Below are 57,671 nucleotides of genomic sequence, written 5' to 3' on the forward strand. Positions count from 1 at the left end.
TAACTGGTGGCTAAATGACTTTCTGAAGGCCCATACTGATTGTGCAAAGTAATATCAGTTAATTGGCTCAACCAAAGAGAAATCGCAGGGGTAATTTGTAACTGTTCTCCAGACGTAATAATTTCTCGCAAACCAGTATTAACTATGTCATTCCCCAAGGCGACTTCTGCTAGTTGCTGTAAGCCGACCACAGGGAGAAACATTCTCTGAATTTGTTTCTCTTGCAGAAAACCTAATAATGCTAAAGCATCACGGCGTAATTCCTCTGTGATGAGGCACAATGTACCGCCAGAACACCAAGTAGTGAAGATTTCTTGGAAAGAGACATCAAAGCTAATCGAAGCAAATTGCAGGGTTTTTGCTCCACGAGCAATTTTGAGATTGTCCCGATGCCACAAGATATGATTGCAAAGGGCAAGCTGACTCATGGCTATACCCTTGGGTTGACCTGTGGAACCAGAAGTGTAAATTATATAAACTAAGTTATTGGGTTGTACGCCAGAAATTACATTGTTTGTGCTGCACTTAGAAATATCTTCAGCGTCAGTATCTAAGCAAACAAGTTTTGCTTGATTGGGTGGTAGCCTGTCAATAAATCGCTGTTGAGTCAGTAAAACTTTAACTTGAGTATCGTCTAAAATAAAGCTCAAGCGATCGCTAGGATACTCACTGTCAAGTGGTACATAAGCCCCACCTGCTTTGAGAATTGCCAGTAATCCTATAACCATCTCTAAAGAACGCTCGACACACAGACCAACTAAGACATCTGGTTTTACACCTAATGAGCGTAAGTAGTGCGCCAACTGGTTAGCGCGGTAGTTTAATTGCTTGTAAGTAAGTTGTTGATTTCCAAACTCTACCGCCACTACATCTGGTGTAAGCTCGACTTGTTCTTCAAACAATTGATGGATGCACTTATGAAGTGGATAATCAACTTCTGTATCGTTCCACTCGATAAGTAACTGCTGTTGCTCAACTGCTGTTAGCAATGGCAATTGAGAAATTCGTTGTTCTGGGTTAGCAACAATACCTTCAAGTAATGTGACAAAATGACTTGTGATTCGTTCAATTGTGCTGGCATCAAACAAGTCAGTGTTATATTCCCACCACCCTGCTAATCCTGTGGCAGTGTTTTCCATCGATAAAGTTAAATCAAACCTAGAAGTTGTGCCTTTGATTGGCAATCGATTTACAGTCAGCCCGGTTAGTCCTAATTCAGATGTGGGTGCATTCTGAAGGACAAACATTACCTGAAACAGTGGTGTATGACTGAGGTTTCTTTCTGGCTGCAATGCTTCCACCAACATTTCAAAAGGCAAATTTTGATGAGAGTATGCCTCCATTGCCATAGAGCGAACACGGGTGAGTAATTCGCTAAAACTGGGGTTGCCTGTCAAGCTGGTACGCATGACTAAAGTATTGACAAAAAAGCCAATTAACCCTTCTATTTCAGAGCGATCGCGGTTAGCAATTGGCGAACCCACCAAAATATCTTCTGTACCTGTATAGCGATAAAGCAGGGTATCATAAGCTGCCAACAGCGTCATAAAGAGCGTGCAACCTTGTTCTTGGCTGAGTTTGGAGAGCTTATTAGTTAGTTCAACAGACAGGACAAACTCTTGATGTGTGCCGTTGTAGGTTTGCACAGCTGGTCTAGGTCTGTCTGTGGGGAGCGACAATAAGGCTGGTGCATCTTGTAGTTGTTGTTGCCAGTAATTTAATTGGCTTTGTAGTACTTCCCCTTGCAACCAGTTTCGCTGCCAAATTGCGAAATCTGCGTATTGAATCGGCAGTGGCGCTAACGGTGACGGCTGACCTTGAGCATAAGCATCGTACAGTGCTGCTAGTTCTTGGACAAACACACCCATTGACCAACCGTCACTAACAACATGGTGCATACACACTAACAAGACGTGTTCCGTCTCATTAAGCACTACTAATGTCGCCCTGATTAATGCTTCCTTTGCCAAATCGAAAGGTTGAGTAACTTGTTGTTGCGCTAATTGTTGGCTAGTAATTTCTCGTTCTGTTGTAGATAAATGCTTCAAGTCAACAACTGAAACTGTCCAAGTAGTTTCTGTTTGAATAATTTGAGAAGGTTTGCCATCAACTGTAATGAAGTTAGTGCGTAACGCTTCGTGGCGATGAATAATTTCTTGTAAGCTTTGTTCTAAAGCTACTCGATCCAAATTTCCCACTAGCCGCAAAGCCATAGGAATGTTGTAAAAGGGGCTGTTCGGCTCAAACTGATCTAAAAACCACAAACGCTGTTGTGCATAAGACAGTGGTAATTCTGCATCCCTTGTCCGCCTTAAAAGTGGCGGGGAAGTTATTTCTGAGTCTTGTTGCAGTAACTGCCCAATTGATTGTGCTAATTCGGCTACTGTCGATGCAGCAAACAACTCACGCAATGGTAATTCTACGTTGAAAATGTTGCGAATGCGTGAAAGCAGTTGCGTTGCTAGTAGCGAGTGTCCGCCTAATTCAAAGAAGTTATCATGAATGCCTACTTGCTCCAGTTTCAGCACTTGCGCCCAAATTTGCGCCAGCATTTCTTCAGTAGGTGTGCGCGGTGCAACATACAATTCTCGCAGTGTGCTGTCTAACTCATGTGTTGGCAGGGCGCGGCGGTCTACTTTACCGTTAGAGGTGAGGGGTAAGGATTCCAGCAGCACTATTGCACTTGGCATCATGTACTCTGGTAGCTTTGCCTTAAGAAACTGACGCAGTTCTGGGACTGTGGGGGATTGTTCTTTTTGCGGTACTACGTAAGCTACTAAACGTTTGTCGCCTGGTTCGTCCTCCCGAACTGCCACTATACTTTCCCAAATGGCTGGGTAAGAAGCTAGTAATGCTTCAATTTCGCCCAACTCAATGCGGAAACCGCGAATCTTAACTTGGTTATCGATGCGCCCTAAATACTCTAACTCGCCATCGGGTAAATACCGCGCTAAATCACCTGTTTTGTATAATTTTTTTGAATTATCAAATGGGTTAGAAATAAAACGTTCTGCTGTCAGTTCGGGACGATTCAGATAGCCACGTGTCACCCCTGCGCCACCAACGTACATCTCACCAGGAACGCCAATCGGCACTGGCTGAAAATATTCATCTAGTATATATACTTGTAAGTCGGGTATTGGGCGACCAATGACACTAGCTGTGCGATCTAAATCGGCTTTGCTCAATGGGCGGTAAGTGACGTGTACAGTGGTTTCTGTAATCCCGTACATATTCACTAATTGGGGTGAGATGTCGCCGTGTCGCTCAAACCAAGGTTGTAAACTCTTCAGTTCTAAAGCTTCGCCACCAAATATGACTAGGCGTAAGTTCAAGGAGGAGGCAGGGGGCAGGGGGCAGGGGGCAGGGGGCAGGGGGCAGGGGGCAGGGGGAAATGATCCCGAAGCCCTACTTTGGTGGAGCAGAGCGAAACATGGCTCACAGTCTCCCGCTTCTGCTAAGTGGTTCTCGTTCTCTTGGGGTAGAATCCCCATCCCCCTTGCTCCCTGCTCCCTGCTCCCTTGCCTCTTCGATTGTTCGGCTTGAATTAACTGACGGAAAGCTGAAGGTGTTTGATTGAGAATTGTGACTTTTTCTTGACACAATAATTGATAGAAAGATTCAGGCGATCGCGTCACTAAATAAGGCACTACTATTAGTTTTCCACCATACAGCAATGCACCCCAAATTTCCCATACAGAAAAATCGAATGCATAAGAGTGGAACATTGTCCACACATCATCTTGATTGAAGTGATACCAAGAGTCTGTGGCTGCAAATAAACGAGTTACATTTGAGTGATTGACTAAAACGCCTTTGGGTTTACCTGTAGAACCAGAAGTGTAGATGACATAAGCTAAATTATCAGGTGTTGCGGTATTTTCCGGGTTTAATTCGCACTCTTGAGCAATTTTTTCCCAGTCGGTGTCTAAGCAAACAATATGCGCCTGATGTTGAGGAATAGTGTCTACTAATTGCTGTTGTGTTACCAGTACTTTAACTTGAGCATCTTCTAACATGAAGCTTAAACGCTCAGTTGGATACTCAGGATCGAGCGGCACATAAGCACCACCCGCTTTGAGAATGCCTAATATTCCCACGATTGTTAAGAGCGATCGCTCTACACACAACCCCACCAAAGTATCTGATTTTACACCAAAGGAGCGCAAGTAATGCGCCAACTGGTTGGCTTGATTGTTCAACTGCTGATAAGTCAGTTGTTGATTTTCATACACAACTGCGACAGCATCAGGGGTACGCTCTACTTGCACCTCAAACAACTGATGGATACACTTATCCTGAGAATAATCTGCTTGAGTGTTATTCCACTCTACTAGTAACTGCTGTTGCTCAGGTTGTGTCAGCAAGGGCAATCGGGAAATTGGCTCTTGAGGATTTGCCACAATCCCTTCAAGTAACGTTATAAAATTCTCCGCTATGCGCTTGATAGTGCGCTCATCAAAAAGGTCAGTGTTGTATTTGAAAATTCCAGCTAAAGAAGAATTATTTTCTGCGATCGTCAAATCTAGATCGAACTGACCCTCCATTTGGGGCATTTCAAAAGGTTTGAGGATAAATCCGTCTTGATTTACTTCACCTTCTAACAAAAGTTTTTGCGTCTGCTCAAACTGTCCCAAGTTCTGCAAAATAAAGTTGAATACAGTTTGAAAAATCGGGGAACGGCTGGAATCGCGTTGTGGCTGCAATCGTTCTACCAATAAAGCAAAGGGAAAATCTTGATGCGCCAATGCTTGTGATACGCAGGAGCGAATTTGAGCGAGAAATTCCCCAAAACTGGGATTTCCTGAAAGATTTGCCCGGATGACAACTGGATCGACGAAGTAGCCGACAATTGGGGCAAATTCTATCTGAGTTCTACCTGAAGTCGGAACGCCGACTAGAATATCCTCTTGCCCTGTATAACGATACAAGAGAACCTGAAATGCAGCCAGAAGCAGGATATATTGGGTAACGCCTTCTGTTTGAGCTAATTTTTTGAGTTTTTCGGTAAGTTCTGGGGAGAGAGTAAAGTTATGGGAAGCACCGTTATAAGTTTGGATGGGTGGCCGTGGTTTGTCTATCGGCAGATTGAGTACAGGTAATTCTCCTGCTAGTTGTTGCTGCCAGTAGTTCCAGAGTTTTTCTCCTTGGGCGGTGGTTAATAATTCTCTTTGCCAACGAATGTAATCGATGTAAGAGTGCTGTAGAGGAGTTAGAGATGGCTCAATCCCCGACTCTAGTGCAGGATAGCTGGCGATTAACTCTTCCATCAGTAATGGCATAGACCAACCATCACCTGCAATATGATGTACTGACATCAACAGGATGTGTGACTGTGGCGAAGAAGTAAATAAACGTACCCGGATTACTGAGCCGTTTTCGAGGTCGAAGGGTTGCTTGTATTCCTGAAAAACTCTTTGTTCAAGCTCCTGCTCGCTCCAATTAGAGGCATTTATTTGTTGAAAATCTGGTAATTGAGTTTGACAGATTTGTTGAACAACTTGATTGCCTTGCTTGGAAAAGGTGCTACGTAACTGAGGATGACGGTTAATCAGGAGCTGGAAGGTTTTTTGTAAAGTCGTGACATTCACCTGCGAACAAATACGACAGGCAAACACCATATTGTAAGCTGCACTTTCAGGTGCTAGTTGCCACAAAAACCACAGCGCTTGTTGACCGTAGGAAAGAGGATAAATATTTAAAATATCTGGGCGATCGCGCAGTAATTGTAAAATTTCACTTTTATGCTGCTGTAGTTGAGCAACTACATCAGGAGTTAACAGCGACTTAGAACCCCCAATACGCAATTTTTCGCCGTCATTTCCCAATTTAATCCCTTTCAAAGAAAGGTCTTGTAAAAATTCAACCAAGCTCATAGTTCCAACTCCACCCAATCATTATTTTCGAGATTCTCTAGCGGAAATTGCTCGCTACCTGTGCTTTGGCTTTCTTGAGCAAAATCTAGGGGAAAAATTTCTAATGCCAAATAATTAGCCAGCTTTGTAACTGTAGGATAATCAAAAGCTAAATTTGGGGGTACAGAGCATCTTAGAGAGTTTTGCAAGCGGTTTCGCAACTCAACAGCCGTTAGAGAATCCATTCCTAGCTCAAAAAACCTCTGCTCTCGATCTAGGGTTGAGAGATTACGCCCTAGCACTTTAGCGACTTGCGAGCAAATATGCTCAACTAAAAGTGGTTGGCGATCGCTAGCATTAGCCATCTCTAATCGAGTCCGAAAATCAGATTGTTCGAGTTTCTTGGCTGTGTGGCTGAAGTTAGCAAAGAAAGGCGAGTTGAAACTTAATTTATTGAGAAATTCTGACCAGTCGATCGGTATGACCGCTACTTGAGCAGAAGATTGATTCAACAATTGCTCTAGTACATTCAATCCCTGTTGAGGAGCAATTGTACCAATCCCGTTTGTCTGTATGCGATTTTGATTTTGGCTATCTAAGTTAGCCGCCATACCCACTTGCGACCAAGGCCCCCAGTTAATGCTTATTCCAGGTAGACCCAAAGCTCGGCGATGATGGGCTAAGGTATCCATAAAGGCATTCGCTGCTGCATAGTTGCCTTGTCCCGCAGAGCCAATCAGCGAACTTATCGACGAGAAACAAACAAAAAAGTCAAGCGTTCGCTCCAAGGTCAAAGTATGGAGATTCCACGCGCCTTGCACTTTCGGAGCCATTACCCGCCAAAAACGCTCTAAAGACTGTTGCCGCAAAACACCATCATCCAGCACGCCAGCCGCATGGATAATTCCCCGCAGTGGCGGTAACTGAGAGTCAATTTTTTCTAATACTTCAACCACGCGATCGGCTTCGGAAACATCCGCTTGCACCACCAGCACTTTTGCACCCGATCGCTCAAAGCTAGATATTCTCTGTTTTGTGCCAATAGATACTTCACTTCGCCCAATTAATACCAAGTGTCGCGCACCTTTTTCTATCAACCACTCAGCCACTTCCATACCCAGTGCGCCGAATCCACCAGTAATCAAATAACTCGCGTCTGGTTGTACAGATAACTGCCCTTCATTAACTGTTGTAGTCATTTGCGGCATCGATACTACTACTTTACCGATGTGCTTGGCTGCTGCCATGTAACGAAAAGCATCCACTACTTGCTCTAAAGGAAATACTGTTTGAGGTAAAGGCTTGAGAGTACCTGTTTGGAATTGTTCCATTAGTTGCTGCAACATCGGGGAAATTAAAGAAGGATACTTTTGGTGAACTTCCCCTAAATCAAAAGCAAAATATGAAACATCATCTCTTGCGGCTTTTACTTGGCTTTCATCCCAGATGCCAATTTTGCCGATTTCAATAAATCGTCCTTTGTGAGCTAGCACCTGTAAGCTTTTGTTGATGAATTCACCATTTAAGCTATTGAGAACAACATCTAACCCTTGTCCCTGTGTCAGACTCATCACCTCATCAGCAAATTCCAGGCTGCGGGAGTTCATTACATACTTAACTCCGATTGATTTGAGAAATTCCCACTTGTTAACAGAAGCAGTAGCAAATACCTCTGCACCAGCAGCTAACGCTATTTGCACCGCAGCTAAACCGACACCCCCGGCTGCGGCATGAATCAAAACTCGTTCGCCTGGTTGAATTTTTGCTAGATGATGCAACCCGTAATGGGATGTTAAAAATGCTAAAGGTATAGTCGTTGCTTCCTGAAAACTTAAGTTTGTGGGCTTTTTGACTACAGTCGTTGCTGGTAAGGTGACAAAACTGCTGAAGGCATCGTGAGTTGTCACCCATGCCAGAACTTCATCCCCAACTTGGAGATGGTCAACATTCTCTCCCACGCCGACGATATTTCCAGCACACTCAAAGCCAAAAGTCAACTCACTCGCTTGGGTAATGCCCATGTTTTCGGCATAATATTCTTTCAACATTCCCAAAGCATTCAGGACATCCCGGAAATTCACGCTTGCAGCTTGCACTTGAATTTCCACCTCGTTGTTTTGCGGTGGGCGACGAGTCATCGCTTGCAACGATAAATGATCTAAGACACCATACTCAGATAGCTTTAATTGCACAGGCTGGTGGGAAGCGATCGCCACTTGTTTATCCTTATCAGAAATGGCTTTGCGCCGCACCAGTCGCGCTACGTAGCGTTTGCCGTGACGAATAGCTATTTGGTCTTCTGTATCTGGAGAACAGATTTCTGACCACAGCGATTGCAGATTGTCCTCATCACCAGCTAAATCAAAGCGCACACATTGTAGCTCTGGATGTTCTAGAGCGATGACTCGACCTAATCCCCACAATGCCGCCCCACTTAGTTGGACTGGTTGTGGCAATGCGTTATCTACCGCTTGAGTGCCACGAGTTACCAGCCATAGCCGAGGAGGTGTTTGGAAGTTGGCTTGCACCAAAGCTTGTACTAGGTGTAAGACGCTACCACAGTTTAGAATTTGTTCTCGTTCTATAGCGGTAAGGGAGTTTTCCAGTTGCGATCGCTCTTGGTAACTCCACAGATGAATGATATTGCTTATTGTGGGTAGTTTTTCTCCCCTGCTCCCTGCTCCCTGCTCCCTGCTCCCTGCCCCCTGCTCCCTGCTCCCTGCTCCCTGCTCCCCTGCTTTTTCATGCTGACTGATAGCACTAATCAATTTTTGCCAGTGGTCTGGCAGACTCGGATCGATTTGATAATGTTGCCGATCAATTTTCTGATAGTTAGCACCAGCAGACACTAAGATACAAGCAACTCCTTGCTGTTGCAACTGTTTGGCTAGCTGTTGGCCTAGTCCTTCTGAATCAGTCAAAATTAGCCAACTGCCACCAGGGACAGCAGCCGATTGACTTTTTTCCACCGCTTGCCATTCAATTTCATACAACCAGTCTGCGAAATCTTGCTCAAGAGATTGCAGCAACGCTTGGCGAGTCGCTTTTTTGGCTTGTAAACCTTTAATGTCTGCAATCAAGTGTCCGTGAGTATCAAACAGTCTAATATCTGTTAGTAGCCGATCGGGCTGGGAATTTTCTAGCTGTCGTTGCACTGCATGACACCATAACTGCTGACTTTGAGGACGTTGGTAAAACTCGAAACTCTCAATTGCAAAGGGTACAAAAGTTTCATCATCAGAGAAGAAAATGCTGGTCAGTTGCAAGCAGGAATCTAGAAGACCTGGATATAATTGATAATCTTCTAAACTATCTACTACCGAAAGCCATTTGAGCTTGGCTAGCGCTTCTCCTTCTTTCCACCAAACCGAATCAAGCCACTGGAAAGTTGCACCCAGTTGAATTTGTCGCTTTTGCCAACTTTGATAAATTTCTTTTGCAGCAATTTGTTGAGTACAGCGTGTCTGTATCTGTGGGAGAGAGACCGTTTCTGGTGTAGTGTTAACGCTCCTAGAGATTTTCCCTGTGGCATGAACTAACCACTCACTTACCTGAGTACTACCATTTGGAATTGTATCAAAGCTGATAAGTTGGAAAGATGCGCCACTTCCCTCAAAAGACAGCACCAACTGTACTGTGCACGCTTTACTTTCGGGGATAGGCAATGCTTGCGGGAAAACTATATTTTCTAACAGACATGACTCACTGGCGAAAGTCAGCTCTGCTGCACCCAATAGTAAGGAGAGATGACAGGCTCCAGGTACTATAACTTGGTTATAAACTTGATGTTCTGTTAAGAACGGTAGAGTTTGAGTACTAAATTCCGATTCAAACAAAATTTCCTTGCTTAAAGGCAACTGAAGCTTTTTGTCTAGTAATGGGTGCAGTTTTGCTGGTTGTTGCTGTTGATGCCGAGGTGCAGTATTTTCAAGCCAATAGCGTTGTCTTTGAAATGGATAGGTCGGTAGTGCAACTTTGCGGTGAGGATAATCTTGCTCAAGTCCTAACCAATTAACTTTGCCTCCGGCTACGTATAACTCACCTAAACTAGAGAGTAACTGTTGCCATTCTGGTATGCCCTCACGTAAAGAAGGTAGCCATAAACCTTCACCATCTGGTAAGCATTGGCGACCCATGCCTAACAAAATCGGCCTTGGCCCGATTTCTAAAAAGACTTCACATCCAAGAGTACGCAATGTCTGCATACTATCAGCGAACCGCACTGGTTGACGGATATGATTGACCCAGTATTGCGGTGTTGTGATGCGATCGCCTGCCAATTCTCCAGTAATATTAGATACTAATGAAATTTGCGGCTGATTGTAGGTAACTTGATTAGCTATTGCCTCAAAGTCAGCCAACATCGGTGTCATCAACGGCGAATGGAAGGCATGGGATACTTGCAAACGCTTTGTCTTCACTCCTTGGGCTTCTAGTTGCTGACAAACAGCTGTGATATCTTCCCTAGCTCCAGAAATTACGACACTTTCGGGGCCATTGATGGCTGCTATTGCCACCCGTTGATTATAGGCTGCAATAACTTCTCTCACTCTCACCTCTGAAGCCATCAAGGAAACCATTTCACCCCCAGATGGCAACTGCTGCATTAACTTTCCTCGATGGGCAATGAGTTTTAGTCCATCTTCTAGGCTAAAAACACCAGCTACAGTTGCAGCCACATACTCGCCAACACTATGTCCCATGACGACATCCGGCTCAATCCCCCAGGATTTCCAAAGCTGATACAGGGCATACTCAATCGCAAATAACGCAGGTTGAGTATATGCAGTTCGATCCAGCAGATCCTCAAGACCTTGACTAGGATACAGTACCTCTAACAAAGAATGCTCCAGTAATGGGCGAAGAATTTCATCGCACTGCTCTAAAGTTTGGCAGAATATAGGTTGTGTGTCGTATAATTTGCGACCCATGTTGATATACTGAGAGCCTTGACCAGTAAACAATAAGGCTATTTTTGTTAGCTTGTTATTAGACTGAAAGCTCTTAGAAAATGTCAAATCAGCCAGTTTCTCTACCAACTCCTCCCTAGAGTCAGCCACAATCGCCAGACGATGGTTAAAATGCTCCCGCCCTGTATTCGCTGTATAGCAAACATCTGCAATAGATACTCCAGAATTCGATATCAAAAATTCTCGATACCGATGTCGCAATTCATCTAAAGCATTCAGAGTTTTTGCTGAGAGTGCAAGCAAGTGGTAAGGACGCTCCCCTGCCCCCTGCTCCCTGCCTCCTGCCTTCTGCCTCCTGCCTCCTGCCTCCTGCTCAACCACAGGTGCTTCTTCCAAAATTACGTGGCAATTAGTACCACCGATTCCCAGAGAATTCACCCCAGCACGACGGGGATAATCATGGGTATGCCAATCCTTCAACGTAGTATTAACGTAAAAAGGTGTATTGGGTAAATCCAGTTGAGGATTAGGTTGTTCAAAGTGCAAACTTGGTGGAATTTTTTGATGGTACAGTGACAAGACTGTTTTGATAAAACCAACCACACCAGAAGCAATCTGGAGATGACCGACATTGGTTTTTACTGAACCAATACCACAAAAGTTTTTTGACTGCGTACTAGCGCGAAATGCTTGGGTGAGTCCGCCAATTTCAATCGGATCTCCTAAAGGTGTGCCAGTTCCATGTGCTTCTACGTAGCTGATGGTTTCTGCATCAATTCCCGCCATCGCCATTGCTTCTGTGACTACAGCTGCTTGACCATCTCCATTAGGAGCCATGTAGCCAACTTTTGTACCACCATCGTTATTAACGGCTGAACCTTTAACTACAGCATAGATGTTATCGCCATCAGCGATCGCATCCTCCAACCGCTTCAAAACCACAATTCCCACACCACTACCAAAAATCGTCCCTTGAGCGCGAGCATCAAAAGCCCGACAATGACCATCTGGAGTGACAATCATTCCTTCTTGATACAAATGACCAATCTTTTGGGGTGCATTCACAGAAATCCCACCAGCTAAAACCATGTCACTTTCGCCACTCAGCAAGCTGGCACAAGCCATGTGAATTGCCACCAAAGATGTAGAGCAAGCGGTTTGCACATTCACGCTTGGCCCAGTCAAGTTGAGTTTGTAAGAAATCCGTGTGGTTAAATAATCTTTATCATTAGCAACCATCATCTGCAAACCACCCATTGAATCTATGGTTGCTACTTGCAGATTATCGTTAATATCAAGCTGATGGCGGTTGGGATAAACATTATTCAGTAAATAAGTGTTCATCACCGCGCCAGCATAGATGCCGATCGCACCATTATAGGTTAGAGGATTATAACCAGCAGTTTCTAAGCTTTCCCAAGCACATTCGAGTAAAAGCCGCTGCTGAGGATCTAGTAATTCTGCTTCTTTTGTGCTATAGCCGAAGAAATCAGCATCAAAAGATTCCACATCAGATAATATTGGCTTGGCTTTGACGTAGTGAGGATTTTTTACCAGCGCCGGGTCTACACCTGCTTTGATAATTTCTTCATCGCTAAAAAATGAAATAGATTCTACGCCATTGCATAAATTTTGCCAGAATTCATCGATATTATTAGCGCCGGGAAAACGACATGACATCCCGATGACGGCGATATCCGATTGATTAACAGCTTGGCGAGAACTACGAACCTTGGCGCGTTTTTGACCTTGGACTACAGAAGGTGATTCTGTTTGCCCTTGACTTAAGAAATTCGCTAAGTTGCTGATGCTGGGATATTTAAACATATCCACAATCGACACCGGAATCTGGAAGAACTCTTGCAATTTACTCTGAGCCTGCACTAGAAGTAGTGAATGTCCTCCTAGCTCGAAGAAGTTCTCATGGATGCCTATTTCTTCAAGACCCAACACTTCTTGCCAAATCTGTGCAACTTGGCGTTCAATGTCTGAAACTGGTTGTGCTTGGTCGTTGGCTTTTTGGTGCAACTCGCCTCTGGTAAGCTTTTCTAAATCGATGATGCCTGTTTTAGTTAACGGCATCTGTTGTAGCTGCACAAAATTGCAAGTACTGGGTGTACCATAGCGATCGCACACCACTAATTTAGATAATTGCTCCCCAACTGAGGAATTACTAGCGGTAAAATAAGCAGTTAATTTTTCTATAGAGTAAGTATCTTCTACATAACTGCGGATATATCGGTTACTACCATCTAATCCCACTAGCAATTGCACCTGATTATGGTGTAAACCAACGAGCAAAGAATACAGCCCTTGTCGTGCAGACATGGCATAGTAACCCGCTTTTTGAGCCAACTTGCTTCTTTGAGAGTCAGAGCTAATGCCGAGGCCATCCCACAGACTCCAGCTAAAGCAATAGCTCTTTCGCCCCTGAGTACGCTGGTAGTGTGCAAAACTCTCTAGAAACTGATTAGCTGCAACAAATGTGCCGACAGTAGCGCCTCCTAAGAAACTACTTACCGAAGAAAAGCTGATGAAAACTGCTTGGGGATTGTCTAGTAGTAATTGATTGAGTACCCAAGCTCCTCCAACTTTCGAGCGTAAGGCTGCTGACCAACTGTTATGATTTTCTGCGATGAGCGATCGCTCCTGATATGATCCTGCTAGATGTAATACCCCGTCTAATTGGCATCCCCAGCTAGACTTTGCCTGTTCAATCACACCTTGCAAAGCTGGCAAATCGCAGACATCCACTGCCTCATAGATGATTTCTCCTCCTAGCTTTTCTAGTTCTTGATAAGCCGCGATTTTTTGAGATATAGCATTAGACTGTTCTGTGTAGTTGTGCCATGCACTTCTTTCGGGTAATTCAGTTCTACCAACCAACAGCAACCGTGCCTTGTAATATTTGAGCAAATACTTAGCAATTTCAACACCAACACCCCCAAGACTACCGCTAATTAAATACATTCCACCTAGTTGAAAAGCAAAATCTTGCTTTTGCGTGGAGGAAAAATCTACTTTTTCCAATCGAGGAATCCAACGCTGTCCGTGGCGATAAGCTACCTCAGATTCCCCTGATAATATATGCAATTCTTGCAAAATACGCTCTGCATTCACCGCAGTTTCATCTACAGTTAAATCGAGATGACGACTAGTCAAGCCTGGTATTTCTTGAGATATGACCTTCAATAACCCTAGCAATGGTGATTTCTCATAAGCAATTTCGTCAGCAGGTGATGTAAACTGCGTATAATTAGAAGCTACTAATAACTCGATAGGATGTTGAAATTTCTGGATATTAGCTAATGCTTTAACTAACGATAGTAGACTATAAACACCATATTTTTGAGTTTGTTCCAAGGACTCTAAACTAGAAATCTCATTAATACAACTGTCATAAGTCCATAAATGTATAATTTTATCGATTTGAAAGTTGTTAGCTTTCAGGGCAGATAGCAAACGTTGATAATCTTCGGGATTATTTGGTGCAATTTGATAGCGGTTATTGCTCAGTTGCTTAAAGTCTACCCCTGCTTCAATACCAACCCACGGTTGACGGAGCTTTTGGAGTTCTGCACCCAAAGATTCTCCTAATCCTAATTGGTCAAGAAATACCAGAAAATTACCATTGATTGCAGACCTTTGGCTTACAGGTAGTTTCTGCCGCCATATCCGACGATAAAACCAGTCTGGTAATAAGTTAGGATTATCTAAATTGATGCCAAGTTGTTGAATTATACTGTCGAATTCACCAGCTTCAAACCTCTTGCTTAATTGCGATCGCTGAATTTTACCAATTGCAGTCTTTGGAATTACCTCCTTTTTTACAGGAATAATATAATTTGGATTTACCCCAATTTTTTTGACAACTGCTCCCCGAATCTTCTTTAACAATTCTTTCACCAAGGTTGGTTCAGAGACAGCAGAACTAAAAAAGATTGCTAATTGATCGGCGTTATTGCCAGAGAGTCGCACGGCACAGCCAGCCGTATAAGATATCTCAACACCTTCAACTTCTTCAACTACTGCTTCAATTTCATGGCTGTAATAGTTGATGCCATTGATAATAATGTCATCTTTATCTCTGCCAGTCAGCACGATTCGTCCTGACTTGATATAGCCGATATCTCCAGTATTGAACCATCCATCTTCGGTAAAAGCTTCGCGGTTGCGCTCTGGATTTTGATAGTAACCAGAAGTCATTGAAAGTCCTTGAACTTGAAATCTCCCGATCGCCCCTTCGGGAACGATTTGATTATTATCGTCAGTGATGCGAATCGATGCTCCCGGAATCGGTGGCCCAAGTTCTACAAATGACATATCATCTGATGAAGATTCTAAAGAAAAACCATCAGACCAAGTGATTCCTGAGCAAGTCTCAGACATCCCAAAGGCTGGATGAATGGCGTTAGGTGGTAAACCATGTCGTTGGAGGAGCTTAAGAAAACTACGTGCTGTTTTCGGTACGATTTGCTCTCCAGCGTTCACTAGAAAGCGCATAGAAGATAAATCCCATGACTGCTGATTTATTTCATTAGCGCGTTCATTAAGTAAGGAAAAAGCGAAGTTTGGGGCCCAAGAAATCGACGCTTGGTGGCGTTGAATCAATTCCAACCAACGAATGGGATTTTGCAGAATGTATTCTGTAGATGCATGGATTTGCTTGCAACCTAAATCAACTGCCATCAGTCCCAGAAATACAATTGCACCCACATGCTCTAATGGCATCCAGTTCAAAACAATCTCATCACTGGAAAAATTGTTCATTTGGGCTGTGCCAGCCGTCATACTTAAAAGATTGTGATGAGTTAACATCACACCTTTAGGAAAACCAGTACTGCCTGAAGTAAGTAATAGTAGTGCTAAATCATCTTGGTCACTTTGATAAATATTTCTATCTGGTTGGTTTTGGCGTAAGTTATCTACTGTCTCAACTTGAAAATTTTCTATATTTAAAAGTGCTGGTAACTCTCGAAGACTTTGAACTAATTTTGAGCTTGTCAGAACAATAGGCTGCTCTAGCATCTGCCAAGCATTGTGTAATTTGTTAACAGCGCTGTTAATCTGCTCGTAAGCAGGGGCAATAGAAACTGGTACGGGAATAAAACCGCCTAATATACAACCCCAAAATGCAGGTATGAAATCTTGACTGAGATCGATTTGAAATATTACTTTGTCTAATGGTTTTAAACCCAGCTTTCTTAAACCAGCTAATATCTTTTGAGCATCTAATAGTAAATCTTTATAAGATTGAATAATTTCATAACCATCGGTTTGAATATAAACTAATTCTTTTTCTGGGAATTGAATAGCTGTTTTTTGCAGTGCTTCCCCAAGAAGTTTTGGAGCATTTTCTTCTTGTTTTAGTTCTTTGCCATGACTAACAGCTAGCCTGTTATTAGCGAAATCCTGATTGATAGTTGAGCGAGAAAACTGAGGTGTAACTAAAGTCTTGTTTTCTTCACCTGTGAGAGTTTTCCAATCACTTAGCAAGTCTGATAAGCGTAACGATCGCTGCTGCTTGAGATGTTCTTGAACTACTACTGCTACTTGCTTAACTTCAGGTACTAACTGAATTTGCTCTGACCATTGCTGTATAAGGTTTGTATCCCTTACTTCCAAATGATTTAAGACAGTTTCATCTATCTGTCCCGATGAAGTTAATGGTAAAGTGGAGACTGGCACAATCACCTTCGGTATTAATTCGCTAGACAGAATTGTTTGCAAATAAGATAGCAATTGTTCTGGTACAAATAATCCTGATGGAACTACATAAGCAATTAAATCTTGTTTTGAATTTTCTGTCTGTCTCTCTATTACTATACAATCGTCGACAGCCAAACTTGACTCGATCGCAACTTCTACTTCTCTATATGTAAGAAATTTATTATTTGAATTGACTAAAAGCTGACTATGATTATCTAACTGCATTAGCTTGTATATCCTTATTAAAGTCCGCTCTTCAATAATTAACATTACCTAACTAACCTTTTGCTAAAAGTGTGTTGGCATTAGGTAACAACTAGCCATCAAAATCATTTATCAACAAGTTAAATTGTGTTTGTAATCTCTACTTCTTCAGCATTAATATTTAACTCCAAGCTCAGTCTATTGTAATCGATAAATATTTAATTTATTTAAGGAGAAATTGAACAAATTCAGTTTTGTTACGTTTTTTATAAATAGCTTGACCAATAACTTTAAGTCCATATCCGGCTACAGCATCCCCTACAACCGTTATTAGACCAAGTAGCCCGATACCTCCTACGATACTAAATGGATTTTCCAATGGTGTAAGAATTACTGCAACCGCAGCAGAATCACCCTTGATGTAACTGATGATTTGACTCTTTTTTTGATAAAAACTAATCTATAGGACTCATCTTTGGTTGCGTGAAAAACTCAGTATACCTCTAACTTTTTTCTCTTTTGTTAAGAGTTCCCTCCCGATCGCGCTTGTGCTGCGCTTTTCTGAGAGAGGCTTCTCTTCCAGAGATGCTAACGCCAACACCAACACGCACCACGCAAATAATTTTAGAAATAAAAACAGATTCCTAATATCGTTGAAACAAACTTACTTTCTTTAAATTAACATACCGAAAATTTCAGTTAAAGAATCATCTCATTTTTCTCAATAAAATGCAACAGCGTTTCAAGCAATTCGGTTAAGACAGTTAAGACAGTTAAGACAGTTAAGACAGTTAAGACAGCAATCGTCAACAAGTTATGTTGTTCGCCAAGATTTAAAGCAGAATAATTCTATAAATTTAAGTAAATATTTAAATAAATATCTTGACTAAAAAATCCAAATAAACTATGTTTTTGATACAATAAACATAAATTTTGAATATTTGAGCAATAATTGAAAAGATTGCAATGAATTATAATTTTGAATAAGTTATAAGTTGAGAAAGGTTTAGTAATTTTCTTTAATATTTGCCAAGATTTTAACTGAAAAAATCTTAATGGTGAGTGAGATATGAAAACTAATAGGGAGCGCAGCCATACTGGTATAATCAGTCGTAAAGAGTGCGACGATGGACGATGATAGCAATCTGAGTACACCCCATTAATTCAAGCGATCGCCATAAATTTTAATCGTCGCTAAGGACTTTCTTCAGTTCTACTCTTATTTGGAGATTAAAATATCGTGACAACACAGGTATATAGCCAATCAGTTATAACATTTGATGGTCAGGATGATTATATAAATTTTGGCAGGAATGATATTGGTGGTGTTTTTGCTGAGGGTAGTTCAGCTTTTACGATTTCTGGATGGATTAATCCTCAAGAACTAAAAAATCAAGCCACTACATACGGAACGCACAATGTTTTTTTTGCCCGTTCCTCAGACCGATATAGTGATAACTTTGAGTTTGGCATCAATGAATCAGGAAACTTAGATATATATATTGATGAGAAGGTAGAGAAGGTTATCAAAACCTTTGGTAATGGAGAATTAACTGTCGGACAATGGCACTTCTTTGCTATTGTTTTTAATCGGGGTCAACTGACTATACACCTTGATGAGCATGAATATTTTGGCTATTTGACAGGTGACTCTTTAAACAAAGCAACTAGTCCTGTAACTCTGGGCGCGACTTTACACAACAATATATATTTCACAGGTCAATTAGCTAACATTAGCGTCTGGAATTACCCTTGTCCGCCAGTAGAAATCCAAACACACCGCTCTGGGCCTCTAGTCGGGAATGAACAAGGATTAGTCGCTTATTGGATCTTAAACGAAGGAGAAGGAACGACCGTCAAAGACCAGACTGAAAATACTCATAATGGAACTTTGCATGGTAATCCCAGTTGGGGTTTAGCAGAAATTCCATTTGGAATTACCCAATCATCGAACCAGAGCCAGACAACAAGCAATTCCCCAGAAGAGAACCAGTCAGTTGCAGAGGTTTCCTCCACTGAACTAACTGCTGTTGGCCAAGCTGACTTGCAGCAATCCATTGAGGTTTCCCCAAATGTAGAAAGCGCCGTTCTTGTAACTCCCTCTCCCGCAGCCTCGACTACAGGAAAGGGAAAAAAAGGAGCAAAGAAGCAGAGTGAAAATACCAAGATTCAAACTTCCCAGCCAAAGCAGGAGGAGAAAGTCGAAATAGCTCAAGCAACTGAAAGTCAAGTTCTGGCCGATATCCAACAGCCCAAAAAACCACAAAAATTAACTCAGGAGCGATCGCAAAAAACTATGATTACTACAGCCAATCCTAGATATAAAATTCTTTCCATTGATGGAGGCGGTATTCGAGGCATTATCCCAGCGATAATATTAGCAGAAATTGAAAAGCGCACAAAAAAACCGATTTTTAGTTTATTCGACTTAATTGCAGGCACTTCAACCGGAGGAATTCTGGCACTAGGATTGACTAAACCCCAATTAAGTTTAGATCCATCTATACCTCAAAGTGAGCCACAAGCTCAGTACAGTGCCGAACAGATGGTCAAATTATATGTCGAATATGGGGCTGAGATATTTTACGAGCCATTTTTTGAACATCTGCTCGGCCCTCTTGAAGATATGTTTAGTCAGCCCAAATATGCGTCTGATGGCAGAGAGGAAATTATCAACAAATATTTTGGTAATAGCCCTCTAGAAAATAATCTTAAAGAAGTTTTTGTCACTAGCTACGATATTGAACAGCGAATTCCGATATTCTTTACCAACAAAATTGAAAAACAACAGATAGAATCTAAAAAGTTTCGGAAGGTGAGTGTCGGTTTTACGCTCAAAGATGCGGCAATGGCAACTAGTGCGACACCTACTTATTTTCCTCCCTATCGAGTTGCGACTTCCCATAATCCTAGTGGCTTCTATAATTTAGTAGATGGAGGATTGGTTGCTAATAATCCAGCAAGCTTGGCGATTACAGAAGCGAAAATCAGTAGACAAGCTCAAAGAACAGCGCTACATACCAACGATATCTTATTAGTTTCCTTGGGTACAGGTTCCTTGACGAGTGTCTACAAGTATAACGATGTCAAAAATTGGGGACAATTGCAATGGGTAAAACCTCTTTTAAACATTGTTCTGGACGGTGGTAGTGAAGTTGTAGCCGGAGAATTAGAACACTTATTTGAGTCTACTGAAAAAGAAATCAGAGGCTCTTATTATAGATTTCAAACATTCCTCACAGGTGAGTTAGAAGACATAGATAATGTCAAATCAGAAAATATTCGTCAGCTACAAACTATAGCCCATCGATTGATTACAGAAAGAAGTCAACAAATCGATGAGTTATGTAGTATTTTGTCAGCCTAAAAAAGAGGCAGGGGAGCAGGGAGCAGGGAGCAGGGGGACAAGGGAGACAAGGAGATAAAAAAACTCATAACTCATAACTCATAACTTTTGTACAGACAAGGGTTAATCGCGTCTCTACTCCTAACTCTTAACTCAGCACTCAGCACTAATTTTTTTAAAATGAAAAATTAGTCACCATCTCGATTAAGTACTAAGCTAGCAAGTAAGGGTGAATAAATTCTATTACCCTTAATCAAGATTTAACCAAGAATGTAAGGATTTGAGGTAACTCCAATGGATGAAGTCGTTAAAAAAATCGCTGCTTTGGGTCTTCCTGGCATACTTCTGGTAATTGCAGTTTCTGCAACAGGTTTGGCGGGTGGTTACGGCGTTGTAGCTGCCTTGGCGGGTTTGGGAGGCCCGCTTGGCATCATCGGCGGTCTAGGTGTGCTTGGTTTGACAACACTTGTAGGAGAGGCTATAGCGGGATTTGGAATTGAAGCAGTTCTCAAGAACATTTATACAGAACGTCGTAAAACCGAATCTGTGAGATATCTCCTCAAAGAAATTAAAGATTTACCCATTACAGAGGATCTAAAGCTCAAACTAAAAAATGAACTTAACCCAACAATTACTGAGAATTTTGAAGATGTGCAGCAGCCAAAAACAATTGAAATCGTCGAGGAATAATTTTACTGTTACATTTGTTGAGACTGCGAACAAAATGTTACTAAATTAAGTGCGATCGCGCTTAATTGCTCTCAAATAATAAAATGGCCTCTGAGTCCGACTTCTACCGGATTAAACCCTCAAAGGCCATTATTCAAATTCATGCAATACCGCCTGAAAGTATATTAAAACAGGAACAGATTAAAACCTCAAAACTTGTTCTGCACTAATTCATTCAATTTATAGTTTTTAACCACCACTTATATACAGTATGGGTTGATATTCAAATGAATTTTTCAGAAAGGAAAAGTTTAAATTTCGAGAAAATCCAACAACTTAAAAATGATTTTGAATTAGTTTTATTGAATAAAAATTCAATAAACGAATGTACAGTAATTATTAAAAAATTCTCTCCACTAGAAGTCATACTATATATTGTTTCAAACTCAAATATTTCACTAGAACAAATTCGCTTTTATCTTCAAGATATATGCGATAAAGCATTACTACCAAGAGCTTTTGTCTCAGTGTCTAATCTACCTTTAACTGCGACAGGAGATGTAGACGAATTAGCTTTGAGCAACATTCCTGTTATTGATGAAATTTTAATTGAGCAAGTAGAAAAGCAACTTAATTCTCATCACAAAATCGAACAGGCAGTGATAGTAGTGCAGGAGTTGAGAAAGCAGATCCCTTCACTCCATTTGTCAGATTTGCTCCCAGATTGGCAAAACAAAAATGCGATCGCCAAAGGCGGGGCTTTGCCCATCGCAAACTTTTCCCCAATCCTCAAAGACTCTCAGCCCAATACACAACAACATTTCTTTGAACTAAAACCACTTGCCATCAGCTACGGTGGTATTCTCCCTGACGATCGCAATGCACCTATTACCTTACCCGAAGTTTTGCAAAGAACTGCTCAACAGGCTACAGGTGGGAAAATTATTTACCTGTTGCCCGATGGCACAGAACTACGCCAATCTTACGCTGAGTTACTTGAAATTGGCGAGCGAATTCTTACCGGTTTGAGAAAATTGGGACTCAAGCCAAAAAACAAAGTCATATTGCAGATGGAACTTAATTGTGACATTATTCCTACTTTTTGGGGCTGCATATTGGGAGGCTTTGTACCCGTAATCATGGAAGTGTCACCAACTTATAGAGAATCAAACAAGGTGGTGGATAAGCTTTGTCATATTTGGCAGTTCTTAGATAGTCCAGTCATCTTAACTACAGAAGCTCTCAAACAAGAAGTAGAATTACTATCGCAATGGCTACCAGAAGAACGCCTAAAAATAGACACGATTGAAGCATTAAAAGATAATACTGCCAGCAAACAATATCACCAAAGTCAACCAAATGAAGTAGCTCTTTTTAACTTAACTTCTGGCAGTACAGGAATCCCAAAATGCGTTCAATTGACTCATCAAAATCTCATTGCTCGTGCCAGAGGGGCTAACCAACTTAATCAACACGCGCTAGAAGATGTAATTTTGAATTGGCTGCCGTTCGATCATATTGGCAGCATTTCCGACTGGCATATTCGTGGTGTAGAAATCGGTTGTACCTTAGTTTATGCACAAAAAGAATATATCTTAGGTCGCATCCTCAACTGGTTAGATTTAATCCATAAATACCGCATTACTCATAGCTGGGCGCCCAATTTTGCTTATGCCATAGTTAATGACTCTCTCAAACAAGAACCAGAACAAAACTGGAATTTATCTTGCGTAAAATTCTTACTAACAGCTGGTGAAGCAGTATCCAGTAAAGCTGTGGAGGATTTTCAAGAAAATTTAGTTACTTACGGACTCAAAGCAACGGCAATTAGACCAGCTTTTGGGATGGCAGAGATGGGTTCAGGGATTACATATTATCAGCCGCACCAAGAAGCATCTTTGTTGTTCCATAGGATAGACAAATCTAGATTGCAAAGTACTATTAAACGAGTAGAAATAGACCATCCAAATCATCATATTTTTACTGATTTAGGTTCAGTTATTCCTGGAATTACCATTCGCATAGTAGATAATAACAACTCTGTATTAAGAGAAGACACCATAGGTCGTTTGCAAGTCCAAGGTGATGCAGTTTCTCCAGGATATTACAATAACCACGATGCCAACAGTCAATCATTTTTAAAAGATGGCTGGTTTGATACTGGAGATTTAGGATTTATTGCCAACGGACAATTAGTGGTTACTGGTCGCGCCAAAGAAACCATTATTATCAATGGAGCTAACTACTACAGTCATGAAATTGAAGCAGTAGTTGAAGAAATTGGCGAAATTGAAGTGTCCTACACCGCCGCTTGTGCAGTCTGCGATGCTGATAGTGCAACAGAGAAACTAGCTATTTTCTTCAATTCGCCAATTACAGAAGATCAAAAACTATTAGAACTACTAACTAAAATCCGGCAGACAGTCGTCAGTAAAATCGGGTTGAATCCTGATTATTTAATTTTATTACCTAAAGAAGATATACCCAAAACTGTTATTGGTAAAATCCAGCGATCGCAACTTAGCGATCGCTTCGGTGTGGGTGAGTTTAACCAAATTATCAAACAAGTTGATATCTTACTAAATAATACTAATACTATTCCTGACTGGTTTTATCAAAAAGTCTGGCGACGTAAGAACGCCAAGCTTCTAAAAGCTTTACCTCAAGGTTATCTAACTATAGTCTTCCTCGACGAGTTAGGATTGGGGACATTTGTTTGTCAGCAACTAGAACAGCGAAACCTGCCATATTTGTGTGTTTCACCCGGCTCTGATTTTGCTAAAAAAGGTTATAATCACTTCTTTTTAACTCCTGGAAATGCAGAGCATTATCAACTCTTGCTTGACACCATAAAGGCAGAGAATCAAACCATTGGTCAGATTCTCCATTTATGGAATTATCAAGAGTATGGCAAAGAAATCACAAGCCTAGCAGCTCTGGAAAAAGCGCAAGAACAGGGAATTTACAGTTTATTATTTCTTATCCAAGCCCTAGCAAAAACTCAAAGTTTCCCAGATTTACAGTTATTGTTTGTTTCTAGCTACACCCAGTCTACTCAAGTAACAGACAAGATTGCTTATGAAAAATCTCCAGTTCTCGGTGTAATTAAAACTATTCCTCAAGAAATACCCTGGTTAAATTGCCGTCACATAGATTTGGCACCAAATTCAATACAGGCAGATGGTAACTATGTTTTACAAGAACTCCAGGTTTTATCAAAAGAGCAAGAAGTTGCTTATCGGGATGGACAGCGTTTGATTGCAGGTTTAGAAAAAGTTAATCTACAAAATAAACCAAAGCAAGAACTTCCCTTAAAAGTAGGGGGAATGTATCTGATAAGTGGTGGACTTGGAGGCGTTGCGGTTGAAATTGCTAAATATCTAATTAAATTTTTTAATGCCAAATTATTATTAGTAGGTCGGACTCGTTTACCAAATGTCTCATTAGAAAAAGTCAAGGTTTATCAGGAATTAAAGCAGCTTGGCTCGGTAGTTTATGAAGCAGTGGATATCTGCGACTTTCAAGCCGTGCAACAAGTGGTGGAAAAAGCCAAGGCTAACTGGGGATGTCAACTGGATGGCGTGATTCATCTGGCGGGAACTTATCACGAACAAATGCTAGTGAATGAAACGCCACAGAGTTTAGCTGCAATTTTGCAACCCAAAGTGTTAGGCACTTGGGTGCTACATCAGGTACTTAAGAAGCAAGGACAGGGGATTTTCATTAGCTTTTCGTCTTTAGCAAGTTTCTTTGGTGGAGCGACAATTTCTGCTTATGCTGCTGCTAACAATTTTTTGGAAAGCTTTAATCAATATCAACGTTCTATTGGTGGGTTGCACAGCTATTGCTTTGCTTGGACAAATTGGCGTGATACAGGAATCAATCAGGGTTATCAGAGGCAAGAAATCACCCGCGCTCAAGGCTATTATGAGATGAGTTTGCAACAAGGATTATATTCCTTTTTGGCTGATTTATATCACAACCAAGCCCAGCTAATAGTCGGTTTAGATGGCAGCAATCCCAAAATTCAGCGTTTTACCTCTGAGTTTCCAGGTTTAGAGAAATTAACTGCTTATTTCACTACGAGTAACGGTTCTACCGTACCAGAGTTATCAGATTTGACAGTGCGCGATCGCTTCGGAACAACTGTTAACTGTGACTTCGTGCAACTATCCCAAATGCCCCTCACCGCTAATGGTGAAATCAATCGAGACTTATTAGCTAGAGGTATAACTCAAAGAGCGATCGCTCCCCGAAACGAAACAGAACGGCAAATAGCTCAAATCTGGCAAGAAATTTTAAAAATACCCCAGATTAGTATTTACGACAACTTCTTTCAACTGGGAGGAAATTCTTTGCTAGCCTTCCAAGTCATCTCTCGGTTGCGCGAGGCTTTTGCTGTTGAATTGTCGCCAAATCGTTTTTTTGCATCCCCGACTGTAGCTGGTTTGGGAGAAAGTCTTGAGGCGCTGCTAACTGTCGTCAGTAAGTGGAATGTAGCTATTGATGACGCAGAAGAAGAATATGAGGGAGGCGTATTATAAATGACAACAATAGAATTTGTATCTTATTTAAATAGTTTAGGCATAAAAATTTGGTTGGAAGGCGACCAGTTAAACTATCGCGCTCCCAAGCAAGTGATGAACCCAGACCTGAAAAACCAACTGCTAGAGCGAAAATCAGAAATCCTGGCTTTTCTAGAAGAAGCTAAGACTGCAACAGACTCCTCCTTTGAGCCAATACCATCTATACAGCGTTCTGAGGAGTTGCCCTTATCCTTTGCCCAACAGAGGATGTGGTTTCTCTATCAATTAGAGAGCCAAAGCCCATTTTATAATGAGAGTTGCCAGCTACGCTTTCAAGGTGTACTCAACACAGAAGCTCTTGAGCAGAGTATCAACGAAATCATCCGTCGTCACGAAATTCTGCGAACAACATTTCCAGCAGTAGATGGAAAACCCTTGCAGGTAATTTCTCCCAGCTTGACAATCACTATGCCAGTTCTAGACTTGCAAGGTTTAGAAGCATCAGAGGTACAACAGATTGTCACAAAAGAAGCTCGCCAACCTTTTGATTTGAGTAACAGCCCTTTGTTGCGAATCACTTTACTACGACTGGGGCCAGAGTCCCATGTCCTGGTATTGACTATGCACCACATCATCACAGATGGTTGGTCAATGGGGATATTCATCCAAGAGTTGTCTAACCTCTACCGAGCTTTTACTCTTGGTTCTCCTTTGCTCCTTTCTGAGCTGCCGATCCAGTATGCTGATTTTGCAGTTTGGCAGCGACAGTGGTTAACTGAGTCAGTTCAAAAACAACAACTGAATTACTGGAAGCAACAGTTAGCTGGTGCTACACCCTTATTAGAACTACCCACAGACAAACCGCGTCCCCCCGTTCAGACTTTCTGTGGTGCTACCAAAGAATTTCAAATTGACCAGAATTTGAGCAAGCAAATCAAAACCTTCAGCCAACAGTCAGGAGCTACCTTATTTCATACCCTACTGGCGGCTTTTGTAGTTTTAATGTTTCGTTACAGTGGTCAGGATGATATCTGCATCGGTAGCGCGATCGCCAACCGCAACCGCAAAGATATAGAATCATTGATTGGCTTTTTTGTCAATACATTGGTACTGCGTCACCGGATTGAGGGAAATCCTAGTTTTTATGAGTTTCTCTCTCAAGTGCGCCAAGTTGCAACCTCTGCTTACACTCATCAAGATGTTCCTTTTGAACAAGTAGTAGAAGCGTTGCAGCCAGAACGTTCTCTCAGCTACAATCCCCTATTTCAGGTGATGTTTGTCTTAGAGAATTTCTCGTTAGATACATTAGAGTTGCCTAATCTTACCTTGACTCCCCAACTGGTAAAAAGGGAGACATCTCAGTTTGATTTGAGCTTGGCAGTTTGGCAGACAAAAGCGGGATTGATGGGTTCGTGGGAATATAACAGCGACCTCTTTGAGCCAGATACGATTGCCAGGATGACAAGTCATTTCCAGACTTTGTTAGCAGCGATTATTGCTAATCCCCATCAACCTATTGCTGAGTTACCACTGCTGAGTGAGTGCGAACGTCATCAGTTGCTAGTGGAATGGAATGATACTTATACGCTTTATCCTCAGAGCAAATGCATCCATCAGTTGTTCGAGGAGCAGGTTGAAAAAACACCAAATGCATTAGCTGTGGTCTATGAGGATGAGTCCCTTACATACCAACAGTTGAACCTCCGCGCCAATCAATTAGCGCATTATCTGCAAACTCTTGGGGTGAAACCAGAAGTACTGGTGGGAATTTGTGTTGAGCGTACGCCTTTAATGATAGTAGGATTGCTGGGCATTCTCAAGACTGGTGGGGCTTATGTACCGCTTGACCCGGCGTATCCCCAAGAGCGGTTGGCGTTTATGCTAGAAGATGCCCAAGTTAAAGTACTGTTGACCCAGGAAAGCTTGGTGGCAACGTTACCGTCACATCAAGCGCAGGTGATTTGTCTGGATAGCGACACAGCAATCTTCAGCACCAGTGTAGAGAATTTACTCCATACAGCAACAACTGACAATTTGGCTTATGTGATTTACACCTCCGGCTCCACTGGTAAACCCAAAGGAGTGCAAATTGAACATCGAGGATTGTTAAATCTCGTCTTTTGGCATCAACAAGCTTTTGCAGTGTCGCCGCTTGACCGAGCAACACAAATTGCAGGAGTTGCATTTGACGCTTGTGGTTGGGAAATCTGGCCTTATCTGACTGCTGGAGCTAGCATTCACTTTCCCAATGATGAAACCCGGCTTTACCCTGAGCAACTACGAGACTGGTTGTTGTCAAAGGCAATAACCATTAGTTTCCTCCCGACACCAATGGCCGAGAAAATTCTATCATTAAATTGGCCGGCGAATGCTGCTTTGCGGATTTTGCTCACAGGTGGGGAGCAACTTCATCAATATCCTTCGGCTGCTCATCCCTTTCAGGTGGTGAATAATTACGGCCCAACAGAGAATACTGTAGTCACAACATCTAGTACTGTTCCTAAAAGACAACAAGACTATATACCACCTGCGATTGGGCGGGCGATCGCTAATACTCAAGTTTATATACTCGATTCCCTGTTGCAGCCTGTACCCATTGGTGTGACTGGAGAATTGTACATCGGTGGTGAGAGCTTGGCACGGGGTTATCTCCACCGTCTTGACCTGACGGCTGAAAGATTCATTAGTAACCCCTTTAAAAGAGGCAGGGGAGCAGGGAGCAGGGAGCAGAGGAGAGGATCTTCTCCCTTGCTCCCTGCCCCCTGCCCTTCTGCCTCTTCTGAGCGGCTTTATCGAACAGGCGATTTGGTTCGCTACCAAGCCGATGGCAATATAGAATTCTTGGGTCGCATTGATAACCAAGTTAAAATTCGTGGCTTTCGCATTGAACTTTCCGAAATTGAGGCAGCTTTGACTCAACACCCACAGGTACGCGATGCTGTTGTGCTTGCCAGAGAAGATAAACCTAGTATTAAGAGTTTGGCAGCATATATCATCCCAGAATTGACACAGCCAACCAGTAATGAGTTACGCCTGTTTCTCAAGTCAAAGCTTCCCAGTTACATGATACCTGCATCCTTCACAGTTCTAGAAGCTTTGCCGATTACCCCAAACGGCAAAGTAGATCGTCGTGCATTACCAGTACCAGAGTTCGAGTTCGATGAATCAACTGGCTTTGTCTCTCCCCACACCCACACTCAAGAAGTCTTAGCAAAGATTTGGCAGGATGTTTTGATACTAAAACAAGTCGGTATCCACGACAATTTCTTTGAATTGGGCGGGGATTCCATCATTAGTATGCAAATTATTGCTAAAGCTAATCAAGCCGGACTAAAACTTACTCCGAAACAACTATTTCAACACCAAACAATTGCTGAATTAGCTGCTGTTGCTGGTACAATTAATTCGGTTCAATCAGAACAAGGTTTAGTTACAGGGATTATCCCTTTAACACCGATTCAGCACTGGTTCTTTGAGCAAAATCTGCCGGAACCTCATCACTTTAACCAATCCTTTCTGCTAGAAGTTCCCGCAAATTTGCAACCGGAATTATTAAAGCAGGCACTACAAAAGTTACTGTACCATCACGACGCTTTACGCCTGCGGTTTGTCCAGCAGGAGGGGCAATGGCAGCAGTATAACAGTGATGTGAGCGATGGCATATCGTTGGGTATTGCAGATTTGTCCTATCTGCCCCAAGCAGAACAGTTAAGGACAATTGAAGCAAGGGCAGACGAAGCACAAAGAACGCTGAACTTAGCAGATGGGCCGCTAATGCGGGTCGTTCTGTTTCATTTAGGCAATTCTCCCGGACGTTTACTCATCGTCATCCATCACTTGGCTGTCGATGGAATCTCGTGGCGAATATTGCTAGAAGATTTATCTGAGGCATACAAACAATTAGAAACTGGCAAAAGTATCCAACTACCTGCAAAAACAACTTCCTTTAAGGATTGGGCAATTCGATTGCAGGATTATGCCCGCACTCAAGAATACTCACAGCTAGATTACTGGCTGGACTCAATGCGGTTCCCAATCGCTCCTTTACCGTTGGATTATGCTGCTATTGCCCAAGATAATACTGTAGCTTCCAGTCGGATTGTATCTGTATACCTGAGTGTAGAACAGACTCGCGCTCTCTTACAGGATGTCCCTGGAGTTTACAATACTCAAATTAACGATGTGCTATTGACCGCGTTGGTGCAGATTTTCACTCGTTGGACAGGTTCTTACTCTTTATTGATTGACTTAGAAGGTCACGGACGAGAGGACTTGTTTGAAGATGTGGACTTATCTCGCACTGTAGGCTGGTTTACTACTATATTCCCCGTACTGTTAAAACTTGAGGATCGTCTCGATCTCGGAGAGGTTCTCAAGTCGGTAAAAGAGCAACTGCGAGGTATTCCCAACCGAGGTATTGATTATGGCATCTGGCGCTATCTTAGCCTGGATGAGAGCGATCGCAGTGAAAAAGCTCTTGAGCAGGGAGCGGGGAGCAGGGGAGAAAAACTATCTATACAAGTCCTACCCCAAGCTGAGGTGAGCTTTAACTACTTGGGTCAATTCGACCAAACGCAGTTAGCAACCCTTGGGTGGAAATATGCTCAAGAGTCTAGCGGTTCCATTCACAGTCTCAAAGGACAGCGCCCCCATTTGTTAACTGTAAATGGATTAGTCGTTGAAGGAAGGCTGAAACTGGAATGGCAATATAGCGAGCATTTCCATAGTCGGGCTACTGTAGAAAATCTGGCTAATGAGTATATAGAAGCTTTAGAAACTATTATTACCCACTGTTTATCCCCAGAGGCAGGTGGCTATACTCCTTCAGATTTCCCAGAAGTTGAGTTTAGCCAAGAAGCTTTGGACGAACTACTAGCAGAAATTAATTAAATAAAGTCGTTCATACTAGAAACCCGGTTTCTGTTTTCACAAAGTTTTCTGCAAATAAACTAAATTTCTGGAGGTAATTTATAACAAAGCTACTAATGATTCGCTACCAAAAAATATCATGATGATTACTCAGGAAAAACTATGCTGGAATTTCAGATTGAATTTCAACCTCGTATCCCTCCTTCAAAAAATTTAGTCATAGGTACTTTGGGGCCTAATGCTACTAGTAGTGACTACGCTGCCAAGCACATAAAGAACCATCTTATCTCAGAAGAATTTACTGTATCAACTCAGTTATTTGATACTTTTACAGATGTCAAAGAAGCTTTGCTACAAGACAAAGTAAATATGGCTTTAGTCCCTCATGCTTACGACCGAATTAATGAGTTTTATATGGAGCCAAGTTTTGAGCTAGGCTTCATTTTTATATTTCCTACTCCAGTTTATGGATTGGCTAAGAAAAAAAATAAAGATGCAGTTTTCAACGGTTCTAGAATTGTTACTCATCCTGCTCCTTTACCTCTGTTAACAAAACTATTGCCAGACTCTCAAGATCAAACACAAATACAAGTGGATTTGTCTCCTTCTACCAGCGATTCAGCGATGCAGGTAATGCAGGGTTTAGCCGATTTCGCTATTACTAATGAGAATGCGGTGAAAGCCTACGATTTAGAATTTATTTCAATCTATGGAAACATTCGTATGAGTTGGTCGATTTTTCAAAAAAAATTAAATTAGCAGAAAGTTATGTCTAAATATTTTCCTCAGCCAAAAACCATCAAAATTAATTCTGATGTTGAGTTAATCGCATTTCAATGTCAAGACACAGTTGTGCAATTAGCTTCTATTCCAGCAGGGGCTACTTTTGAATTGCATCGACATCCCGAAAGCCAAATTGGAATGCAAATTGCGGGACGTTTGGAATTTAACCTCAACGGGACTAAAGAAATTCTGGAGCCATTTGAGCAAGTTTATGTAGCTGGTTCTAATGTTCTTCATGGTTCTATCAACCCTTTCTCAGAAATAGCGTTAGCGTTTGATGTGAAACGCATCACAAATTCAGAGGAAGCTGAGGAGGCTATTTTAAAAGTTACATCAACTCAAGATGAAGTTACAGGTTTTGAGTGTAAGTCTGTTGTTGGTTCTTGGTTTGAGATTATTATCACTCAAATTCCTCCTAAAGGAATAATCCCAATTCGCCAATCGGCTGATGAAATAATGGGAATAGTCCTGAATGATAAATTGACGATCGCAGTTGCAGAACAACAGCAACAGGTAGAATATGGTAGTGTTTATTATGTTCCTGCTGATGTTGTTTATGGAGGATATAATTCTTCTGATGAAACAGTATCTTTGATTGAACTTGTGATTAAGCTTCGCTCTCATTTTTCGCTTAAAGATAGTTTTTCTAAGACAGTGCTAACTACTTCCTAAAGGAATATTCATCATGGATTTAGGATTAACACAAAAAGTAGCTTTAGTGACCGGAGCAAGTGCTGGCATAGGTTATAGCGTTGCCCAAAAGCTGGCAGCAGAAGGTTGTCAGTTAATAATTTGTGGGAGAAATTCTGAGCGGTTAGAACAAGCTTATCAAGGTTTGATTGGTTCTCAAGCAAAAATTATCCCGATTTCTGCTGATGTGCAAAATCCAAGTGATTCTCAAAACTTAGTCCAAGAAGCTCTCAAACAATTTGGCAAAATTGATATATTAGTCAATAATTCAGAAGGGGCTAGTTTTTCTAATGAAGCAATAGAAAATCTATCTGATGAAGATTGGTTGTCTGTGTTTGAAGGCAAGTTAATGGGCTATATTCGCATGACAAATTTAGTGCTACCGACAATGAAAAATCAGCAATGGGGACGCATTATCAATATTGTTGGAACATCAGGAAAAGAGCCTTCTAGTCGTCTTGTGAAATCGGGGGTAGCGAATGCTGGATTAATCAATTTTACTAAAACTGTTGCTTCACAAGTTGCTAAGTGGAATGTTTTAGTTACCTGTGTAAATCCTGGTTTGATTGATACTCCAAGGCATAGAGAATATTTAGAAGTATTTGCCGAAGAGGAAGGCCGGACAGTTGATTCGATAATAGAAGGAACGAATAAGATGATTCCTCTTGGTCGTCGCGGTATTTCTAGTGAAGTTGCTAATTTGGTAGCTTTTCTAGCGTCAGAATGTGCCAGTTATATTACGGGTGTTACTATTCCAGTAGATGGCGGATTGTCAACATCTGCTTTTTAAGAAATTTGGTAAGCTTTTAGTTTATATAAGTTCTATTTGATTTATGAAAATTAATTTTTTGAATGAACCGCAGAGGGACAGAGGTTATTAATACATTGCTAATAAAATTGGGCAAACCTCTGCGTACCTTTGCGCTCCTCTGCGTTAAAAAAACATTGATTTTGTACCTCACTTAAATGAAAATCGCAATAACCTAATTAATATCATCTTTAAAAAACAATGGTAGTTGCACAAAAACAAAGTAAAAATAAAGATATTGAATCTATTTATCCTCTTTCACCTACGCAAGAGGGGATACTCTTTCATACTCTCTATGAGTCGGAATCGACAATCTATTTTGAGCAGTTTCAATTAACTATTCATGGCAATTTAGATTCAGGTGTATTTGAGCGGGCTTGGCAACTGTTGGTAGAACGACATTCGGCTTTGCGGACTCTTTTTGTTTGGAAAAATCGCAAACAAGCAGTTCAGGTGGTGCGTAAACAAGTGAATTTGCTTTGGTCTAATTTAGACTGGCGAATGTTTCCTCAGCAGGAGCAAGAAATCCGGCTCAATTCTTTCTTAGATTCAGATAGAAAACAAGGTTTTGAACTTGACAAAGCTCCATTAATGCGCTTTGCTTTAATCCGGGTAGCCGATGAAACTTATGAGTTTATCTGGAGTTTTCATCACCTATTAGTTGATGGCTGGAGTTGGCCGGTTATCTTCAAAGAATTGTTTGCTTTATATGAGTCAATTCAGAACGGTCAACAGTTATATTTAGCTCCCAGTCGTCCTTACCGAGATTATATTAATTGGTTGCAACAGCAAGATTTGGTTGGAGCGAAGGCTTTCTGGCAACAAAATCTTGAGGGGTTTACTGCACCTACGCCTTTGATAGTTGAACGATCGCTAAAACAAAGTTCTCACCAACAGCAAAATATTGAGGTGCGATCGCAACATCTATCAGCTGAGACGACAACTACCTTAAAATCTTTTGCCCAACAACATCATCTCACACTTGCCACCTTGGTACAAGCCGCTTGGGGGCTGTTACTAAGTCGCTACAGTGGTGAGTCTGATGTAGTTTTTGGCACTATTGTATCTGGTCGCCCACTTACTTTATCTGGTGTGGAGTCGATGGTGGGATTGTTTATTAATACATTACCCGCACGGGTGAAAATCCCGGATACAACCGATTTGTTAACCTGGCTGCGGTTGTTGCAACAAGAATATATAGAACGGGAGCAGTATTCATACACCCCACTGGTAGATATTCAAGGCGTAAGTGAAATTCCTCGCACTCAACTTTTGTTTGAAAGCCTGGTTGTATTTGAAAACTATCCTGTAAATGTAACGTTGCAACAACTTCCTGGAAACTTAAGCATTGGGGAACTACAAGACAGAGGACAAACCAATTATCCTCTCACACTGCTGGCGATTCCTGGCGAGGAAATGACTGTAAAAATTTACTACGATCGCGATCGCTTTGATGTAGATATTATCGATCGCATGGCTGGTCATTTCCTCACTTTGTTGCAGGGAATTACCATCAATCTTCATCGCACCCCAGGCGAGTTACCGCTACTAACTCCAGCAGAACAAGATTTGCTTTTGGTACAGTGGAATGCTACCTCAGCAGCGCATCCGATCAATCGTTGCATTCATCAGTTATTTGAGGAGCAAGTTGAAAGAACACCCCAAGCCTTAGCGGTGGTATATGAAAACCAAAGTTTGACTTATCAGGAGTTAAACCAGCAAGCCAATAAAATCGCCCACTACTTGCAACGCTTCGGTGTGAAGCCAGATATCCCTGTAGGTATTTGTGTGGAGCGTTCAATAGCAGCTGCGATCGCTATTTTAGGAACTCTCAAGGCTGGAGGAGTTTGCGTTCCTCTCGATCCTACTTATCCGCCAGAGCGTTTAGCGTTTATGCTCAACGATTCTCAAGCACCAGTTGTCTTAACTCAAACACGTTGGAAGTCATTACTTGATGGCAACTTGGCTCATCGTCTAATTGTGTTAGATGAAGATGGGGACGAAATCGCCAAAGAATCTGAGAGTAATCTGCAAGTTGAAGTAGCAGCTGATAATTTAGCTTACATCATATATACCTCTGGCTCTACCGGCACTCCTAAAGGCACTCTTGTTACCCAGCGATCGCTCGCCAATTTAGTAGCACACCATCAGGCAAAAATGGCCACAGGTATTGGTGTACTTCAGTTTGCTTCCCTCAGTTTTGATGTCAGCTATCACGAAATATCCGTGGCGTGGGGCTTGGGAGGCACGCTGTATATGATTTCTGAATGCGATCGCAAAGATTTAGATAAATTAATTCATTTACTTAGCTTAAACCCAATTGGTAAAGTTTTTCTGCCCGTTACTCTTTGGCAGCAATTAGCAGAAATATACGGAGAGCAAGCACATCTATTTCAAAATATTAGGGAAGCGATCGCTTGTGGCGAACAACTCCAAATTACTCAGCCGATGATTAAGCTGTTTAAGCGTCTGGAAAATTGTACGCTCTACAATTTCTATGGCCCTACGGAAGCAGACTTAGTGACAGCTTATACTTTTAGCCAAAAGCCAGATGAATGGCCGATTTATCCACCCATTGGTAAAGCTGCTGTCAATGTGCAAGTTTATCTGTTAGACAGCAACCTTCAACCCGTGCCGATTGGCGTTCCTGGGGAACTCTACGTGAGTGGTGATGGTTTGGCTCGTGGCTACCTCAACCGTCCAGATTTGACCAATCAAAAATTTCTACCAAATCCGTTTCAGGAGGCAGGAGACAGGAGGCAGAAGGCAGGAGGCGGAAGACTTTATAAAACTGGCGACTTAGCCCAATATCTACCAGATGGGAATATCGAGTTTTTGGGACGGATAGATGATTTAGTAAAAATTCGGGGCTTTCGCGTTGAACTGGGAGAAGTTGAAGCCGTTCTGAGCAAACATCCTCAAATTAACCAAGCTGTAGCTAAAGTGCATGGGGAAAGTGCCAGGGAAAAATATTTAGTCGCTTACTTTGTCCCCATTGCGGGAGAGACAATCACAGTCGAACAACTGCGGGCTTTTTTCACTGAGCAATTGCCAGATTATATGATTCCATCGGCTTTTGTCGAAATGGAATCTTTTCCGCTCACACCCAACGGTAAGGTAAACCGTCGCGCCTTACCAGAACCGACAACAAACCGACCGGAATTAAGTCAAACTTTTGTTGAGCCGCGTACTCCCACCGAAGAAATTTTGGCTGGGATTTGGAGAGATGTTTTAGGGTTAGAACGAGTTGGTATTTACGATAACTTCTTTGATTTGGGGGGACATTCTTTACTAGCAACTCAGGTGATTGCTTTAACGCGCAAAGCATTTGGCATAGAATTACCACTGTTAAGTTTGTTTGAGTCTCCTGCGATCGCACCTTTAGCCCAAAAAATCGCCACAGCTAAAGCGCCAGATCGGCAGGAGTTAGCTCTAAAACGGTTGCCCTCGCAAAACGAGCCAATACCAATTTCTTTAACCCAGCTAGAGTTGTGGTTTTTTGACCAATTTTATCCAGGCAATTCCATCTATAACCTGCCTTTGGTCTATCGCATCACAGGTGCGCTGAACGAGAAAGCATTAGAAGAGAGTTTAAGAGAAATTGTCCGACGACATGAAACATTGCGATCGACTTTTCAGGTTAAGAATGGCCAAGTTGTTTATGCTATTGTTAACGAGCCTGTCTTTGACTTTTCAGTAATCGATCTCCGCCACATCAGCGAAACTGAACGCGAAGCTCAAGCCACACAACAGGCTGAACAGGAAATTAAGCATCCTTTCGATTTGGCACGAGGCCCTTTATTACGCAGCAAGCTTTGGCGTTTGGACGAACAAGAGTATCTATTCGTTGCCGTTACCCACCATATTGTTGCTGATGGTTGGTCTTTTAGTGTCCTAACCCAAGAACTGGCAAAAGTTTACGAAGCTTTTTGTGAGGGTAAGCCGTCGCCGTTGACTGAGTTACCGATCGCGTATACCGACTTTGCTCAATGGCAAAGGCAGTGGTTACAAGGGCAAGTCTTAGAGTCTCAGCTTCAGTTTTGGCAAAAGCATTTAGGCACTACTCCCCCAATATTGAAGCTACCATGCGTTAGCGAAGCTGGCCGTAGGCATCGCCCCCGTCCACCAGCGCGAACCTTTGAAAGTGCAGGTCAATCGGTACTTCTCTCTCAGAAATTAACCGATGCGCTGAAGGTACTGAGTCAACAGGAAGGCGTAACCCTGTTTATGACTTTGTTGGCAGCATTCCAGACATTACTCTTCTCTTATACAAGACAGGAAAATATCATTGTCAGCAGTGCCCTGGCAAATCGCACCAGAGTAGAAACTGAAGGACTGATTGGTTTCTTTGTCAATTTACTGCCATTTTGTACCAACTTAGGAGGAAATCCCAGCTTCCGAGAACTACTTAGCCGAGTGCGCGAGGTAGCCTTGGGTGTTTACGCTCATCAAGAAATGCCCCTGATTAAGCTAATAGAAGAACTCCAACCAGTCAGAGATCCTAGTTACACATTAATAAATCAAGTGATGTTTGTCTTTCAAAATACTCCAGAGGATAATTTAGAATTTGCAAATCTCACTTTGAAAGAGCAGTTTATTGCTAGAGATACAAAAGATACCGCAGAGTTTGATTTAGAGTTAACGCTCGAAGAAACCTCAACAGGTATTGAAGGTCTGCTCGTATATAGAACCGATTTATTTGAAGCTGCCACTATTACCAAGATGGTCGATAATTTTCAGACTTTGCTGGAAAAAATAACGACCAATTATAACCAACGTCTAGCTGAACTTATCTTAATATCGGAACTTCCAAGTTTGCCCACTCAAACTGTTGTCTCCCCAACATCGAGGGATTTTGTTACACCTCAAAATCCTATCGAAGAAGTTGTGTTAGCTATCTGGAAAGAAATTTTAGGGATAGATCGGATTAGCACTCAAGACAACTTTTTTGAACTGGGAGGACATTCTGCTCAAGCTCTTGAAGTTATATGCAAACTACAGTCAGCTTTGCAAGTCGAACTGCCGTTGATTTACCTGTTTGAGAAACCTACTGTAGTTCAGCTAGCAGCAGCCATCCAATCTCAATTAAACAGTCAAAACGCTTTTTAGACTGGTAGTTTAATAAAATTATAGAGGTAAAGTGATGGGAGAAAAACAGCGTGGTGTAACAATATGGTTAACTGGTTTGAGTGGTGCTGGTAAAACCACTATCTGCCGATTTTTGGAGAAAAAATTGCGATCGCAGGAATATAAAATTGAAGTACTTGACGGCGATGTAGTACGCAAAAATTTAAGTAAGGGGTTAACTTTCAGTAAGGAGGATCGAGACGAGAATATTCGGCGAATTGGTTTTGTAGCTCACCTGCTAACTAGAAATAATATCATTGTACTGGTTTCGGTTATCTCACCATATCGAGTAATTCGAGAAGAAGTGAAAGCACAGATTGGAGATTTTATTGAAGTATACGTAAATGCACCACTAGAAGTTTGCGAACAGCGAGATGTTAAAGGTTTGTACAAAAAAGCCAGAGTTGGTGAAATTTTTGATTTCACTGGAATTGATGATTTATACGAAATACCTCTAAAACCTGATGTTGAATGCAAAACTAATCAAGAAAGTGTTGCCGAAAGCGCAAATAAAATTTTAAGTAAGTTAGAAGAGTTAGGGTACATCAATTCTCTATTATTGTCACAATTGCATAACAATTACTCACTGATATAATGGATCCCTCTAATCAAAACACATTGATAATGCAATATCGTAGATTTAGGCGTACAGAATTGCCAATGCCAGTGTTTTGCTGCTCAAGAAGCGATCACTACACTTGGAAAAGACTGGTATTCTAGCTGGCATATTGGTTTACCCACTTATAAACGAACCCTTGATGAGATTAATATTCCAGTAATTTTATGGTTGTGAAATTTAGCAAACAGAGATGTGCAAAATGGAAATTACAGAAAATAATCAAATAATTGAACATACAATAAATAGTGATACACAAGAGAATAAAATATCTAACGAAGAACTACGTCTGTTGCATCAGATTCCTACATTTAGACCGATTGTTCAAACATTCATTGTCATTGGTACATATTTCATCTTCGCAGCTATTGGTTTCTGGTTGAATAACTGGGCAGTGTGGTTATTAGTCTGGTTGGTTCAAGGATTTTTATTTGTCTGTTTTTTTGCGGCAATACATTATTGTTCTCACTATAGTTTGTATAATTCAAAAAATACTAACCGATTCATGGGGACTTTTTTATCATTAGTATTATTGATGAACTTTTCGTTTCACAAATATATTCATATTGGACATCATCGAGAAGCAAAAAGCAAAGGTAAAATCATAGGAGATACCTCAGCTTGGCAAACATTTCCTAATATTAATACTTATCTGTTTGCCTTGACATATTTTTATCCTCTCGCGGCATGGAAAAATTGGTGGTTAGTAACCAAAGATTTATATTTAGAATCTTTGAAAACACATACACAAGAAGAATCAGCCTTATCAGATAACTTTTATTTGAGCTATTTTAAAACACCGGAACAACGCCAATTTGTCTTACAAAATAATTGGTTACTATTGAGTTGGTTTGTATTAATGGCAGGATTGACCGTAATTTTTCCTGGGATTTTGTTCTTTGGTTACTGGATACCATTAGCAACTTTTGCTTCTCCATTCGGTTTTATTTTCAGTATTACAGATCACTATGGATGTGAGTCTGACTTAAATCACAACCTATGGAATGATACACGAACAATGATTTCTAACCCGATAATTAGGTTTTATTACTGGAATAATAATTACCATGTAGAGCATCATCTATACCCAAGTATGCCACCGTGTAACTACTCCAAGATACATGAGTTAATTCAACATCACCTTCAGCATATTGAAAAATCATACTTGATGTTTCATTTAAAAATAATGCAAGGCTTGATTGCGGCAAAAAGTCATTAATGAATCGCTCTAATCAAAATACATTTATGATGCAATATCGTAGATTCGGGCGCACAGAATTGCCAATGCCAGTCTTTTCCTGTGGCGGAATGCGCTACGTCTATACTGAGTATAAAGAGCTTACTCAAGAACAAATTCCCGATGAAAATCAACAGAATCTAGAAGCCACTATTCGCCGTTCTTTAGAAGTTGGCATCAATCACATCGAAACTGCCCGAATGTATGGGACTTCTGAGATGCAATTAGGAGCTATTTTACCTAAGTTACCTAGAGAAAAAATTATTGTCCAAACTAAGGTTACTCCTACATCTGACTCTGAAGACTTCCGCCATTTATGTGAGAAATCTTTGGCTTTATTAAAGCTAGATTACATTGACTTATTAACACTGCATGGCATTAATAATTACCAACATCTTGAAGATAGCATTCGTCTCAATGGCTGTCTTGATGTAGCGCGACAGTTGCAAGCTCAGGGTAAGGTAAAGTTTATTGGCTTTTCTACCCACGCTCCAACAGACTTAATTATCAAAACCATTAAAACCAATCAATTTGATTATGTCAATCTCCACTGGTACTACATTAATCAATTCAACTGGCCCGCCATTGAAGCCGCCAAACATCATGACATGGGTGTATTTATCATTAGCCCATCAGATAAAGGTGGTATGCTTTATAAGCCTCCACAAAAGTTATTAGACTTGTGCTATCCTCTTAGCCCGATGGTGTTTAACGATCTGTTTTGTTTGAGCCATCCTCAAGTACATACTCTCAGCTTGGGTGCATCTAAACCATCAGATTTTGATGAACACTTGAAAGTTATAGAACTTTTAGATCGAGCAGATGAAATTTTACCACCAATTTTAAACCGTTTAGAGAAAGCAGCGATCGCCACACTCGGACAAGACTGGTATCGCACTTGGCACACTGGTTTACCCAGATATCCCCAAACCCCTGGTGAGATTAATATTCCAGTTATTTTATGGTTGCGAAATTTAGCGATCGCTTTTGATATGTTTGAATATGCTACAAGGCGTTATAACCACTTAAATACTGCCGATCCTTGGTTCCCTGGTCTGACAGCAGAAAAAGTTAGACAATTCGATCTAAGTGATTGTTTGCGTCATAGTCCCCATGCTGACAAAATACCAGCTTTATTAGAAGATGCTCATAGGTTGCTATCTCAACCTAGTCAATAAGAAATTGCGGAGTGGTTTCACGATGGTGAATGATAAGTTATTAAAAAATCATCACAAATATACTTTAATTCGTCCTCGTTGGTTAGTAATTTTGCTGGCTTTTGTAACTGCGATCGCCATAATTATTTATCATCAAATTACCTCAAAAATCCAAGCAATACCAACATCGGAAATTATTGTCCCTTTACCAACGGAACCGACAACTTTCAATCCAGCTTTAATCGTAGAATCGGCTTATATTTTAAACTATACTTATGAAGGGCTAGTTAAAGAAAATGCTCGGGGAGAAATTGAACCCGATCTAGCTAAATCGTGGCAAATTTCCAAGGATAATAAACAAGTAATTTACACCCTCAGAAAAGGGCTAAAATGGTCAGATGGAAAACCACTAACGGCTGAAGATGTCGTTTTTACCTACAATGAAATTTACCGTAATCCAGATATTCCTACTTACGCTAAAGACTTCTTCATGATTGGTAAAAATCGTACCTTCCCTACTGTGCAAAAGCTTGATAATTTGCGAGTTGAATTTACATTACCTGAACCATTTGCTCCATTTATTCGGGCTACAAAATTAGAAATTTTACCAGCCCATATTTTTCGGGAAAGCGTCAAAACAAAAGGTCAAGAAGGCAGTCCTAAATTTATGTCTACTTGGGGAACTGATACTCCCCCAGAAAATATTATTGTCAATGGCCCTTATACAATAGAATCTTATACTCCGAGCCAGCGAATAATTTTCCGCAAAAATCCTTATTACTGGCGTAAAGATATTCAAGGCAACTCACAACCTTATATCGAGCGCGTGATTGGGCAAATTATTCCTAATCAAGATACTTCTTTAATCCAATTTCGTTCTGGAGGATTAGATTACATCAACGTCAATACTGATTATTTTTCATTATTAAAACATGAAGAAAGTAAAGGAAAGTTTACTATCTATAATGGCGGTCTTTTTGTTGGATCAACTGCTATTACTTTTAATCTTAATCAAGGCAGTAGGAATGGTCAACCACTGGTCGATCCCATAAAGTCTCGTTGGTTCAATACAGTGGAATTTAGACAAGCAGTTGCCTATGGAATCGATCGCCAACAAATACTCAACAATATCTATAAAGGATTGGGGAAACTGCAAAATTCGCCGATTGCTGTACAGAGCAAGTATTATTCTCCTGTCCAAACTGTCTATGAATACAATCTTCAAAAAGCGAAAAAATTACTTCTAAAAGCAGGCTTTAAATACAACAATCAAGGTCAGCTATTAGACGAGCAAGGAAATATTGTCCGCTTTAGCCTAATGACTAATAGTACCAATAATGCCTTGCAGGCGATGGGAGTACACATAAAACAAAATTTGAGTAACCTTGGCATAACTGTTGATTTTAATCCCGTAGCTGCTAGCATTTTCATCAATAAATTGACTCAAACTTTCGATTGGGAGTGTCAATTACTTGAGGTTGCTGTCGGTCAAGAACCAAATGATTGGGCTAATGTTTGGTTGTCTGAAGCTGGTTGGCACTTTTTTAATCAAGAATCCCAAGCAGGACAAATGCCGATAATAGGGCGACAGGTTGCAGATTGGGAACGAAAAATTGGTAATTTATACATTCAGGCAGCCTCCGAAGTGGATGAAGCAAAGCGTAAAGCTATGTATGTAGAAACTCAACAAATTACTCAGGAGTATCTGCCATTTATTTATCTAGTTAACCCGTTCTCAATGGTGGCAGTACGAAACCGTATCCAAGGTATTGAACACTCTCCCTTACTAGGGACATTTTGGAACACTTACAACTTGAAACTGACTGAAATTAACTAAAGAGGATATCGTTTGTATGCAAATTCCTATCATTGATTTCAATCCTTTTCTTATAGGTGACTCAACCGCAAAAGAAGCTGTTGCTACACAAATTTCTCTTGCTATTCATGAGGTCGGATGTTTATACCTGAAAAATTATGGTATTCCTAATACTCTAATTGCTCAAGTTTTTTCACAAACCGAGTCCTTTTTTGCACTACCAGAGGATGAAAAAGAACAAGTATCTTTTTTTCCAGACCGGAATCTTCGCGGATATCATAATTTTAAAAAAAGTGAAGATAAACATAACGCCAATGAGCTAATGACTGAAGGCTTTCATTTTGGAAAGGAAATTACTCTCGATGAAGTTGGTGCAATCGAAGATCCTTTTTTTGAACCGAATAAATGGCCTAAAAATCCGACTCAGTTTCGTGAAGTGATGATGGAATTTTTCACAAGTTGTCACGAAAGCGCCCTGAAAGTATTTCAAGCTTTGGCTATTTCTCTGAGAATTCCAGAAGATTACTTTACAAGTTTATATTCAGAACAGAATCACGGCATCGTTTGGCATCACTACCCATCTATATATCAGCCTCCAGAACTAGGAAAAGTTTATCTGGCAGAACATACTGACATCGGAACTCTGACATTTTTATTTCAAGATTCTGAAGGGTTAGAAGTATATACAAATGCTGGAGAATGGGTTGTAGCGCCCTTCATTCCTGATGCAATTATAGTATTGGTTGCAGATTTAATGCAGCGATGGACGAACGATAAATTTCGCGCTACACCACATCGAGTTATAGTTCCAACTCAATCTCACAGTGCTAAACAAAGATACTCATGCGCCTTTTTTACAGGCCCTAATTACGATGCTCAAATTAACTCTATTAAGACTTGCTTAGATATAGATGAAGTTCCTAAGTATCCACCAATTCTTGCACAGGAATATTTTAAGCAGCCAAAAGGGTAATTCGTAATTCGTAATTCGTAATTCGTAATTAATACATTACTTTAAAAAGGGTTGATCCAATTGCTAGCAAAGTCAAATCCTCCAACTTGGTTAAAAATTCTGGTAATTAGCCTGATTGGGTTAGGTATTTTCTTTCGCTTTACCCATTTAGGGCAAAAAGTGTATTGGTATGATGAAATTGCTACATCGCTGGCAATATCTGGTCATACGCTAGCTGAAGTTAAAGAAGAAGTTTTTAGCAATTGGGGCAATAATCAAGGCATAATTCCTGCCATCACTTTAGACAAATATCAACACATTAACCCAGATCGATCTGTGGTTGATACAGTTCGCTACTTAATAACTTCAGACCCGCAACATCCACCTTTGTATTATGTAATGGTGAGATTGTGGGCGCAAGTTTTTGGGGATTTTCCGGCGGGAGTCAGGAGTTTATCAGCAGTAATCAGTTTGTTGATATTTCCTAGTGTGTATTGGTTGTGTTTAGAGTTATTTGAATCACCACTAGTAGGATGGGTGGGAATGGCTGTAATGGGGATTTCTCCCTTGCAGGTTTTCTTTGCCCAAGATGCACGAGAATACGGTTTGTGGATGGTGATGATCTTAGTATCAAGTGCTGCTTTGTTGCGAGCCATTCGCCGAGAAAGTTTCTCTACCTGGGCTGTGTATGCTCTCACCCTAGCCTTGGGATTCTACACCCATTTATTAACAGTAATGGTTGCGATCGCTCATGGTATTTATATAGTTATTAGGCAAAAGTTTCGCTTTCAAAAAACCCTGCGTAATTATTTACTGAGTTCAATAGCAGCTTGCTTAATGTTTTTACCCTGGTTAACGGTGCTGATTACCAAAGCTGACACAGCAACAAATCTTTTGTCATGGATAACATTTAAAACAGATAGTCCTTTTGACCTGATTGGAATTTGGCTCAGTCGGATTAGCCGAATATTTTTTGATTTTAATTTAGCTTCTGATGATGCTTGGGTCAATAATTTAAGTTATGAAAGTCCTTTATTCTATAGTATTCCTACGATAATATTTAGTTTATTTTTAATTATTTATATTATTATTTTTTTGACCAAATTTTTATCAACTAACACTAGCTTATTTATTGCTTTATTAGGCGGATTTCCAGGGTTAACATTGCTTTTATATGACCTAGCTTTTGGGGGAATTCGCTCTATTCATTTTCGCTATCAGATACCGTTATATCTCAGCATTCAAATTGCTGTAGTCTATATTTTAGCTTTCCATCTTTTTCTAGCTAAGAGTTGGCAGAAAAACTTTTGGCAACTCATTTTGGTGGGATTACTTATCTCTGGGCTAGTTTCTGATGTCAGATTTTTTCAGGCTGAAACTTGGTGGCCACAAATAGGTGGCAAGAATTTACTAGCAATGAGTAAACGTATTAACCAATCTAATAATAATGTTTTATTAATAAGTAATAAAAATGATTATAACTTGGGAGTCATCCTCACATTAAGTCATAGTTTAGAACCAAAAATTTCCTTATTTCCCATACAAAACAACCAATTACCAATAATGCCTCAAGATTATAAATCTATCTTCTTTGTTGACGACCTAGAAAATAGTTTAGCTCATCAACTCCAGCAAGATAAAACTAACTCACTTAAATTAGTCTACCCACTTGAAGGATTTTGGCAACTCGACAAAAATCAGAAAACATAAAAAACATTAAAAAAGTAGAAGTTGAATGAAGCAATATCTTGACTATTTCAATATTAGTTATCTGAGAGGTAAAATCTACTTTTATCTCAATTCCGCACTTTTTAGTCGATTTATCCGCTTTGCTGTAGTCGGTTTTAGTGGAGTATTTGTAGACTTAGGAGCATTCTATTGCTTTCATAGCTCGTTATGTTTGGCGTTAACTCCAAGTGCAATGCTTTCCACAGAAATAGCAATTATTAATAACTTTCTGTGGAATGATTTATGGACATTTGGTGATGTGTCTTTTGAGCAAAAAAACAGTCAAAAGTTGCAACGTTTTGTCAAGTTTAATCTAATTTGTTTAATCGGACTTATTTTTAATAGCCTAATTGTAAATTTGCTGTTTTATCAATTTCAAGTGAATGAATACATAGCTAAATTGGTAGCGATCGCTTGTGTGACACTTTGGAATTTCTGGCTCAACCTGAAGATGAACTGGCAATTAACAAAAACAGATGTAGTTGTAGATATTTAAGAAAAATCATGTTAAGACCATTAGTGATGTTTGGCTATAGCTTAATTTTTATTATTACTATATTTTTTTCTTCTGGATGCTTAAATCTAATTTTACCCTATTACAAGACTATCCAAAACCTTGGTGAAATCAGTGTTAAATGGCAATATTTGACTGAACACAAAGATGATTATGACGCTATTTTTCTTGGGCCAAGTACTACGTACTTTGGGGTAATCCCGAAATTGTTTGATAAATACATGACAACAGAGGGTAAAAGTGTAAAATCTTTCAACTTTGGTATTGCAGGTGCAAATGTATCAGAACTAGATTTTTACTTACAAAAAATTCTGGCTTTAGAACCAGCAAACTTAAAGTGGATATTTCTAGATTGTTCAGTTGACTTATTTACAAACATTGGCTCTACTTCCGCTCAAGAAATATATTGGCATACTCCTCAGAAAACGTTAGAAAATTTCCAATTAATTTTGGAATCATCAATTGATAGCTGGAAAGTAAAAGTTCCATATATATACGCTAACTTTCAAAGCTTTCTTTACCGATGGCTAGGAGTTGGTCAGCTTTCTACTTTGTGGCAAGAAAGAATATTAAATTTAGATTTATCAAATGCAGATCCATTAGCAAAAGTATCTGAGGATAAGCTCATACAAGAATCTGGATATTACGCAATAGATTGGCAAAAAAAAGCTGATAAATGGAAGACTATATTCCGCACAAATGGGTTGAATACTTATCAAAAAAATCTCAAAGATGAACAAATAAAATTAGCCACTTTAAATTCAGAAAGTGCATTTAATAATACATCCATAATATATGGAGCGAAAATGGTGAAAAATATTGCTTCCCGAATTGAACAACAGCAAATTAACAACAAGAAAATTGAAGCTGTCTTTTTTATTCCGCCACTCCTAGAGACTGATTCCAATCCATCTGCTCTTTACAAAGCATATCAATCAGGATATATCGATACCCTTTTTGCTTTTAATAATCCTAAGAAGTTTAGTAATTTATATGAAGTGGATCGCAGAATTGATAGCGCCCATCTCAATTATCAAGGCGCTCAAGAATTCACACTTTTACTGGCATCAAAATTTGCTCAATACTTAAATAATTTATGATATTTACAGAATTTCGGTTTCTATTTTTCTTTCTGATTGTTTTCTGCATATATTGGGCTTTACAGAAACACAATCATCGTAAATTCTGGCTACTAATCTGTAGTTATATTTTCTATAGTGCTTGGGATTGGCGCTTTCTTTTTTTGCTCTTGCTATCGACAGTTATTGATTACTTTGTCGGTTTAATGCTGTCTAAACCGCAGGTTAGCGATTTGCAAGCAAAAGCGATCGCCTCACTTGATGTAGTACAAAAAAAAGAAACTACAAGTTTTTGGAATTGGGATTCTTTACTGAACAAGCCACAAAATCAGCAACAACATCAAGCATGGTTGATACTTAGTTTAGTAGCAAATCTCGGAATATTAGGATTTTTCAAATACTATAATTTCTTCACCGATTCTGCTGCCAACTTATTAGCTTTTTTGGGCTTACCCCTGAGTCTTAAAACCCTTAATATTATTTTGCCAGCAGGCATTAGTTTTTACACATTTCAAACTTTGAGTTATTCCCTGGATATCTATCTAGGTAAACTCAAACCTGTGAAAAATTTTTGGGATTTTTCTCTATTTGTAACTTTTTTCCCTCAACTGGTTGCAGGGCCTATTGTCCGGGCATCTACCTTTTTACCTCAACTGCTAACCCCAAAAAATTTAAGCGAGGTTGATTTTAGAGGATGTTTAATACTTTTTTTCGTAGGGTATTTTAAGAAAGCCTGCGTTTCAGATAATCTTTCGCCCGTAGTAGAACAGTATTTCAGTCATCCAGAAAATTATACTTTCTTGAGTTGTTGGATTGCTGTTATTTCTTTTGTCATCCAGATATACTGCGATTTTTCTGGTTATTCTGATATGGCGATCGCTTCAGCCGGTTTACTTGGATACAAACTACCTCTGAACTTTAATTTTCCCTACCTTTCCGCTAATATCACTGATTTATGGCAACGTTGGCACATAACTCTCTACAGTTGGTTGCGAGATTATGTTTATATTCCTTTAATGAGAAAGCGACCAAAAGCTGAACGCACAGAATTGTTTGGGTATAGAAATCTTCTTACTTTGATGCTTTTATCAGGACTCTGGCATGGGGCTGCTTGGCATTTTGTAGTTTGGGGTGGATTAAATGGAATCGCCTTAGTTGTTCACAAGCAATGGTCATCTCGGATCGCTCCCTATAAGGAATTAGTACCACTGAGAAAGATGCTAGGTATTCCCCTAACATTCTATTGGTTTTGTGCCTCTGCCATCTTCTTTCGGAGTAACGATCTCAGCAGTGCTGTAGAAATAGAAAAATCCTTTTTATTCTTTAATTCTCTTGGTTATGAAAACCTAAATCTCCAAATTGCATGGATTTTTGTACCTTTAATTATCCTCCACTGGGCGGCTTATAAGGGTTGGTTTGCCGATTGGTGGCGTAAAATTCCTAGTTGGAGTTTTGCTGTTTTATTTGGGGTGTTGGTCTCAACAATATTTCGGCTGACAGCAATCAATCCTCAACCCTTTGTCTACTTTCAGTTTTAGTGTGCGATCGCTCAACTTTTATAAAAAATACCTTTTAAATTACGCCATCAATTAGAGAGATATGACAACAATTTACTTACACATTGGAATGCCCAAGACCGGAACAACTTGTCTACAAAAAGCATTGTTTAACAATAGGGATAAATTTTTAGAAAACGGTTATTTGTATCCCATGTCTGGTATAAAACATAATGCCAAAGAAATAGTTAACCGTTACTGTCATAATACTTTAGCCCATTGTTTAATGGGTTTGGAAGACAAGGATAATACACTTTCAATGTCAATTTGGGAAGAACTGAAAACAGAAATAGACTCTATTAACCCTAAAAATGTGATAATTTCCGCAGAAGCTTTTACTTCTTTTGAAATCTTTTATCAACCTGAAACACTTGCAAAAATAAAAGATTTGTTAAAAGAATACGAAATTAAGGTAGTTATATATCTAAGAAAACAAGATGATTTTTTAGAATCATCTTACTGTTACATGGTCAAACTAGGAGCATGTAGCGTAGGAATTAAAGAGTTATTTAATGAATATCAATATATCTTTAACTATTATCAAATATTAGAGAATTGGGCAGATATATTTGGATATGACAATATGATTGTTCGACTGTTTGCAAAATCAAATACAAAAAATCATATTTTTGCTGATTTTTTAGGAGTCATTAATCAACTCAACAATAAAAGTGATTATAAAGTTGACTATGGTGCAAAAATAAATGTGTCTCCATCAGGAAAAACGATCAAGATGCTTTTACTTATAAATAATTTAAATGAAAGAATTTTAGCTAGATTTATAAAGTTAGATGATAGTTATTGGTCAAACTATCAAAATTTTTTGAGTTTTTTATCTGATAATAAAACAATATGTAAATTAGTATCAATGCTGCCAAATGTTTTAATTGATGATTTACTTCTCTTGCCGAAAGAAAAAGAAGATATTATGAGACAATTTCAAGAATTAAATAGTCAGATAGCTTACAAGTATTTAGGGCAAAAAAATGGAGTATTATTTGGCGATTATTTCTAGTTATATAAATCAATCTGATTTCATAACTTTAACGTAGGAAATTAAATATATGGCGAACAATAAAAGTTGGATAAAGAGGCGTACCTATCTTTTCAAAAATAAAATAATAGCCTTATATGAGCAAACTGCAAATAATTAAAAATAAAAATATTGAATCTATTTATCCTCTTTCTCCTATGCAGGAGGGTATGCTTTTTCATACTCTGCACGAGCCAGAATCAGGAGTATATCTTGAGCAGTTTTGTCTCACGCTCTCTGGAAATCTAGATATCAGAGTACTTCAACAGGCTTGTGTGCGAGTATTGAAGCGTCACCCAGTTTTGCGTACCCTTGTGGTTTGGGAAAAGCAACAAAAGCCTCTCCAGGTAGTATGTAAACAAGTAGAGTTACCTTGGCAAAACTATGATTGGCGTTCCTTATCTGCAACAGAACAACAACAGCGTCTAGAAGCTTTCTTACAAGCAGATCGAGTCCAAGGCTTTGTTCTTGACAAAGCTCCACTCATGCGATTCACGTTAATTCGAGTCGCTGATGATACTTACGAATTTATCTGGAGCTTTCATCACTTGCTGATTGATGGCTGGAGTTGGCCGATTCTGTGCAAAGAGGTTTTTACTTTTTACAATGCTTTACTTAAAGGCAAATATTTATATTTAAATACTCCTCGTCCTTACCAAAATTACATAAATTGGTTACAACAACAAGATTTGAGAGCAGCAGAAGTTTTTTGGCGGCAACAACTCCAAGGATTTACTAGCTCTACCCGTTTGCTACTAAATCAGGGTGAGGTGCAAAATTCTCCACAACTAAAAACCTACCACGAGCAGCACTGCTGTTTATCGTTGCCCATAACTGCTGCTTTACAGTCCCAAGCACAGCAATATCATCTAACAGTGTCAACTTTCGTACAAGCAGCTTGGGCAATTTTACTCAGTCGCTACACTGATGAGTCTGAGGTAGTATTTGGCGCAACTGTGTCCGGCCGTCCTCCCACTTTATCGGGGGTGGAATCTATGGTAGGACTATTCATTAATACTCTACCAGTAAGGGTGAAAGTCCCAACAGCGACTCCTTTATGGCAATGGCTGAGGCAATTGCAGACTCAACAGGTAGAGCGATCGCAGTATTCTTGGTGTCCGTTAGTCAAAATTCAGGCTATTAGTGAAATTACCCAAGAATTACCTTTGTTTGAAAGCATCGTGGTGTTTGAAAACTATCCACAAGATACGTCTTTCTCAAATCCAGGTCAAAGCATCCAGATTACCAAACGGCGAGTCATTGAACAAACTAATTATCCGCTTACAGTCATCGCTGTACCGGGACAAGAGTTATCCCTACGCATTCTTTATGATGGTAGCCGCTTTGATGAGGAAACGATTAACCGGATGATGGGGCATCTCGTGACTTTGTTAGAGGGTATGGTCGCTAATATCGAGCAGACAGTAAGCGAAATACCTATGCTGACTGCTGCCGAGCAGCAAAAACTTTTGGTATGGAATGATACCCAAACAGATTATCCTCACAAATGTATCGCTCGGTTGTTTGAAGAACAGGTAGAACGAACACCGGATGCAGTAGCAGTCTCTTTCCAATCCCAACAACTGACTTACCAGCAGTTAAATTGTCAGGCTAACAAATTAGCACACCACCTACAAAAACTTGGGGTAGGGCCAGAAGTGCGGGTAGGGATTTGCGTTGAGCGTTCTTTATCGATCGCAGTAGGACTTTTGGCAATCCTCAAAGCTGGTGGTGCTTACGTACCTTTAGATCCGCGATCGCCTCAAGAATGCTTAAATTATATGTTGAGTGATTCTCAAGCGTCGGTGTTACTTACAGATTCATCAACTAAGAGGCAGGGGGAAGGGAGCAGGGAGCAGGGGGAAATGACCTGCTGTGGAACAGAGCAGAATATGGATCTAAATCCTCGTTACAAAACTCTACTTCCGACTTCTTTAACAGTAGTTTGCTTAGATACATCGGATTTCTGCCAAAACAGCGAGGAAAATCCTGTTAGTCAAGTCACATCAGAGAACTTGGCTTATGTCATGTATACTTCAGGCTCAACCGGCAAACCCAAAGGTGTAGCGATGAGTCACCGTTCTTTGGCGAACCTTTTACATTGGCAAATAGAAGAAAGTGCTTTTAGTTGTGCCAAAACTTTGCAATTTGCTTCTATCAGTTTCGATGTCTCTTTTCAAGAAATTTTCTCTACCTGGTGTAACGGCGGAAGCTTAGTTTTAATCGCCGAAGAAGTACAGAAGGATGGGTTCGCATTATTACAATTAATTGCTAAAGAAAAGATAGAAAGATTGTTTTTGCCCTTCGTCGCCCTTCAGCAATTAGCCAATACCGCTTCTATTTCTCAATCCTATCCTGCATCTTTGCGTCAGATTATAACGGCAGGAGAACAGTTGCATATTACTCCTGATTTAGTCAACTTTTTTAGAGAGCTTCCTGATTGTACGCTGCAAAATCAGTACGGCCTAACGGAGAGCCATGTAGTAACAAGTTTTACCTTAAAAGATGCTGCAAACAGTTGGTCGCCACTTCCGCCCATTGGTCGTCCCATTGCCAACACGCAAATTTACATCCTAGATAAGTCTTTACAGCCATTACCCATTGGAGTTCCTGGAGAACTGTATATTGGCGGCGTGGCGATCGCCAGAAGTTATATTAATTCCCCAGAATTGACTGCTGAGAAATTCATTGCCAAAGATCAGAATCGTTTGTATAAAACAGGCGATCGCGCTCGATATTTACCTGATGGCAACATCGAATTTCTCGGTCGAATTGACAATCAAGTGAAAGTGCGGGGCTTTCGCATTGAACTGGGGGAAATTGAAACCGTACTCGCCGCGCACCCACAGGTAAAAGAAGCAGTAGTTATCGCAAGGGTTGACCAACCAGGAAACAAGCGTCTCGTTGCTTACATTGTCCCCAAACAGCATCTAGACACCGGCGAACTGCTTTGTTACCTCAAACAAAAGCTACCCGAATATATGCTGCCTTCTGCTTTTGTCAAGTTGCTGGATGCTCTACCTCTAACCGCTAGTGGTAAAATAGAACGCCGTGCTTTACCAGCACCTACGACTAGGGAAACACGTAACATCTCTACAGAGTTGATTCCACCCCGTACTGCAACTGAAGAAGTTTTGACAGCAATCTGGAGTGATGTTTTAGGACTAGAAAAAGTTGGTATCCACGACAACTTCTTTGCATTAGGTGGGCATTCCTTATCAGCAATGCAAGTTATTGCTCGGTTGCGAGAAACTTTCAAAGTGGAGTTACCTATAAGCTGTCTGTTTGATTACCCGACAGTAGTCGAGCTAGATCGGCAAATTTCAGAATACCGGCAAAAAGAGGCAGGGGAGCAGGGGAGCAGGGGAGCAGGGGAGCGGGGGAGAAATAATCATTCTTTCTTATCCCTTTTTGCCCCTTTGCCTGATTGTCAAAATGAGTTGACTCCATCGCTCAAACCAGTACCTCGAAACACAAAAGAGTTGCCAATCTCTTTGACTCAGCTTGAGTTTTGGATATTAGCTCAATTAAATCCGGGCATTCCCGTCTACAATATTCCACTGGCTTATCGCTTGACGGGTTTACTCAACGTCAATGCTCTGGCGCAAAGCCTCGTTGAAATTGTGCGTCGTCACGAAACTCTGCGAACTACTTTTGCTATTACGGATAGACAAGTTGTTCAGAAAATTCTTCAGGAGCCTATCCTACCATTTTCAGTGATAGATTTGCGAAAACTTTCTGAATCTAAAACTGAGCGAAAGGCTCTGGCTCAAAGATTCGTAACTGAGGAAAAAAACCAGCCTTTCGATTTAGAACAAAACCCATTGTTACGCATCAAACTGTTGCGGCTCTCTGATGCCGAGCATTTACTCATAGTAACTATCCATCATCTGGTTTTTGATGGTTGGTCTGTGGGTGTGTTTTTACAGGAGCTAACAAAATTATACGCAGCATTTTGTCATGGTCAGCCCTCACCACTTCCTGATTTACCCATTCAATATGCTGACTTTGCCCATTGGCAACAGCAGTGGGTTGCTCGTCCAGCTTTCGTGTCTGAGCTTGACTACTGGAAACAGCAACTAGGTAATAGTACACTTGTGCTGCAAGTACCAACCGATCGCCCACGCTTGCCAGTACGAACTTTTCAAGGTGCAAGTCAAACTTTCATTATTTCTAAAAGCCTAACAAATGCTCTTAAACATTTGAGCCAACAGCACAATGTAACTCTATTCGTGACTTTATTAACAGCCTTTAAAATAGTGCTGTTCTATTACACCGGACAGTCAGATATTATCGTGGGCGCTCCTTTTGCCAATCGCCAGCAAGTAGAAACGAAAGGGCTTATTGGATGCTTTATTAACACACTACCAATACGTACATACCTGGGTGGCGATCCAAGTCTGAGTGAGTTGCTATATCAGGTGCGTGGCTGTTTTTTAGCAGCCTGCGATCGCCAGCAAATTCCCTTCGTGAAGTTAGTAGAAGCACTACAGCCAAAACGAGAACCAAGCCACTCTTTGCTATATCAAGTGATGTTTAACTTCTTGCCTCCATCAGATTTAAAACTGACAAATTTAACTGTTCATCCCTGGTCAATTGAAACTAATACAGCAGAATTTGATTGGGATATTTATCTTCAACAAACAACATTAGGAAGTATTGAAGGGAAATGGTGCTACAAAATCGATTTGTTTGATGCTACTACTATTAGCCGTGCAGTCACTCAGTTTCTAGTGTTGCTTGAGCTGCTAATTAATAATCCCGAATGCCGCCTAAGTGACCTTTGTTTACTATTTCAAAAGCATAATTCTCAATGCCGTGCATAATTCGTAATTCGTAATTAAAAAATTTGAACAGTAAAAAGCTAAAAAATACCAGATTATGATGTCAAACGTACAGATAATAGAAAAAACAAGACTGACTGCTTTGCGAGAAATGCGGCTGTTTCTCGTTGTTTGGCTAGGACAGTTGATCGCTTTGATTGGTTCGAGTACCACTGCCTTTGCCTTAGACATTTGGGTTTACAATCGCACTGGCTCAGTCACCCAGTTTGCTTTAATTTCCCTATTTAATACTTTACCGCTAATCTTAATTTCCCCGATAGCTGGGCCTTTGGTAGATAGGTGGGATCGCCGAAAGACGATGATGATCGCTGATGTCTTGGCGTGTTTGGGAACGATCGCGATCGGCGTTTTATTTGTCATCGGTCGGTTGGAAGTTTGGCATATTTACTTAGCCAATACCTTCACTGCTGTTTTCATGGCTTTTCACATGCCAGCTTATACAGCATCAACAGTCTTACTTGTGCCAAAACAGCACCTCAATCGTGCTAACGGTCTGATGAGTCTGATGTATGGCATTTCCATAATCATTGCACCAACTCTCGGAGGTATTCTACTAAGTATTGTTCATTTCCAAGGGATTATTTTGCTTCACGTAACCAGTGTGTCTATTGCTGTTGTCTCCTTGATGCTGGTTCGGTTCCCGCAAGTCAACACAAGTGTTGTTACAACTGCAAAAAGTTCATTTCTCAGTGAAGCAACTTACGGATTTACATATTTTATCGCTCGACCTGGACTGCTGGGACTAATTTTATTCTCAGCTTCCAGTCTTTATCTTGTGGGAGGTATTAATGTCATTACTGTTCCGCTAGTGTTGAATTTCGTTTCAGTAAGCGTTCTGGGAACTATTCTTTCGCTATTTGGCATTGCTATTCTAGCAGGCGGCTTGCTCGTGAGTATCTGGGGAGGACTAGAACGCAACATCTATGCAATATACGGGTGTATGCTGTTAAATGGTGTATTTATTATCGCCGCCGGTTTGCAACCCTCTCTTGTCATTTTCGCTGTTAGCATCTTCTTATTCTCTTTGACACAACCGATCGTTTCCAGTTCCACGCAAGCTGTCATGCAAAAAAAAGTAGAACCTAGTGTGCAAGGTAGAGTTTTTGCGATCAAAGGCGCGATTGAAGCGGCTGCTTTACCTTTAGGCTACATCACGATTGGGCCTTTAGCTGAGAAGGTTTTTGAACCCTTAATGGCTACTGATGGTTATTTGGCGGGAAGCATCGGACAAATCATCGGTGTTGGGTCTGGTCGTGGTATGGGACTTCTACTGATTATTATGGGAGTCTTGACCATTTTAGAAACCTCTCTTGCTTACTTGTACCCTCGCCTACGGTTTGTGGAAGATGAACTTCCTAATGTTAGTAATGCAGTTGCGATGGCTACTGATACAGCTTCTAGCAAGAGTGACGTAGTTTCTTTGGTATCCTAAATTTGGCGTTGCCTAGTAGTCGTTAATTATTTTATTTTTTTAATTACCTATTTTAAAAATAGATAATTATTAATTTATTTCATAAATTGCAAAAGTTTTGTATCTAGATTCAACATCAAATCCTGTACTGTTTAATCGCTTAAATTTTTCTGTATTTCAATTAAAAAAATGTTCGGTTGATTTTAGAATATGCAAACCAAAGTTTCAAATGAGCCTTCTCCTCTGACCTTGAATAAATTTTGGGAGAATGTAAGAGCGATCGTCGGCCCTTACTGGTATCCAACAGAATCCAAAGAAAGAATATTTTCAGACGTAATTCGGACATGGGGGATGCTCATTCTCCTGATTTTATTAATAATCGCGCTGGTAAGCGTAACTGCCTTTAATAGCTTCGTTACTCGCTACATAACCGATGTAATCGAAGAAAAAGATTATCCTAACTTTATTAAGACAATAGTGATTTTCGCCGCTGCTCTTGTTTGCGTAACACTCTTAAACGGATTTTCTAAATTTGTCAGAACAAAAATCGCTATTGATTGGTATAAATGGTTAAACAATCACATATTATCAAAATATTTGAGCAATCGTGCTTATTATAAAATTAACTTTATATCTGATGTTGATAACCCAGATCAACGAATATCCCAAGAAATCGAACCTATTACTAGTGATGCTCTGAATTTTTCGGCTATTTTTCTAGAAAAAGTGCTGGAAATGACGGTTTTTTTAGTAATTCTTTGGTCAATTTCCCAATTTATCGCCATTGTTCTACTTATTTATACGATTATTGGTAATTTGATTGCTATTTATTTATCTCAACAATTAAATAAAATTAATCAAGCGGAACTAGAACTGAAAGCAGAATATAATTATTGTCTGACTCATGTTCGCGATCACACGGAATCGATAGCTTTTTTTCAGGGAGAAAACCAAGAATCTAATATAATTCAACGAAGATTTAGTAACCTTCTAAAAAATGTCGAGCGCAAGATTAATTGGGAAAGAAATCAAGAATTTTTTGACGGAGGATATAAAGCTGCTATCCAAATATTTCCATATCTAGTACTTGCACCGATATATATGAGTGGTCAAGCTGATTTCGGAGAAGTTGTTCAAGCTAGTATAGCTTGTAATCAGTTTGCCAATGCTCTAGCAACATTAATTAGAGAATTTGGAAATTCTGGACGATTTTCTAGTTATGTTGAGCGTTTATCTGAGTTTTCAAATGCGTTAGAAGCAGTTAGCAAACAACCCGAAAATGTCAGTACTATTAAAACAATAGAAAAGAATCAATTTGCTTTTGAAAATGTCACTTTACAAACGCCCAACTATGAACAGGTAATTGTAGAAGATTTGTCACTTTCTGTTCAACCAGGCGAAGGTTTATTAATTATAGGGCCAAGTGGTCGAGGTAAAAGTTCTTTATTGAGAGCGATCGCAGGTTTGTGGAATGCGGGAACTGGTCGTTTAATGCGACCTCCCTTAGACGAAGTTTTATTCTTACCCCAACGTCCTTATATCATCTTAGGAACTTTACGCGAACAGTTAATATATCCTAATACAAATCGTCAAATGACCGACGCCAAACTCAAAGACATTTTGCAACAGGTAAACCTGCAAAATTTGTTAAGTCGAGTTGAAGGTTTTGATAGTGAAGTTCCTTGGGAAAATATATTGTCCCTCGGAGAACAACAACGTTTGGCTTTCGCACGATTATTAGTTACTAACCCTAGCTTCACTATTTTAGATGAAGCAACAAGCGCTTTAGATTTGAATAATGAAGGTAATTTATATCAACAATTACAAAAGACAAAAACAACTTTCATTAGTGTTGGACATCGAGAAAGTTTGTTTAATTATCATCAATGGGTTTTGGAACTTTCACAAGACTCTAGTTGGCAACTTTTAACTGTGCAGGATTATCGGCTGCAAAAAGCAAAAGAAATTATCACTAATTCTCCTGAAAACACTAACATTACGATAGATGTTTTAACTGATAACACATCCCCAAGTCAACCAGAAATCTCGACGGAGATAAGCACAATCGTAGGACTTTCTCATCAAGAAATTCAGACATTAACAGACTCCAAAATTAACACTATTAGAAGCAAGGCTAGCCTTGGTAAGTCCATTACTACCAAGGATGGCTTTACCTATCGCTATGACAAAGACCCGAAAGTGTTGAAATGGGTAAGAACTTAAGAACTATTA

Annotated in this window: 23 protein-coding genes; 21 read left to right on the forward strand and 2 right to left on the reverse strand. The window is 40.3% G+C overall.

Features of this window, described 5'->3' with window-relative positions:
* Window positions 1–5,876, reverse strand: a 5,876-nt coding sequence (locus RMY32_RS26640) for a condensation domain-containing protein (RefSeq protein WP_322711959.1), incomplete at its 3' end; no start/stop codon positions are given.
* On the reverse strand, window positions 5,873–16,699 hold the full coding sequence (locus RMY32_RS26645) for an SDR family NAD(P)-dependent oxidoreductase (protein WP_322711960.1): 10,827 nt from the start codon (window positions 16,697–16,699) through the stop codon (window positions 5,873–5,875). The genes RMY32_RS26645 and RMY32_RS26640, both read right to left, overlap by 4 nt.
* 1,219 nt (window positions 16,700–17,918) lie before the next feature.
* On the opposite strand from RMY32_RS26645, the gene RMY32_RS26650 reads away from it, so the two are divergent.
* From RMY32_RS26650 to RMY32_RS26750, 21 genes are all read left to right on the forward strand, one after another.
* Entirely contained in the window at window positions 17,919–20,045 is a 2,127-nt protein-coding gene (locus tag RMY32_RS26650) for a patatin-like phospholipase family protein (protein ID WP_322711961.1), read from the forward strand.
* A 273-nt stretch (window positions 20,046–20,318) separates the two neighbouring features.
* Window positions 20,319–20,714 carry a hypothetical protein gene (locus RMY32_RS26655; protein ID WP_322711962.1) on the forward strand — a complete coding sequence of 132 codons (396 nt, stop codon included), beginning with the start codon at window positions 20,319–20,321 and terminating at the stop codon, window positions 20,712–20,714.
* 506 nt (window positions 20,715–21,220) lie between these two features.
* Window positions 21,221–25,237, forward strand: coding sequence for an SDR family NAD(P)-dependent oxidoreductase (locus RMY32_RS26660; RefSeq protein ID WP_322711963.1), 4,017 nt, complete (start codon window positions 21,221–21,223; stop codon window positions 25,235–25,237).
* Window positions 25,238–30,109 (forward strand): non-ribosomal peptide synthetase, encoded by a 4,872-nt coding sequence (locus RMY32_RS26665; protein ID WP_322711964.1) that lies wholly within the window; start codon window positions 25,238–25,240, stop codon window positions 30,107–30,109.
* A 141-nt stretch (window positions 30,110–30,250) separates the two neighbouring features.
* The gene (locus RMY32_RS26670; protein ID WP_322711965.1) at window positions 30,251–30,847 is read left to right on the forward strand and encodes a LysR family transcriptional regulator; all 597 of its coding nucleotides are present in this window, start codon (window positions 30,251–30,253) and stop codon (window positions 30,845–30,847) included.
* A gap of 9 nt (window positions 30,848–30,856) precedes the next feature.
* Complete coding sequence (locus tag RMY32_RS26675) at window positions 30,857–31,543, forward strand: cupin domain-containing protein (protein ID WP_322711966.1); 687 nt, start codon at window positions 30,857–30,859, stop codon at window positions 31,541–31,543.
* Between the two features lie 13 nt (window positions 31,544–31,556).
* Window positions 31,557–32,351 (forward strand): SDR family oxidoreductase, encoded by a 795-nt coding sequence (locus tag RMY32_RS26680; protein WP_322711967.1) that lies wholly within the window; start codon window positions 31,557–31,559, stop codon window positions 32,349–32,351.
* 219 nt (window positions 32,352–32,570) lie between these two features.
* Window positions 32,571–37,478 (forward strand): non-ribosomal peptide synthetase, encoded by a 4,908-nt coding sequence (locus tag RMY32_RS26685; protein WP_322711968.1) that lies wholly within the window; start codon window positions 32,571–32,573, stop codon window positions 37,476–37,478.
* 34 nt (window positions 37,479–37,512) lie between these two features.
* Window positions 37,513–38,091, forward strand: coding sequence for an adenylyl-sulfate kinase (cysC, locus tag RMY32_RS26690; protein ID WP_322711969.1), 579 nt, complete (start codon window positions 37,513–37,515; stop codon window positions 38,089–38,091).
* Window positions 38,092–38,314: 223 nt separating this feature from the next.
* Window positions 38,315–39,331: a fatty acid desaturase family protein gene (locus tag RMY32_RS26695; RefSeq protein WP_322711970.1), complete on the forward strand. Its 1,017-nt coding sequence runs from the start codon at window positions 38,315–38,317 to the stop codon at window positions 39,329–39,331.
* Window positions 39,332–39,360: 29 nt separating this feature from the next.
* Entirely contained in the window at window positions 39,361–40,527 is a 1,167-nt protein-coding gene (locus tag RMY32_RS26700; protein ID WP_322711986.1) for an aldo/keto reductase, read from the forward strand.
* 22 nt (window positions 40,528–40,549) lie between these two features.
* The gene (locus tag RMY32_RS26705; RefSeq protein ID WP_322711971.1) at window positions 40,550–42,343 is read left to right on the forward strand and encodes an ABC transporter substrate-binding protein; all 1,794 of its coding nucleotides are present in this window, start codon (window positions 40,550–40,552) and stop codon (window positions 42,341–42,343) included.
* A gap of 16 nt (window positions 42,344–42,359) precedes the next feature.
* Window positions 42,360–43,295 (forward strand): isopenicillin N synthase family dioxygenase, encoded by a 936-nt coding sequence (locus tag RMY32_RS26710; protein ID WP_322711972.1) that lies wholly within the window; start codon window positions 42,360–42,362, stop codon window positions 43,293–43,295.
* A gap of 60 nt (window positions 43,296–43,355) precedes the next feature.
* Window positions 43,356–44,984 (forward strand): glycosyltransferase family 39 protein, encoded by a 1,629-nt coding sequence (locus RMY32_RS26715; protein WP_322711973.1) that lies wholly within the window; start codon window positions 43,356–43,358, stop codon window positions 44,982–44,984.
* A 25-nt stretch (window positions 44,985–45,009) separates the two neighbouring features.
* A complete protein-coding gene (locus RMY32_RS26720; protein WP_322711974.1) occupies window positions 45,010–45,498 on the forward strand; it encodes a GtrA family protein in 489 nt (162 codons plus the stop codon).
* 8 nt (window positions 45,499–45,506) lie between these two features.
* Window positions 45,507–46,616 (forward strand): hypothetical protein, encoded by a 1,110-nt coding sequence (locus RMY32_RS26725; protein WP_322711975.1) that lies wholly within the window; start codon window positions 45,507–45,509, stop codon window positions 46,614–46,616.
* A gap of 185 nt (window positions 46,617–46,801) precedes the next feature.
* A complete protein-coding gene (locus RMY32_RS26730; RefSeq protein ID WP_322711976.1) occupies window positions 46,802–48,133 on the forward strand; it encodes an MBOAT family O-acyltransferase in 1,332 nt (443 codons plus the stop codon).
* 61 nt (window positions 48,134–48,194) lie between these two features.
* Window positions 48,195–49,166 (forward strand): hypothetical protein, encoded by a 972-nt coding sequence (locus RMY32_RS26735; RefSeq protein ID WP_322711977.1) that lies wholly within the window; start codon window positions 48,195–48,197, stop codon window positions 49,164–49,166.
* 116 nt (window positions 49,167–49,282) lie between these two features.
* Complete coding sequence (locus RMY32_RS26740) at window positions 49,283–54,010, forward strand: non-ribosomal peptide synthetase (protein ID WP_322711978.1); 4,728 nt, start codon at window positions 49,283–49,285, stop codon at window positions 54,008–54,010.
* 55 nt (window positions 54,011–54,065) lie between these two features.
* Window positions 54,066–55,460 carry an MFS transporter gene (locus tag RMY32_RS26745; protein ID WP_322711979.1) on the forward strand — a complete coding sequence of 465 codons (1,395 nt, stop codon included), beginning with the start codon at window positions 54,066–54,068 and terminating at the stop codon, window positions 55,458–55,460.
* A 189-nt stretch (window positions 55,461–55,649) separates the two neighbouring features.
* Window positions 55,650–57,662 carry an ABC transporter ATP-binding protein/permease gene (locus RMY32_RS26750; protein WP_322711980.1) on the forward strand — a complete coding sequence of 671 codons (2,013 nt, stop codon included), beginning with the start codon at window positions 55,650–55,652 and terminating at the stop codon, window positions 57,660–57,662.
* The last annotated feature ends 9 nt before the right edge of the window (window positions 57,663–57,671 follow it).

It is taken from the genome of Nostoc sp. ChiSLP03a (genome assembly GCF_034531215.2).
Taxonomy (GTDB): domain Bacteria; phylum Cyanobacteriota; class Cyanobacteriia; order Cyanobacteriales; family Nostocaceae; genus Nostoc.

Coding starts and splice junctions, on each gene's coding strand:
- RMY32_RS26645 (WP_322711960.1), bottom strand. CDS start 16,699: ATGCAGTTAGATAATCATAGTCAGCTTTTAGTCAATTCAAATAATAAA.
- RMY32_RS26655 (WP_322711962.1), top strand. CDS start 20,319: ATGGATGAAGTCGTTAAAAAAATCGCTGCTTTGGGTCTTCCTGGCATA.
- RMY32_RS26665 (WP_322711964.1), top strand. CDS start 25,238: ATGACAACAATAGAATTTGTATCTTATTTAAATAGTTTAGGCATAAAA.
- RMY32_RS26670 (WP_322711965.1), top strand. CDS start 30,251: ATGCTGGAATTTCAGATTGAATTTCAACCTCGTATCCCTCCTTCAAAA.
- RMY32_RS26675 (WP_322711966.1), top strand. CDS start 30,857: ATGTCTAAATATTTTCCTCAGCCAAAAACCATCAAAATTAATTCTGAT.
- RMY32_RS26680 (WP_322711967.1), top strand. CDS start 31,557: ATGGATTTAGGATTAACACAAAAAGTAGCTTTAGTGACCGGAGCAAGT.
- RMY32_RS26685 (WP_322711968.1), top strand. CDS start 32,571: ATGGTAGTTGCACAAAAACAAAGTAAAAATAAAGATATTGAATCTATT.
- cysC (WP_322711969.1), top strand. CDS start 37,513: ATGGGAGAAAAACAGCGTGGTGTAACAATATGGTTAACTGGTTTGAGT.
- RMY32_RS26695 (WP_322711970.1), top strand. CDS start 38,315: ATGGAAATTACAGAAAATAATCAAATAATTGAACATACAATAAATAGT.
- RMY32_RS26700 (WP_322711986.1), top strand. CDS start 39,361: ATGCAATATCGTAGATTCGGGCGCACAGAATTGCCAATGCCAGTCTTT.
- RMY32_RS26705 (WP_322711971.1), top strand. CDS start 40,550: ATGGTGAATGATAAGTTATTAAAAAATCATCACAAATATACTTTAATT.
- RMY32_RS26710 (WP_322711972.1), top strand. CDS start 42,360: ATGCAAATTCCTATCATTGATTTCAATCCTTTTCTTATAGGTGACTCA.
- RMY32_RS26720 (WP_322711974.1), top strand. CDS start 45,010: ATGAAGCAATATCTTGACTATTTCAATATTAGTTATCTGAGAGGTAAA.
- RMY32_RS26725 (WP_322711975.1), top strand. CDS start 45,507: ATGTTAAGACCATTAGTGATGTTTGGCTATAGCTTAATTTTTATTATT.
- RMY32_RS26730 (WP_322711976.1), top strand. CDS start 46,802: ATGCTGTCTAAACCGCAGGTTAGCGATTTGCAAGCAAAAGCGATCGCC.
- RMY32_RS26735 (WP_322711977.1), top strand. CDS start 48,195: ATGACAACAATTTACTTACACATTGGAATGCCCAAGACCGGAACAACT.
- RMY32_RS26740 (WP_322711978.1), top strand. CDS start 49,283: ATGAGCAAACTGCAAATAATTAAAAATAAAAATATTGAATCTATTTAT.
- RMY32_RS26745 (WP_322711979.1), top strand. CDS start 54,066: ATGATGTCAAACGTACAGATAATAGAAAAAACAAGACTGACTGCTTTG.
- RMY32_RS26750 (WP_322711980.1), top strand. CDS start 55,650: ATGCAAACCAAAGTTTCAAATGAGCCTTCTCCTCTGACCTTGAATAAA.